Origin of the sequence: Acetobacter oeni (genome assembly GCF_011516825.1) — a bacterium.
GTDB lineage: Bacteria > Pseudomonadota > Alphaproteobacteria > Acetobacterales > Acetobacteraceae > Acetobacter > Acetobacter oeni.
On the sequence record NZ_WOTA01000011.1, the window covers coordinates 1 to 57671 of the forward strand.

52 protein-coding genes and 2 tRNA genes (1 of these 54 running past the window's edge) are annotated in these 57671 nt (G+C 55.3%); 30 read left to right on the plus strand and 24 right to left on the minus strand.

Annotated features, from left to right (window positions below):
- Positions 1–402 precede the first annotated feature (402 nt).
- Positions 403–804, plus strand: coding sequence for a hypothetical protein (locus tag GOB90_RS08790; protein WP_146886299.1), 402 nt, complete (start codon positions 403–405; stop codon positions 802–804).
- Between the two features lie 25 nt (positions 805–829).
- Entirely contained in the window at positions 830–1306 is a 477-nt protein-coding gene (locus GOB90_RS08795) for a hypothetical protein (RefSeq protein WP_242011907.1), read from the plus strand.
- 77 nt (positions 1307–1383) lie between these two features.
- Here GOB90_RS08795 and GOB90_RS08800 read toward each other — a convergent pair whose 3' ends face one another.
- A complete protein-coding gene (locus GOB90_RS08800) occupies positions 1384–2046 on the minus strand; it encodes a protein-tyrosine phosphatase family protein (protein ID WP_146886475.1) in 663 nt (220 codons plus the stop codon).
- A 312-nt stretch (positions 2047–2358) separates the two neighbouring features.
- Here GOB90_RS08800 and GOB90_RS08805 point away from each other — a divergent pair, with 312 nt between their 5' ends.
- From GOB90_RS08805 to GOB90_RS08815, 3 genes are all read left to right on the plus strand, one after another.
- Complete coding sequence (locus GOB90_RS08805; RefSeq protein WP_146886301.1) at positions 2359–4263, plus strand: CocE/NonD family hydrolase; 1905 nt, start codon at positions 2359–2361, stop codon at positions 4261–4263.
- A gap of 326 nt (positions 4264–4589) precedes the next feature.
- On the plus strand, positions 4590–5711 hold the full coding sequence (locus GOB90_RS08810) for an acyltransferase family protein (protein WP_146886302.1): 1122 nt from the start codon (positions 4590–4592) through the stop codon (positions 5709–5711).
- Positions 5712–6162: 451 nt separating this feature from the next.
- A protein-coding gene (locus tag GOB90_RS08815; protein ID WP_242011908.1) for an IS3 family transposase occupies positions 6163–7313 on the plus strand; the annotation gives its coding sequence in 2 pieces (ribosomal slippage) (positions 6163–6421 and positions 6421–7313; 1152 coding nt in all).
- A gap of 740 nt (positions 7314–8053) precedes the next feature.
- Here the strand turns inward: GOB90_RS08815 and GOB90_RS08820 are convergent.
- The 8 genes from GOB90_RS08820 to GOB90_RS08855 form a co-directional block, all read right to left on the minus strand.
- Positions 8054–9832 (minus strand): HAD-IIIC family phosphatase, encoded by a 1779-nt coding sequence (locus GOB90_RS08820; RefSeq protein WP_261765922.1) that lies wholly within the window; start codon positions 9830–9832, stop codon positions 8054–8056.
- 33 nt (positions 9833–9865) lie between these two features.
- Complete coding sequence (locus tag GOB90_RS08825) at positions 9866–10114, minus strand: acyl carrier protein (RefSeq protein WP_146886306.1); 249 nt, start codon at positions 10112–10114, stop codon at positions 9866–9868.
- 113 nt (positions 10115–10227) lie between these two features.
- On the minus strand, positions 10228–11517 hold the full coding sequence (locus tag GOB90_RS08830; protein WP_338077492.1) for a tetratricopeptide repeat protein: 1290 nt from the start codon (positions 11515–11517) through the stop codon (positions 10228–10230).
- A gap of 297 nt (positions 11518–11814) precedes the next feature.
- Positions 11815–12597, minus strand: a complete 783-nt coding sequence (locus tag GOB90_RS08835) for a succinate dehydrogenase iron-sulfur subunit (RefSeq protein WP_146886309.1) — start codon at positions 12595–12597, stop codon at positions 11815–11817.
- A 37-nt stretch (positions 12598–12634) separates the two neighbouring features.
- The gene (gene sdhA / locus GOB90_RS08840) at positions 12635–14446 is read right to left on the minus strand and encodes a succinate dehydrogenase flavoprotein subunit (RefSeq protein WP_146886311.1); all 1812 of its coding nucleotides are present in this window, start codon (positions 14444–14446) and stop codon (positions 12635–12637) included.
- 98 nt (positions 14447–14544) lie between these two features.
- On the minus strand, positions 14545–14964 hold the full coding sequence (sdhD, locus tag GOB90_RS08845; RefSeq protein WP_146886313.1) for a succinate dehydrogenase, hydrophobic membrane anchor protein: 420 nt from the start codon (positions 14962–14964) through the stop codon (positions 14545–14547).
- A gap of 1 nt (position 14965) precedes the next feature.
- Complete coding sequence (gene sdhC, locus GOB90_RS08850; RefSeq protein WP_146886315.1) at positions 14966–15439, minus strand: succinate dehydrogenase, cytochrome b556 subunit; 474 nt, start codon at positions 15437–15439, stop codon at positions 14966–14968.
- Between the two features lie 330 nt (positions 15440–15769).
- A complete protein-coding gene (locus tag GOB90_RS08855) occupies positions 15770–16792 on the minus strand; it encodes an aspartate-semialdehyde dehydrogenase (RefSeq protein ID WP_146886317.1) in 1023 nt (340 codons plus the stop codon).
- A 160-nt stretch (positions 16793–16952) separates the two neighbouring features.
- Between GOB90_RS08855 and zwf the strand changes: the two genes are divergently transcribed.
- Positions 16953–18497 (plus strand): glucose-6-phosphate dehydrogenase, encoded by a 1545-nt coding sequence (gene zwf, locus GOB90_RS08860; protein WP_146886319.1) that lies wholly within the window; start codon positions 16953–16955, stop codon positions 18495–18497.
- Between the two features lie 39 nt (positions 18498–18536).
- Complete coding sequence (locus GOB90_RS08865; RefSeq protein ID WP_242011909.1) at positions 18537–19130, plus strand: DUF2501 domain-containing protein; 594 nt, start codon at positions 18537–18539, stop codon at positions 19128–19130.
- A 120-nt stretch (positions 19131–19250) separates the two neighbouring features.
- Here GOB90_RS08865 and nusG read toward each other — a convergent pair whose 3' ends face one another.
- The 3 genes from nusG to GOB90_RS08880 all read right to left on the minus strand — a co-directional run bounded on the left by nusG (position 19251) and on the right by GOB90_RS08880 (position 20226).
- On the minus strand, positions 19251–19781 hold the full coding sequence (gene nusG, locus GOB90_RS08870; protein ID WP_146886321.1) for a transcription termination/antitermination protein NusG: 531 nt from the start codon (positions 19779–19781) through the stop codon (positions 19251–19253).
- 9 nt (positions 19782–19790) lie between these two features.
- Positions 19791–19985 carry a preprotein translocase subunit SecE gene (gene secE / locus GOB90_RS08875; RefSeq protein ID WP_146886323.1) on the minus strand — a complete coding sequence of 65 codons (195 nt, stop codon included), beginning with the start codon at positions 19983–19985 and terminating at the stop codon, positions 19791–19793.
- Positions 19986–20149: 164 nt separating this feature from the next.
- Positions 20150–20226 (minus strand) — tRNA-Trp (locus tag GOB90_RS08880).
- Positions 20227–20497: 271 nt separating this feature from the next.
- Here GOB90_RS08880 and GOB90_RS08885 point away from each other — a divergent pair.
- The 7 genes from GOB90_RS08885 to atpC all read left to right on the plus strand — a co-directional run bounded on the left by GOB90_RS08885 (position 20498) and on the right by atpC (position 27352).
- Positions 20498–20571, plus strand: a tRNA-Gly gene (locus GOB90_RS08885).
- A 115-nt stretch (positions 20572–20686) separates the two neighbouring features.
- The gene (locus GOB90_RS08890) at positions 20687–22102 is read left to right on the plus strand and encodes an MFS transporter (RefSeq protein ID WP_146886325.1); all 1416 of its coding nucleotides are present in this window, start codon (positions 20687–20689) and stop codon (positions 22100–22102) included.
- A 267-nt stretch (positions 22103–22369) separates the two neighbouring features.
- Entirely contained in the window at positions 22370–22945 is a 576-nt protein-coding gene (locus GOB90_RS08895) for a F0F1 ATP synthase subunit delta (RefSeq protein WP_146886481.1), read from the plus strand.
- Positions 22945–24480, plus strand: coding sequence for a F0F1 ATP synthase subunit alpha (gene atpA / locus GOB90_RS08900; RefSeq protein WP_146886327.1), 1536 nt, complete (start codon positions 22945–22947; stop codon positions 24478–24480). Before GOB90_RS08895 ends, atpA begins: the two co-directional genes overlap by 1 nt.
- A gap of 15 nt (positions 24481–24495) precedes the next feature.
- On the plus strand, positions 24496–25377 hold the full coding sequence (locus tag GOB90_RS08905; protein ID WP_146886330.1) for a F0F1 ATP synthase subunit gamma: 882 nt from the start codon (positions 24496–24498) through the stop codon (positions 25375–25377).
- A 59-nt stretch (positions 25378–25436) separates the two neighbouring features.
- Positions 25437–26915 carry a F0F1 ATP synthase subunit beta gene (gene atpD, locus GOB90_RS08910; protein ID WP_146886332.1) on the plus strand — a complete coding sequence of 493 codons (1479 nt, stop codon included), beginning with the start codon at positions 25437–25439 and terminating at the stop codon, positions 26913–26915.
- A gap of 29 nt (positions 26916–26944) precedes the next feature.
- Positions 26945–27352, plus strand: coding sequence for an ATP synthase F1 subunit epsilon (atpC, locus tag GOB90_RS08915; RefSeq protein WP_146886334.1), 408 nt, complete (start codon positions 26945–26947; stop codon positions 27350–27352).
- Positions 27353–27530: 178 nt separating this feature from the next.
- On the opposite strand, the gene queF is transcribed toward atpC, so the two are convergent.
- Positions 27531–28001, minus strand: a complete 471-nt coding sequence (gene queF / locus GOB90_RS08920) for a preQ(1) synthase (protein ID WP_146886336.1) — start codon at positions 27999–28001, stop codon at positions 27531–27533.
- Positions 28002–28103: 102 nt separating this feature from the next.
- Here queF and rnd point away from each other — a divergent pair, with 102 nt between their 5' ends.
- Together rnd and GOB90_RS08930 are read left to right on the plus strand one after the other, a co-directional pair.
- Positions 28104–29297, plus strand: a complete 1194-nt coding sequence (gene rnd / locus GOB90_RS08925) for a ribonuclease D (protein ID WP_146886338.1) — start codon at positions 28104–28106, stop codon at positions 29295–29297.
- 169 nt (positions 29298–29466) lie between these two features.
- Complete coding sequence (locus GOB90_RS08930) at positions 29467–30237, plus strand: GcrA family cell cycle regulator (RefSeq protein WP_146886340.1); 771 nt, start codon at positions 29467–29469, stop codon at positions 30235–30237.
- A gap of 134 nt (positions 30238–30371) precedes the next feature.
- On the opposite strand, the gene GOB90_RS08935 is transcribed toward GOB90_RS08930, so the two are convergent.
- Positions 30372–31109 (minus strand): bactofilin family protein, encoded by a 738-nt coding sequence (locus tag GOB90_RS08935; RefSeq protein WP_242011919.1) that lies wholly within the window; start codon positions 31107–31109, stop codon positions 30372–30374.
- A 288-nt stretch (positions 31110–31397) separates the two neighbouring features.
- On the opposite strand from GOB90_RS08935, the gene GOB90_RS08940 reads away from it, so the two are divergent.
- The 3 genes from GOB90_RS08940 (at position 31398) to GOB90_RS08950 (ending at position 34631) form a co-directional block, all read left to right on the plus strand.
- Positions 31398–32387: an adenosine kinase gene (locus tag GOB90_RS08940; RefSeq protein ID WP_146886344.1), complete on the plus strand. Its 990-nt coding sequence runs from the start codon at positions 31398–31400 to the stop codon at positions 32385–32387.
- 134 nt (positions 32388–32521) lie between these two features.
- A complete protein-coding gene (locus GOB90_RS08945; RefSeq protein WP_146886346.1) occupies positions 32522–33382 on the plus strand; it encodes an SDR family oxidoreductase in 861 nt (286 codons plus the stop codon).
- Positions 33375–34631 (plus strand): AGE family epimerase/isomerase, encoded by a 1257-nt coding sequence (locus tag GOB90_RS08950; protein WP_146886348.1) that lies wholly within the window; start codon positions 33375–33377, stop codon positions 34629–34631. Before GOB90_RS08945 ends, GOB90_RS08950 begins: the two co-directional genes overlap by 8 nt.
- 245 nt (positions 34632–34876) lie before the next feature.
- Here GOB90_RS08950 and GOB90_RS08955 read toward each other — a convergent pair whose 3' ends face one another.
- Positions 34877–36322, minus strand: a complete 1446-nt coding sequence (locus GOB90_RS08955; RefSeq protein WP_146886350.1) for a glycosyltransferase family 4 protein — start codon at positions 36320–36322, stop codon at positions 34877–34879.
- Entirely contained in the window at positions 36319–37944 is a 1626-nt protein-coding gene (locus GOB90_RS08960; RefSeq protein ID WP_146886353.1) for a glycosyltransferase family 4 protein, read from the minus strand. Before GOB90_RS08960 ends, GOB90_RS08955 begins: the two co-directional genes overlap by 4 nt.
- Before the next feature lie 409 nt (positions 37945–38353).
- Between GOB90_RS08960 and GOB90_RS08965 the strand changes: the two genes are divergently transcribed.
- The 3 genes from GOB90_RS08965 to GOB90_RS08975 all read left to right on the plus strand — a co-directional run bounded on the left by GOB90_RS08965 (position 38354) and on the right by GOB90_RS08975 (position 41306).
- Positions 38354–40225: a glycosyltransferase family 2 protein gene (locus tag GOB90_RS08965; protein WP_146886355.1), complete on the plus strand. Its 1872-nt coding sequence runs from the start codon at positions 38354–38356 to the stop codon at positions 40223–40225.
- Positions 40226–40324: 99 nt separating this feature from the next.
- Positions 40325–40969, plus strand: coding sequence for an SIS domain-containing protein (locus tag GOB90_RS08970; protein ID WP_242011910.1), 645 nt, complete (start codon positions 40325–40327; stop codon positions 40967–40969).
- A 94-nt stretch (positions 40970–41063) separates the two neighbouring features.
- Entirely contained in the window at positions 41064–41306 is a 243-nt protein-coding gene (locus GOB90_RS08975) for a hypothetical protein (protein WP_146886357.1), read from the plus strand.
- A 351-nt stretch (positions 41307–41657) separates the two neighbouring features.
- Here the strand turns inward: GOB90_RS08975 and GOB90_RS08980 are convergent, their stop codons facing one another.
- From GOB90_RS08980 to GOB90_RS08995, 4 genes are read right to left on the minus strand one after another with little or no spacing between them, the layout of a single operon-like run.
- A complete protein-coding gene (locus GOB90_RS08980) occupies positions 41658–42881 on the minus strand; it encodes an L-dopachrome tautomerase-related protein (RefSeq protein WP_146886359.1) in 1224 nt (407 codons plus the stop codon).
- On the minus strand, positions 42878–43360 hold the full coding sequence (locus tag GOB90_RS08985) for a GlcG/HbpS family heme-binding protein (RefSeq protein ID WP_146886488.1): 483 nt from the start codon (positions 43358–43360) through the stop codon (positions 42878–42880). Before GOB90_RS08985 ends, GOB90_RS08980 begins: the two co-directional genes overlap by 4 nt.
- A gap of 43 nt (positions 43361–43403) precedes the next feature.
- Positions 43404–44615, minus strand: coding sequence for an arabinose transporter (locus GOB90_RS08990; RefSeq protein WP_146886361.1), 1212 nt, complete (start codon positions 44613–44615; stop codon positions 43404–43406).
- Positions 44616–44624: 9 nt separating this feature from the next.
- Complete coding sequence (locus tag GOB90_RS08995; RefSeq protein ID WP_146886363.1) at positions 44625–44915, minus strand: putative quinol monooxygenase; 291 nt, start codon at positions 44913–44915, stop codon at positions 44625–44627.
- Positions 44916–45379: 464 nt separating this feature from the next.
- Between GOB90_RS08995 and GOB90_RS09000 the strand changes: the two genes are divergently transcribed.
- The gene (locus GOB90_RS09000; RefSeq protein ID WP_146886365.1) at positions 45380–47215 is read left to right on the plus strand and encodes a cation:proton antiporter; all 1836 of its coding nucleotides are present in this window, start codon (positions 45380–45382) and stop codon (positions 47213–47215) included.
- A gap of 34 nt (positions 47216–47249) precedes the next feature.
- On the opposite strand, the gene GOB90_RS09005 is transcribed toward GOB90_RS09000, so the two are convergent.
- Positions 47250–47786 carry a L,D-transpeptidase family protein gene (locus tag GOB90_RS09005; protein WP_146886490.1) on the minus strand — a complete coding sequence of 179 codons (537 nt, stop codon included), beginning with the start codon at positions 47784–47786 and terminating at the stop codon, positions 47250–47252.
- A gap of 210 nt (positions 47787–47996) precedes the next feature.
- Between GOB90_RS09005 and GOB90_RS09010 the strand changes: the two genes are divergently transcribed.
- Positions 47997–48713: a response regulator transcription factor gene (locus tag GOB90_RS09010; protein WP_146886367.1), complete on the plus strand. Its 717-nt coding sequence runs from the start codon at positions 47997–47999 to the stop codon at positions 48711–48713.
- 104 nt (positions 48714–48817) lie between these two features.
- Here the strand turns inward: GOB90_RS09010 and xth are convergent, their stop codons facing one another.
- A complete protein-coding gene (gene xth, locus GOB90_RS09015; protein WP_146886369.1) occupies positions 48818–49612 on the minus strand; it encodes an exodeoxyribonuclease III in 795 nt (264 codons plus the stop codon).
- Between the two features lie 155 nt (positions 49613–49767).
- Between xth and GOB90_RS09020 the strand changes: the two genes are divergently transcribed.
- From GOB90_RS09020 to GOB90_RS09045, 6 genes are all read left to right on the plus strand, one after another.
- Positions 49768–50865 carry a dipeptidase gene (locus GOB90_RS09020; RefSeq protein WP_173572018.1) on the plus strand — a complete coding sequence of 366 codons (1098 nt, stop codon included), beginning with the start codon at positions 49768–49770 and terminating at the stop codon, positions 50863–50865.
- Positions 50866–51226: 361 nt separating this feature from the next.
- Complete coding sequence (gene uvrC / locus GOB90_RS09025) at positions 51227–53188, plus strand: excinuclease ABC subunit UvrC (protein WP_146886373.1); 1962 nt, start codon at positions 51227–51229, stop codon at positions 53186–53188.
- Between the two features lie 121 nt (positions 53189–53309).
- A complete protein-coding gene (pgsA, locus tag GOB90_RS09030) occupies positions 53310–53912 on the plus strand; it encodes a CDP-diacylglycerol--glycerol-3-phosphate 3-phosphatidyltransferase (RefSeq protein WP_146886375.1) in 603 nt (200 codons plus the stop codon).
- Positions 53913–54095: 183 nt separating this feature from the next.
- Positions 54096–54635 carry a hypothetical protein gene (locus GOB90_RS09035; protein ID WP_146886377.1) on the plus strand — a complete coding sequence of 180 codons (540 nt, stop codon included), beginning with the start codon at positions 54096–54098 and terminating at the stop codon, positions 54633–54635.
- A gap of 56 nt (positions 54636–54691) precedes the next feature.
- Positions 54692–54952, plus strand: a complete 261-nt coding sequence (locus GOB90_RS09040; RefSeq protein WP_146886380.1) for a MoaD/ThiS family protein — start codon at positions 54692–54694, stop codon at positions 54950–54952.
- A 46-nt stretch (positions 54953–54998) separates the two neighbouring features.
- Complete coding sequence (locus GOB90_RS09045; RefSeq protein ID WP_146886382.1) at positions 54999–55472, plus strand: molybdenum cofactor biosynthesis protein MoaE; 474 nt, start codon at positions 54999–55001, stop codon at positions 55470–55472.
- A 124-nt stretch (positions 55473–55596) separates the two neighbouring features.
- On the opposite strand, the gene GOB90_RS09050 is transcribed toward GOB90_RS09045, so the two are convergent.
- Both GOB90_RS09050 and GOB90_RS09055 read right to left on the minus strand, forming a co-directional pair.
- Entirely contained in the window at positions 55597–56577 is a 981-nt protein-coding gene (locus GOB90_RS09050; protein WP_146886384.1) for a hypothetical protein, read from the minus strand.
- Positions 56578–56585: 8 nt separating this feature from the next.
- Positions 56586–57671 carry the 3' portion of an AAA family ATPase gene (locus GOB90_RS09055; RefSeq protein ID WP_146886386.1) on the minus strand. 186 nt of this gene lie beyond the right edge of the window, so only the last 1086 of its 1272 coding nucleotides appear in the window; the start codon falls outside the window, past its right edge; its stop codon occupies positions 56586–56588.

Below are 57671 nucleotides of genomic sequence, written 5' to 3' on the forward strand. Positions count from 1 at the left end.
CATCTGATGCTCAGATAGCAAAAACAAATCACTCACTGGCTTACCCTCCGTCGGGAAACCTGTGAATCACAAAGTGCCGGTTACTTCAATGAATTAACAGGTCCTGAGCCTAGGATCGCGTATAAACACAGCACGAATCGCCAAAACAATCGAATTTTTTGCAACTGATATAGCAGCATTTGGCCGTCTGTTTTTCCTCTCATAAGGCCACCCGCTTCGCAGACTGACAGCCAGAGAGGAGATTGCGCTGTTGCCCGGAACGAAAGCAGCGGTTCAGCCGTTGAATGCCAAGACATCACATACGGATAGAGAAAGCGTTTATTTCTTATCACGGCAAGGAATCCACCCCGTCCCGTTCGAGTGTTTGTTGCGATCATGCTTACCCAGCCAGGAAGAACAGTCATGAACGACGTTTTTCAGAAAACTGATACCGGCAGTATTTTCCTGTTCCCGGAAAAATCTCTGCTTAATCGGGAAGATGCGGCGCGGGAGCTGGGAATCAGCAACCGCATGATGCTGGCCCTGATAGCGCTCCGTTGTGGTCCGCCTTCCCTGAAAATCCGTTCGAAAGTAGTCTGGAGACGTGAAGATCTCTACCTCTTCCGGCAGACTTGGATGGCAACCGTTCACGTCGACGACCGCGATCGCACAGCACGATTTTCCGCGGCCCGTCCGGACCATTCTGATGATATGGATCCCCTGATGCGCGTTCTCGGACAGAGAGCCATTCGCCACCGTATTGTTCTCTCGGTTTTCTGGACCATGGGCATCACCGGTGGCCTGATGAGTCTGCTTCTGTTCTGACGCCGGCTTTCTGAAGGATATCGTCATGATCGGCCCGCGTTTTCTGACCCGTGTCGCCGCGTCCAGCGCAGGCGGCGCTCTTATGTCCAGTGCCGCTATTCTACTACTTTCCGTGAGACGTACCGGCAGTCCCTGGCCTGGACTGAACAGCACCTCTCACTGGATCACCGGAGACAAAGCCGGCGAGGTCAGAACCGCAGACTTCACCCATACAGTCATCGGTATCGCCACAAATGCAGGCGCCACGATCTTCTGGTCCGTGCTTTACGAAAAAACTCTGGGTAGCGGAAAACCGTCCAGTATACGTTTTTTGTTTGTCACCACAGTTCTTGGCCCGGTCGCTGTTTTCGTGGATTATGTAACAACTCCAAAACGGTTTACCCCAGGCTGGGAATTCGTTTTTAGTAAACGCGATATGACCCTGATCTATATTGCCCTGGTCACAGGCATGGCGACCGGTACCGGATTTATCCGGCAAAAATCCGGATCATGCAGGAATTAATCAGGGTTTTATCCCGAAACCCGTGGAAAGGCGTGGACTGTTGCAAAACCATTTTGTTCGATGGAGTCACGTTATCCTTATTCCCGGTGCAATACCTGGTCGTTCACAAATGACGCCAGCTTCCCCGCCACGAAATCCTGCTTAAGCGCACCTTCGTCATAGTGATGCTCCACCCATTCCAGAAACGGAATTCGTCCCTCTGCTTCACCCCGGTAGCGCATGAAGAACGCATCCAGAATTCCAGTCCGCGAGTGATTGAAATGTCCATATCGCCAGGAAAGTTCTTTCAGTGCCTCATCTGCTGTTCCGCCCTCAAACAGAATCACCAGTCCTGAAGCCAGCCCGGCCCGGTCCGCGCCCGATTTACAGTGCATCAGCATAGGGAAGGCAATCGACCGGTACAACGCTGCAAACTTTAAAATCCGGTCCCGATGTGGCGCTCCCCGGCTTTCAAATGCCATGTCCACATGTGCCAGGCCCGCGCGCCCCGCCGCATTCCTTGACAACGCATCCGACCCGCATTTCCGGTGTCCACGCAGGTTCACCAGGGTCTTAAGACCCAGGTCCCGCGCTGCGCGGGCCAGTCGCCGGGGTGGTGGATGATTGCAGCGATATACCTTACCCGGAATGACTACATGAAAATTCGTCCAGACAAGCCGGAAGATCGCGTGATCTGCAAATAAACTATCTATCCAAGCCCGTCTGCGGCCTCTCGCTGTGGCGAGGCTTTCCTGAAACACGCGTAACTCTCCCAACAAAAAAGGGGCGCGGGGATGTGTCTCATCCAAGGTTCGTTCCGTCAATCCTGCAGGATCAGGCATTTCATGGCAGGCAGAGCTTGGTACATAGCTAAAATAGGATAGTGACTTTGAAATGTTTTGAATCCGCACTAATAATCGGTATTGCATGAATACGGGCTGATCAGAGGTGTCCTCCGGGACGAGTGTCCGGGAATAATAACCTCAGGACTGCTTGCTGCTGTATCCCGGGTGTATTACGGCAGAATCCTTGCCGGGTTTCGGCATAGTCCGGTCCGTTTCCAGAGAGCGATAATGAAAAAAATCCTGCTTTTGTCAGCTTGTCTCAGCATAATTCCCGGTACGACACTGGCACAGAACACGACTGCCGGTACAATCGAACTCGATATGCCTGGGCATTTTCAGAGACAGAGCGTCAGCTTCGATTACGTGCGCAGGGACGTCATGATCCCCATGCGGGACGGCGTGAAGCTGCACACGGTCATTCTGGTTCCGAAAGATGCGCGCAATGCACCGATTCTGATGACCCGCACCCCTTATAATGCTGATCACATGACATCCTTTGCTTCAAGCGGAGACATGAGTTCCGTTCTGGAAGGCTACGACAACATGACCGATGTCATCGCCGATGGCGGCTATATCCGTGTCGTCCAGGATGTTCGCGGGAAATACAGATCAGAGGGGCGCTACGTTATGAACCGCCCCTTTCGCGGCCCACTGAACGGAACGCAGGTCGATCACGCCACAGATACCTGGGACACGATCGAATGGCTGGTCCACAATACCCCTGAAAGTAACGGGAAAGTCGGCATCATCGGCATCTCCTACGATGGATTTACCGCCTTGACCGCTCTCTTCCATCCACATCCGGCTCTCAAAGTCTCCGTGCCGATGAACCCGATGGTCGATGGCTGGATCGGTGATGACTGGTTCCATAATGGTGCTTTCCGTGAAGAAAATCTCCCCTACATTTATGACCAGGATGCTACACCCAAAAATGATGAAAAATGGTGGAGCAACCATTATGACGCCTACGATCTCTATCTGAACGCTGTCTCTGCTGGCGCCTTGGGCAAATCACGCGGCATGGAGCAGATAGGCTTCTTCCGCCAGATCACGGCTCATCTGGCTTATGATTCCTGGTGGCAAAATCAGGCAATGGACAAACTTCTCGTCAAAGAGGGACTGACAGTACCGACCTTGCTTGTGCACAGTCTGTGGGATCAGGAAGACAGCTATGGTGCTGTCGCTACCTGGTACGCCCTGGAAAATGTGCCGACTTCAGCCCGGAATCTCTCTATCGTCATAGGCCCCTGGAATCATGGAGGCGAGCGCGTCGAAGCCAGTAAGCTTGGTGACATAAAATTCAGAGCCGACACCGGCTACTACTTTCGTAAAAAAATTCTTGAACCATTTCTTGCCCACTATCTGAAAGACAGTACCATATCTCTACCTGCCCGGGTCAGCGAATTTCGCACCGGAGAAAATATCTGGGAAACAGCCAGCAAACTTCCCGCTCCGGACTGCGCCTCAGAATGCAAAGCCCTGCATCTTGAACCCGGTCATGGCCTTGGCTTTACAATACCGGGTGTCGATGCCGGAGCAGCGCAATACACTTCCGATCCGGATCATCCTGTCCCATACGTGCCTCGTCCCGTGCTGACAAAGGGCGTTACCGGCTCACCATGGAAATACTGGCTGGTCACGGACCAGCGTGATGTGGCGTCCCGTCCCGATGTGTTGACCTTCACATCAGAAATCCTGACAAAACCTCTCACAATCGAGGGCGAGCCGCTTGTTCATCTGACAGCTTCCACAACCGGGACAGATGGCGATTTCGTAGTCAAACTGATCGACGTTTTTCCAGACCAGGTCTCAGCACAGCCGGAAATGGGCGGCTATCAGCTAATGGTCAGTGCTGACATTTTACGCGGTCGCTATCGCAAAAGCTTTGAACACCCTGAAGCCATTCCTGCAAACACGCCGCAGCTTTACAAAATCGCTCTGCCGTTCACGAATCATACGTTCCTGCCGGGCCATAAAATCATGGTCCAGATTCAGTCCAGCTGGTTTCCGCTCTATGATCGTAATCCACAGAGCTACGTGGACAATATATTCTTCGCGCCAAAAGCAGCCTATAAACCAGCAACGATTTCTGTGGATATCAGAAATAGCTGGATCGACCTGCACACAAAATAAAGTCAACCTGCTGCAAAACTCAGCCAATACCGGAGGACTGGCTCCAGAAGCGAACTTTGCGAACCAGCCAGTTCTTCCGGCGATCCCGCAGTTCATCCATAATTTCTGCGACAACAGCTGATTCTGAGAGCGAAACGGCCTTTAAGTAACAGGTAGCTATCAATCACTCCCTATGTATTAGGAGGCCTGAGTTACCACGATGCTGTCAGAGACCGCAGCCCTCTCACGTCCGCTTCCCGCAATGGCAGCGACGCAAACGACCGGATATTTTGCGTGTCCGTTAGTCTTTCGTTAAACGTTGATCCGTCATTTTTCAGGGAAATCCCATGCCGCCAATGCGAGCCTCCACCGTCGTCTCGTATCCGGTCCCGGAAAAGCCCCGCTTTGATGCCTTCCAGGCTATTCGCGGTCTCGCTTCGCTTACCGTCGTTATCCGGCATGTCCTCGCCTGTTATCCACTTCAGGGACACACGCTTACCGTCGCGGTCTTCTTTCTCTTCAATTCGCCTGCGGCCGTTACCCTCTTCTTTGTCCTCAGCGGTTTTGTCCTTACCCACTCCCTTGATGCACGCGTTTTCAGGGCTAATGCTATTCCTGCCTTCTGGACGCGCAGGGTCTTTCGCATCCTGCCCGCGTTGATGGTCGTCACGCTTATCAGTGCTCTCTACACACGGCTGTCGATCGCCGCCTGGCCAGTCGCCACCAGTGATCCCTTTATGGCCGGCATTCTTCCCCACAATATGCCACTTTCAGCCATTGCTCTGCTAAAATGCTTTCTGTCGCTCTCCAGCTCTCTCGTTCCTCAGGGCTGGACTGTTATGGTCGAACTCATCGCCGCCCTGTTCTTTCCTTTTGTCTGGCTTTGCAGCCGTAAAAACGGGCGCCTGTTTCTGCCCGTTGCTCTCATGGCTCTGTGTCTCTCCGCTTTCGCCCCTCCTGGAGGAAAAGGGCTGCCGCTGCTTTACAGTTTCAGCTTCATTGCGGGTATTCTTGCATGCCGGGCCTGGCAAAATTCAACTATCCGTCTTGCTGGCGGTGGCATCGTTCTCGCCGCCGTCAGCATGTCTCTTCCCACCCTGCTTCTTACCACGCCGGAAAATCTTGCTGCATTCTTCAACTCTCCAAAACTGGTGATTCCGGAGAGCATTTGCGCCGCCATCTTTCTCTTTGGCCTTAGTAAACCAGGGAAGGTCACGACTTTCCTCACTAAACGACCGCTTCTCTGGCTGGGCGATATTTCCTTCAGTCTCTATCTCGTCCACTTCCTCGTTATCGCTATTGTTGGCCGGCTTTTGTCCCCCGTCCTTCCTCATTTTCCGGTTATCGTACGCGAAATTATGGTTCTTGCCGTAACGCTGTTAATCGCTTTCCCACTTAGTCACTTTATCTTTCATCTGATCGAACTTCCTCTGAATCGGCTTGGTCATCGCCTTGCAAAACTCTGGTAACATCTGGTGGCAAGTTACAAATTCGGAGACTCCATTCAGCACAATATTAAAATCATAACTGTGCAGGTTTGTCAGAAATTGTTTCAGCGCTGGGTCTTATGCTGTCCTGCTTCTGAATATGGCTGACCGGACAGAATGAAACCTGTCAGCCGGAATATGTATCCTAGGAAAATACGATTTACTCTGTCGTTATCAAAAATATTCAGAAATTATCTAATTTACGTAGATATTATTATTGTCACGAATAAGCCACTCGTGGTTATTTCAAAAATTCGATCTCTGATATTGGTGGGAAAGCGTCAGCCTTCTTTTGTCAGGGCTGAGTAATTTCCATATTTATCTGACTTTCGGTATTGATTCCGTCCGTAAATAATTCTGGCGGGGCAGGTGACGTGCCCCCCGGAAATGTAACCATTTAAAAGTAGAGTCCGATCGAGAAGGATACGGACGAATGAAGCGCAGTCGTTTTACGGAAGAACAGATCATAGGGATTTTGAAGGAACAGGAATCTGGTCTGAAGGTCTCTGATCTTTGCCGCAAACACGGGATCAGTGATGCGACGTTCTACAAATGGAAGACCCGCTATGGAGGTCTTGAAGTTTCCGAGGCCAAGCGGCTGAAGGCGCTGGAAGATGAAAACAGCCGCCTGAAACGTCTTCTGGCGGATGCGATGCTGGATAACGCGGCGCTGAAGGAGATCGTTGGAAAAAAGTGGTGACGCCTGTTGCGAAGCGGCAGGCGGTCCGACACATTCAGGAGGCGCTGGACCTGAGTGAGCGCCGTGCCTGTGCCCTTGTTGGTCTTGCCAGGCGTGTTGCGCGGTATGTTTCCACCAGGGCGGACGATGCCGCCCTGCGCCAGCGCCTACGGGATATGGCAAGCCAACGGCGCCGCTTTGGCTATCGCCGCCTGGGCTATCTTCTGGCGCGAGAAGGGGGCAGCCCCAATCACAAGAAGCTGTTCCGCCTTTACCAGGAGGAAGGTCTGAAAGTCCGCCATCGGGGTGCCCGCAAGAGAGCGCTGGGAACGCACGCTCCCATAACCATCCCCCAGGAACCCGGGCAGCGCTGGAGCCTGGATTTTGTCTCGGATGCCCTGATCTGTGGTCGCCGGTTCCGCATTCTGACTGTTATCGACGATTTCAGTCGCAAGAACCTGGCATTGGTTGCCGACACGTCATTGTCAGGTGGACGTGTGGCGCGGGAACTGACGGCCCTGGTGGAACGATATGGCAAACCCCTCATGATTGTCAGCGACAACGGAACGGAGTTCACATCCCATGCCATCCTGAAATGGGCCGACGAGATGAAGATCGAATGGCACTATATCGCCCCGGGGAAACCGCAGCAGAACGGATTTGTCGAAAGCTTCAATGGTAGGCTAAGGGATGAATGTCTCAACGAAACGCTGTTCACGTCCCTGACGCATGCCCGCCAGATTCTGGCTGACTGGCGGGAAGACTACAATACGGTGCGCCCACATTCCCAACTGGATGGCAGGACACCGGATCAGGTCGCCAGACAAGCGTCTCGGGGGCATGCCCCCGAGACGCTTGTCATCCCATCAACCCCAAACCATAAAAACCGGGAACTCTCTTTTTGAGTGGCAACAAAAAGGGGGGCACGTCAATGAGCAGACCATGAAAATCAGACTTACCGGTCTTGACCGGAATATTCCCCGTGTCCACGACAGAAAAATGACCGTCGCGGGAAAACAATATAGTGTCCGATGACAGATCGTGGAAGCAACTCTTCCCATGGCGCTCAATGTCATCGACTCTTTTAGCCTGCATGCCTTGGGGAAACACCTCCCTTATTGCAGATAGCTTTGCTGCAATAAGGGAGGTGTTTCCCCGGCTTTTCCTACATCCGTCTCCGTTGGACCAAAAAGCAAATGGAACGTATTGGTATTACAGTAAAGATGTCCGCCAGAGTCACCGGCATAGGCGACTGTTTTTCGTCGGTGATGATCCTCTGTTCACGACGGTGCAGGTTGCCCGACAACAGGGACACCACCTGTCCCATCATCTTTCTGCATGGATCGAACGGAAATACTCTGTTTTATCCTTAATATTTCAGAGTAACGGTGCTGTCATTGCGCTGGGAACATATGACGGATGGGCTGTCCTTACTGGTGGTTCTGTCTGGGGCTGCGGTTTTACGCATGATCTTCTGCCCACACTACCCGCATCATGCTTTGCCGCCAGGGTCGGATTGCTCCCTTTTGTCCACTCCGGCTTTATTGCCAGATGACACCACTGTATTTGCATACAATATAATCATCAAAAAATGCCGCTCCATCATGCGGCACTCTGGAAAATCTACTGAAAACCAGACCGGATATCAGCCCGCTGTGATGAACGTCTGCAATGGTGTGTGATTGTCCGCGACCTGACAAACCCAGCATCCTTCGCCGTCTGAGGTGAAGCCCAGACGCTCATACAGATCTGACACGACAGCATTCTTCGCTGTTGGTTTAAACCGGCCCACAATCTGTTCGACTCCTTTCTTCTTCGCAAGGTCGAACAGAGCATTCATGATAAACTGCTCAAAACTACGCGAGAATACGCGGCAACTCATCGTCCATTCCAGGATATCGAGTTCAGATCCCTTGCGCTCAGCAAGCAGAACCGAAACGAGACCATGGTCTCCAAACTTGTCTTTAAGCGTGCAGGCCAGAACGATATTATCGGCATTGTCGAGGAAACCATGAACGGCCTGTGTGTCAAAACGTTGTGTCAGAAGATTAAACTGGTTGGTTTTCTGGCCAAGTTGCACGACACGTTCGATCTGCGCTTCCGTTGGCTTTTCCGCCGTACCGATCATTTCCAGACCACGCAGGTAAGATGGCAAATCGGAAGCGCTGTCCTGTTCCGCAATTGCAGCCGCTCGCATCGTATAAGCTGCCGTGCGTCCGAAATCCTCACGACTATATTTCTGGAACTGAAACCAGTAACCCTGCTCAACCTGAGTGATGAAATCCGCGGGTTCACCATCCAGCAGCACTGTCGCCACTTCTGGCAATTCCTGACGTACGAGTGCGCATTCGGCAGGGTTGTCGTCTACGAAAACAAGTGAATCCAAACCGATATTGATCTGCTTTGCAATTTTTCGCAGTCCATTCGCCTTGTCTTCCCAGGATGCTTCGAATGCCGCAAAATCCTCAACCTTCAGAATGCTGCCCGGTTTATCGAATCCGGTTTTTGCAACATCAGGATTATTCTTGCTGCATACGGCAAGAATAATACCACGGTTCGCGAGCAGTTTCACATATTGCTGAAACGCCTGATATGCTTCGGAAATCGCATCACCCGACCCGATCTTAATGCCATCCACACCATCGTCGCCGATGACACCGCCCCAGATGGTGTTGTCGAGATCCAGAACAAGCGCTTTTTTGACCGTGTTCAGCGCACCACGCAGAGCCGAGCGGAACAATGGGATATAAGCTGGCAGCGCACCGGTCTCGATCGGCAACTTCGCGCTGTACCATCCACCTGGTGTAAATGCCTTTAACAAACCGTGTTCCAGCGCAAACTCACCAAAATCAATAATCTGTACGCCGGATGTTTCGGCTGACCACAGTTTCTGCACAAGTTGACGCAGCTGGTTCGTATAGGAAGCTGGCAGATATGTTTCCGCGATTCCCGTCAGGCGGAAAGGTGGTGGTGGCGGAAAGTGATGGATAATTTTAGAGCCGCAATCCTGGCTGATGCGCTTCCAGACTGACAAAATCTGGCTGACTTTCCCGTCAACAACTTTTGCGACGTCTTCTTCGCTCGCTGAGGGAGGAAGGTCAGAGACCAGACTGCGCCACTCCGAAACGATTACCGCGATATCGGGCCTGATCGTATATAGTTCCGAAGCTGGATTCAGCACGTCCTGCATGAAAGAGCCATACAAAGACTGTGAAATTGTCGGCCGGACATTTTCCTGAGCGCAGCCGACAGCAATAGCGCGCGCCAGCATATCGGTCGTGGCCGTACCCATGACATGAACGCGCAGCGAACGCAGCTTGTCCGTCTCAGGCAATGGCCATGCTCCCGCAACGATGCGCGTGCCAAGAGTCAGAATGTCAGCAAGAGCAGGAATCGTTTTTGCTGATAAATGTATTTCAGCCACAATGGCACCTTCGAAGATGTGGAAACGTCGTGATCAGCCGACTTTTTCAGTTACAAGAGCTTCCAGTTTTTCAAAGCTCTTGACGTCACCAATACGGTCAAGTCCCAGCTTGATGCCGAACTCTTCATCAGCCAGCGTAAACAGGGAAAGTGTGCCAAGAGAATCCCAGCCGTCCGTGTTTTCCATGGTGGCGGCGGGCACATCTTCCACGGTTTTACCTGGGAACATAGTAGTAAAAACCCGTGTCAGACGGCGACGGATACGATCTGGAGCAATAGCCATGAGAATTTCCTTAGTGTGCAGGATGCGCCGGTCTCTGGCGCATCTGTTTTCGTTGCAGTAATTACGACACCCGGCATCTGATTGCCAGAAGCGGGCATGGATTTGCCAGTCAGTTATCGGTAGGATGGTGATACTGTACTCGCCATCCGGTCAATTTCACTCCGGATGAGCCCGGTAAGTCTGGAATCAAATGCCAGACCTGTGTCTGAAGTGTAATCTTCGATACCATTCCAACTGTAATTCATTGGGAATGGCAGATGTACATATGTCACGCTTGGTGATGCCGGGCAGTCCAGCGGTGATCTTGTCAGATTAAAGATAAGAAGCCGGGAGTGCTGCCGGGCAAGCAGAGGCTCCATTTCGCTGACGAAAGCGGGAAGGTCGCATTGTCCGACAATACCATAGACGAGCAGGCTATTCCCCTTCGCCCATGCCGACTGAAAAGCTTTAATTTTTTTGTTGATCAGAGGAAAGAACTTCTCCTGCTGCGCGCCGATAATTGTCTGTCCGCGTTCATGCCCGAAATGCACGCCGGTCGGACGATGAAACATCTGTGGGGCGCCCATCGGATCACGCCCCTGATGATAGCTCGCCGGATCGAGATAGCTCGCGAAATTAGTTTTCAGAGCCTCGGCTGCGGTATTTTTTCCAAATGCACCCAGATCAAAAATTGTGATGGCATCCGGATTCCCCACATAATTCGTCAGCCCCCAGCGGTTGGCGATAGTGTAGGGAAGACAACTTTGTCCAAACGAGAGAATGTTGACCTTGTTGCCGCGTCCTGCCAGCACCTCCTGATTCCACAGAGCTGTTTCGGCGAGCACACGCAGATTGGCGTAGTTGACGCCATGAAGAACCGGATTGCCTGGCTCGCAGTACCGGAGCAGCCGATCACACATCTCGATCTGACGCCTGTAATCTCCGATGGCTTCCAGCGCGAAATAAACGGCGGCACCACAGTTATCCACCGTGAAAAAAGTGTCCCAGTATTCTTCAAGGAGCACTTTAAGACCAGCAAAGTCTTTCTTCTCAACAAGAGGAAGAATACACTCGGTTACCGCAGGCAGATAAACAGGTTTTTCTTTTGCAGAATGACGCGAAAGAACCTCACGACGACGGCGCAGACCCTCGTCCCAGTTTGCTCTGGAGTCAAACGTTCGTGTCCAGGTAAAAGTAAATCCGATATCATCCGGAAAAGTCTGGTAACACCACTCATCAAGTTCATCTGCCTTGTCATGCATCCGCGCGCGGCGGAGGGCCGACAGATACTGCCACCAGACGCCCCGGTCCTCGGGAAAATTCTGAACAAGCAGTTCAAAGAGATCACACGCTTCTTCGTAATCCCCGTCTTCGACGAAATCCATCGCCTCCTGGAAAACCCGCGGGCGCTCTTTTTCAGTCACGCGTAGCGCTTCTGCCGGCATCAGTTTCATTTCCCCTGCTTCAGTGCGTTTTCATCATGCGCCCAAAACCGCTGTCGTTGAACGGCGTCGCATTGTAACGTCCGTCATAACACGCTGGTCTCTCGCCGCACATCGGGACAATGGAATCCTTGCCGAAAGCTGCGCAAGAACACATTCCATTCGTGCTTTTCAGGAGGCTGAGCGGGTCGGGGTGTAACTGAAATGGTGCATTGCCAGAAAAAAAGCGCCGGAAGGTTCCCCCACCGGCGCCTCGCAACTTCGGAATAAATGCTCGGCTCAGAGCTTCCGTTCGACCTGAAGTTCTTTGATTCGACCGATTGCCTTGGCCGGATTCAGACCTTTCGGACAGGTCTGCGTGCAGTTCATGATCGTGCGGCAGGCATACAGCTTGAACGTATCTTCAAGTGAGTCGAGCCGGTCGCCGGTATGTTCGTCACGACTGTCCGCGATCCAGCGATAAGCCGCCAGGAGCGTGGCCGGACCGAGATACCGGTCGCCATTCCACCAGTAAGACGGGCAGGACGTTGTGCAGCAGAAGCACAGGATACACTCCCACATGCCATCCAGCTTCGCACGCTCCTCAATGGACTGGCGACGCTCCCCGTCCGGCGGCGGCGGGCTGTCAGCCTGAATCCAGGGATCAATGACACGAAGCTGCGCATAAGCCCCGTCAAGATTGGAGACGAGGTCCTTGACAATCGGCATATGGGGGAGGGGATTGATTATAATATCTCCTTCCATATTCCTTATTGGCTTCAGACACGCCAGCGTATTCTCACCATCGATGTTCATCGCGCATGAGCCGCAGATACCCTCGCGACAGGATCGGCGGAATGTCAGCGTCGGATCGATATCGTTCTTGATGTGAATCAGCGCATCCAGAACCATCGGCCCGATTGCGTCCAGATCAACTTCATACGCATCCATCACCGGATTTTTGTCGTCGTCCGGCGTCCAGCGATAGATTTTGAACGTCCGCACATTCTTCGCACCGGCAGGAGCAGGGAAAAACTGTCCCTTACCCACCGTGCTGTTCCGCGGAAGTCTCAGTTCGACCATGTTAGCCTCCCTTAATTCGTCCGTTCATCACGGCAGATCAGTAAACACGCTTCTTTGGCGGGAAGACCTGAACCTCATCCGTCAAAGTCTTCATATGCACCGGGCGGTAGGTCATCTTCGTGCCACCCTTGTCGTCCAGCCAGGACACGCTGTGCTTCATCCAGTCCTTGTCATCGCGGTTTGGATAATCGTCACGAGCATGCGCGCCACGGCTCTCATGGCGGACCAGGCCGCTTTCAAGCGTGACCGTCGCGTTGGCAAGCAGGTTGTCAAATTCCAGCGCCTCCATCAGGTCGCTGTTCCAGATCAGCGAATGATCGGCAACGGACATATCGTCACGCGCTTTCCAGATCGCCTGGATCTTGTCACAGCCTTCCTTCAGACTTTCTTCGGTGCGGAACACGGCAGCATGCAGCTGCATGTCGCGCTGCAGACGATCGCGCAGCTCTGAAACCCGCGTGCCGCCTTTTGCATAACGGACACGATCCAGACGATCGAGCGCCGCTTCACCCGCGCCGGCCGGCAATGGTCTTGTAAAGTCGGTTGGCTTCACAATTTCTGCCGCCCGTTTCGCCGCAGAGCGGCCGAAGACAATCAGATCAAGCAGCGAATTAGTGCCAAGACGATTTGCGCCATGCACCGAAACGCAGGCGGCTTCACCGACAGCCATCAGACCAGGAACCACCGCATCCGGATTATCTTCCGTCGGACGGACGACCTCACCATGAATATTCGTCGGAATGCCGCCCATGTTGTAATGCACAGTCGGAAGAACCGGCACCGGCTCTTTCGTCACATCGATACCGGCAAAGATACGTGCGGTCTCGATGATACCGGGCAGACGCTCATGCAGCAGGTCGGACCCCAGGTGCTCCAGATGCATCATCATGTGATCTTTTTTCGGACCACAGCCACGTCCTTCCCGCATTTCAACGGTCATCGCGCGGGATACAACGTCACGGGACGCGAGATCCTTGGCTGTCGGCGCGTAACGCTCCATGAAGCGCTCGCCCTCGGAGTTGGTCAGATAACCACCCTCACCACGGCAGCCTTCGGTCAGCAGACAGCCCGCCGGATAGATGCCGGTCGGATGGAACTGCACGAACTCCATGTCCTGAGTCGGCAGTCCTGCCCGCATTGCCATGCCGCCGCCATCACCGGTGCAGGTATGAGCAGAGGTGCAGGACTGATAGGCGCGGCCGTAACCGCCAGTCGCCAGAACGACCATCTTCGCGTTAAAACGATGAATGGTGCCGTCATCCTGGCACCAGGCCATCACACCGCGGCATTCACCCTTCTCGTCCATGATCAGGTCGAGGGCGAAATACTCAACAAAGAATTCGACGTTATGCTTCAGGCACTGCTGGTACAGCGTATGAAGGATCGCATGACCCGTGCGGTCTGCCGCAGCGCACGCACGGGGCACGGGTGCCTTGCCGAAGTCACTCATGTGACCGCCGAAAGGACGCTGGTAGATTTTGCCGTCTTCCGTGCGGGAGAATGGCACACCGAAATGCTCAAGTTCATAGACGGCAGGGACCGCCTCACGGCACATATATTCAATGGCGTCCTGGTCACCCAGCCAGTCCGACCCTTTTACGGTGTCGTACATGTGCCAGCGCCAGTTATCAGGTGCCATATTGCCCAGCGAGGCACCAATGCCTCCCTGTGCGGCCACAGTATGGCTGCGGGTCGGGAAGACCTTGGTGACACAGGCCGTGGACAGACCAGCGGCACCCATGCCGAGCGTGGCGCGGAGACCCGAGCCGCCAGCGCCGACAACCACCACGTCATAGGTGTGATCGACGATGCGGTAGGCTCCCCGCGATGGAGAGGAAATAGCGTTCATGTTGACGGCGCTCCCGTTGTCTTGCGACCTGTCATGTCTTCAGCGGAAAACCAGCTCCGCAGCGCCTGAAGGCGATATCGGAGCCGGAGGAGTAATATTCAGGCTTTCGGGGCCGACCTGCCGAGGGCAAGCTTCAGCACGGCCACCACACCCAGCACCCCGAGAATGCCGGTGCCAAAACGCACGGCAAATTTGGCCGGGACATGGGCCTTGCCATGCACGTAATCATCAACAATCACCTGCAGGCCGACTTCGGCATGATAGAAACTGGAGATGACGAGAGCCGTGAGCATCGTTGCGTTCAGGGGACGACCGCCCCATTTCGCAACTTCCTCATAGTCATCACCGCCCAGACGAAACATCTGCACGACAAACCAGCCGGAGAGCGGAAGCAGCGTCGCTGCCGACACACGCTCTGCGATCCAGTGTCCTGTGCCGGAATGGCCTGAGCCAAGTCCGCGAGCGCGGCCAAGCTGGGAACGCATCACGTCACGATGCTGTGAGACCGGAGCATTCATTTCAGGAGGCCTTCCTTGCTTTAGAGCGACGGTGCGCACGACAGCCTGAAACACATAGCAGAGCGCCTGCGAGAACCACACCGACACCGGCAATCACGCCGACTGCGACCGGACCGTCTTCGTTCAGCTCTTTTTTGTCGTAGCGCTTACCCGCATCCCAGATGAAATGACGCAGGCCACCAACGGTGTGCCACACAAGTGAAATGATCCAGCCGGCAAGAATAACCTGGCCAAGCGGATTACCGGTCACCTTGCGTGCCGCAGCAAAGGATTTCGGCCCCTTCGCCAGAGCAGTGAGCCACACTACACCCAGTGCCGATCCGGCGGTCGCCGCAACGCCCGTAATACGGTTCGAAATCGAAAGGAACATCGACAGGCGCATCTTATAAACCTGCAGATGCGGTGACATGGGTCGTCGGATTAATGTGCCGTCACTTCGGCTCCCGACATAGAGCGCTTCCCGAACATCCTGCATCGTCGCCTCGCCGTCTCTGTGTAGATAAAACGCCGTCTGAACGCGGCGCCAGTCAGGAATCGGTCCTACGCCGCAGGGGTGCGGGGGTCAATTCGACAGAGAAACACGAGACCGAGAGGTAGGCTCACGTTTTATTTGATAATTTCCGCAGTCGCCTGCGGCCCGGAGCCAGATAGCCGATCGCCCGGAAGGTCGCGGAGTCAGTGCGGCAGCCACCGAATCGTATAAAACCACCAGGATCTATTCAGGGTGAGCAGGCGACCCGGAAACAACAGAGCAGACGAACGGCGCATGGCCGGTCTGCCCTGTATGTCGATCACCGAAAAAGGATCAGTGGTGTTTTCCCAGCAGATCGAACGCAATCGTGAGTTCCGCGATCTGCACAGCGTTCAGAGCCGCGCCCTTCCGCAGATTGTCCGAGACGCACCAGAAGGCGAGTCCGTTCGGTACTGTCGGATCTATACGCAGGCGGGATACATAGCTTGCATCCTCTCCCACGCACTCGATCGGGGTCACGTAGCCACCATCCTCGCGCTGATCGACCAGCACGACACCATCCGCCTCCCGCAATCCTTCGCGGGCACGCTCAAGGTCGACAGACTCTTCAAATTCCACAACAACCGATTCCGAATGTCCGATGAAAACCGGCACGCGCACGCAGGTGGCCTGCACCGCAATCTCAGGATCGAGGATTTTCCGGGTTTCCACGGCCATCTTCCACTCTTCCCTGGTCGAACCGTCATCCATGAACCGGTCGATCTGCGGAATGCAGTTGAAGGCAATCTGCTTCTGAAACTGTTCGATCTTTGGCGGATCGCCGACAAAGCTTCCCTTGGTCTGTGAAAACAGTTCATCCATCCCGTCTTTTCCGGCGCCCGCGACAGCCTGATAGGTCGAAACAACGACGCGTCTGATCGTGAACAGGTCATGCAGTGGCTTCAGTGCGACAACCATCTGGATGGTGGAGCAGTTCGGGTTCGCGATGATCCTCCGTTTCGCGTCCTTAACGGCGTTCGGATTGACTTCGGGCACAACTAGCGGAACGTCTGGCTCCATACGAAAATGTGACGTGTTGTCGATCACCATACAACCGGCCTTCGCGGCACGGGGCGCATGCACCGCCGAAATGGCACCTCCGGGAGAGAACAGCGCCACATCCCAGCCAGAGAAATCGAATGTTTCCAGATTCGCGACTTTCAGAGTCCGGTCCCCGAAAGACACTTCGCGACCTGTCGAACGCGGGGACGCCAGGGCCACGATCTCATCAACAGGGAACTCCCTCTCATGGAGTGTCTTAAGTATCTCACGTCCGACCGCTCCGGTCGCGCCGACGACCGCTACCCGATAACCCATCCGTTTTCCCCTTTTTTTAACGCTCGTCCGCGCTCAGCATAAAATGGCGACCGTGACACCTAGAGCAAGACGAAAGCGCATGAAAGGGTTATCCCGGTCGCCTGCTGCTCACGGCTTACAGCCGGCCGGACATCCATCAATGATGAAGGAAGGGTACCTGATGCCCCGTGCGAGAATTTCAACCTTCGCCCAGACCGATCAGCCGGTTGCGCCTTCGGGCGTAAAACCGGCACCGGACTGTACTCTCGTGATTTTCGGTGCTCACGGCGATCTGACAAAGCGTCTGCTGATTCCGGCTCTTTATGATCTGAAGGTCTCGGGTCTGCTGCCTGATGGATTCAGAATTATAGGTGTCGATAATGCGGAAGACACGACAGAAGGGTGGCGTGATCGGCTTACAGCCATGATGGAAAATTTTACGAAAGACCCTTCCGCCGAATTCTACACGCCGAAAATCGATGAAACCGTGTGGAACTGGCTCTCTGCCCGACTGACTTACGCCCGTGCCGACTTTACGGACCCGGGGGCTCTGCGTGATCTGGGGAGTGGCATCAACGGAAACGCCGTCTTCTATCTGGCAGTCCCCGCACGCTTTTTCGCGCCGGCCGTTGAAGCCTTGGGTAAAGCTGGCCTGACGGAGGAACCTGAAAACCATTTTCGCCGTGTGGTGATCGAAAAGCCTTTTGGAACCGATCTGCAATCCGCCAAAGATCTTAACAGTCACCTTCTCTCCGTGCTGAAGGAAGAGCAGATATTCCGTGTCGATCATTTCCTCGGCAAGGAAACTGTCCAGAACATTCTGGCCATGCGGTTTGGAAATGTCATCTTCGAACCGATCTGGCATCGCGATTACATCGACAACATTCAGATTACTGCTGCGGAGACGGTTACCGTCGAATCCCGCGCCGCTTTCTACGAAGCAACAGGAGCCCTGCGGGATATGGTGCCCAATCACCTGTTCCAGCTTCTGGCCATGGTTGCGATGGAGCCTCCTGCGAGTTTCGCGCCGGAGAAGGTCAGAACTTCGAAGCAGACTCTGTTCGAATCAATTCTTCCCGTAAAACCGGAGGATGTCGTGCGTGGCCAGTATGTTGCCGGAACGGTTAAAGACATGCCGGTGGCGGCCTATCGCGACAGCCCCGGCGTTGCATCTGACAGCGATACCGAAACGTATGTCGCGATGAAGCTGGAAGTACAGAACTGGCGCTGGGCCGGAGTTCCGTTCTACATCCGGACGGGCAAAGCGATGTCGAACCGGCTGGCGGAAATCGTAATCGAATTCCGGGTGCCGCCGCTTACTCTTTTTCCATCCGCGGACGCCCATTCGCCGCCACCTAATCGTGTGATTCTGAATGTTCAGCCTGTACAGGGCGTGACCATCTGTTTCGGTGCTAAGAAACCGGGACCCGAAATGCGACTCGTCGATGTACAGTCACGCTTTCGTTATCCCGACTTCTTTGTACGTGAACCCAATGTCGGTTACGAAACGCTGCTTTATGATTGCCTCTGCGGCGATGCGACCCTGTTTCAGCGCGCCGATAATATCGAGACAGCATGGGCTGTCGTCGAGCCGGCTCTTGAAAGCTGGAAAGCCGGACACTCAGCTCCTGAACCTTATGCCGCGGGTTCAGCGGGTCCCAGGGCTGCAGATGAACTTCTTGCGCGCGACGGGAGGGCATGGCACCCGATTGACGGCCAGGTATGAGACTATCCGTTTTGCGGTAAATCGAATGTCCGGATTTTCATGGCAAAGGCGATCATATGGTGCCGCCTTCCTGCCGTATTGCATGCTCATAAGGGTGTGGAGATCTGGCCGGAGGGAACTTCGGCCGATCAGTCAGTTAAAAAGGGGATTCCCATGATCGTTCGTCGTTTTAGTGCCTTTGCCCTTGTCTGCGGGCTGGCTCTGACCGGCGCGTCTGCTGCTCATGCGCAGATGTTTGGCAATATGGCGCAGGGTGCCGCACAGGGCGCGATGCAGAATGCACTCGGGCAGACGGGAACAACAACCGGGACAGGGCTAAGCGGCCTGACATCGACACAGGGCGTGCTCAGTTCACTCGGTGTTCCGTCTTTGTCCTCGCTCAGTGCCGGCAATACGACAGGTATTCTGAGCTATTGCGTTCAGAATAATCTCGTTAGCGGTTCCGGCGCGGCATCGACGCTGAGTTCACTAACCAGCAAGTCCGGTATCACCAGTGATTCTTCCTACACTGCCGGACAGCAGGGCCTCATTCAGGGCGCTAACGGCAATCAGGTCTCTCTTTCCTCTCTCAAACAGGGCGTCCGTCAGAAGGTTTGTCAGTCCGTTCTGAATCAAAGCAAATCTCTTCTCTGAAAGCCCGTCTGGCCGTGGTTCCCTGCGGGATCACGGTTGCGATGACTTAGACATAAAAAAGGCCCGCCGGACTTTGATCCAGGCGGGCCTTTTTACGGGAGCTTAATTAACGCTCGCCCGTCAAAGCTTCTCGACCTGACTGTAGTCCAGATCAACGGGTGTGGAGCGTCCGAAGATTGAAACGCTGACTTTCAGGCGTGTCTTATCTTCATCGACTTCTTCCACGACACCGTTGAATGACGTGAACGGACCGTCTGCCACGCGAACCTGTTCGCCGATCTCGAATGTGACAGAGGAGCGCGGACGTTCGACGCCTTCCTGTGCCTGTTTCATAATCCGCTCAGCTTCCGCCTCGGGAATCGGACTGGGTCGTGTTTTGGTACCGAGAAAGCCTGTAACTTTCGGCGTGTCCTTGACGAGATGCCAGCTCTCGTCCGTCAGTTCCATTTTCACCAGCACATAGCCTGGAAAGAACTTCCGTTCCGAGTTTACTTTCTGCCCGCGACGAACTTCTACCACGTCTTCAGAGGGAACGAGAACCTGATCAATGTGATCGGCAAGACCCTTCTGGGCTGCCTGTTCCATTATATGGCTCGCGATTTTCTTCTCGAAACCCGAATAGACGTGCACGACGTACCAACGTTTGGCCATGCCGGTCTTCTAACCTCCCAGTCCGAAAAGTTCACGAACGCCGAGGCCGATAACCTGGTCGACGACGAAAAAGAAAAGTGAAGCGAGCGAAGCCATCGCGAGAACCGCGCCTGTAGTGACCAGGGTTGCCTTGCGTGACGGCCATGTGACGCGACGTGCTTCAGCCTCCACGTCACGCAGAAATTTCACCGGACTGACAGACACGAACAACCCTTCTCAAGCAGCCGATGCACACAGAGTCTGTCTGTGCGCTACCAGCCTGGATTCGCCCGGACCCGGCGAATGCCGGCCCGCTTGCTGCGCTGCTGCCTGGAGCAGAGGATCAGACCGAAGGGGAACGCCCCACCGGATGTCTGACCAGGCGGGTTTGGCAGGGGTGGAGGGTCTCGAACCCACAACCTCCGGTTTTGGAGACCGGCGCTCTAGCCAATTGAGCTACACCCCTGCAGACCGCCCTGCGGAGACCTTAACCAGAAGCAACGGGAGTTGCCTCATTTCAGTCCGCCGCGCGAACCGGGCGCAGGCCGCGGAAAAGAATATGTTGCACGTCCAAAGTCAAGAGGGGGCTGCCAACAAACTTTGCCCGGGGATGGACATGCAGAACAGTGTGAGCCGGGGTCTCCCGCCATTTCAGGGCAGAGTTGTTGCTGATGTATTTTTTCGCATCATCTCCGGCTTGCCCGTTCCTCTGAGATGCAGTATAATCTGCCCGGGATGCGGGCGTAGCATAGTGGTAATGCAGTAGCCTTCCAAGCTTCTTAGGAGGGTTCGATTCCCTTCGCCCGCTCCAGTTTCCTAATTTTTTTTGGTCTGAGCGGGATGCTGCTCGCTGTTTCTGTGCGGAAAACGTGCGGACGATGGATGAACTGTAGCTCCGGTTCTCCCGGTCCGGAATCCCCGATACAATGAACGATTCCGTAACGCATGGCCGGCGCTGGTTTATTCTGGCGTCCTGCTGTCTGAGTCTGTTGCTTGTAACGATGGATGTCACCATCGTTAACGTAATCCTGCCTTCGATTCGACACGCTTTCGGCGCCGGAATTTCGGGGCTGCAATGGATCGTGGATGCTTATACGCTGGTCGTTGCGGCTTTCCTCATGCTGGCAGGTTCGGTAGCCGACCGTATCGGTCGCCGCCGCGTATTTCTCACGGGTGTAACGACATTCTGCATCGGCTCAGCGTTGTGCGGTCTGGCTGCAACCACGGGGCAGATGATTGCTGCCCGCGTCTTTCAGGGTATTGGCGGAGCGATGATGAATCCGGTCGCTCTGTCCATCATCGCAAATACGTTCCTCGATCCACGCGAACGTGCCCGCGCCATCGGGATCTGGGGCATGATGTCGGGAGCGGCCCTCGCGTTCGGTCCCATGGTCGGTGGTTTCGTAAGCGACTGGATCGGATGGCGGTTCGTCTTCTGGATCAATCTGCCTGTTGGTGTCGTCGCCCTGCTGATGACATTGCGTTTCGTGCCCGAATCGAAGGCATCAATCCGACCGCCGCTCGATCTGCCGGCACAGGTTCTGTCCGGGATGTCTTCGGCCTGTCTTGTCGCAGCGCTTATCGAAGGACCTGATGCGGGGTGGATGAGCGCATGGACGCCTGTTCTGATCTTATTGTCCTTTCTGGCTTTCAGCGGATTTATCGTCGTTGAAGTATCGCGGGCGAATCCGGTGCTCGATCTCCGGCTCTTTCGCTCCATTCCGTTTGCCTCCGCGATAGTGCTGGCGGTGCTGTGCTTCGCTGTTTTTTCGTCGCTCCTGTTTCTCAATACGATCTATTTGCAGGACATCAGGGGTCTTCTGCCCCGTCAGGCCGGATTGAGGCTGATGCCGCTGGCGATCGCGGTTATGGTTGCGGCTCCCCTGTCCGGACGCCTCGTTGCATCGCGCGGCGCGCGGCTTCCTCTGGTGTTGTCGGGTATCGGGCTGGCTCTGGGTTCACTGCTGATGACGGGTCTCTCAGTCCGCACGCCTGAGTGGCAGCTCATTCTGGCCTATGTGCTCGTGGGAATCGGTTTTGGCCTTTGCAATGCGCCGATTACCAACGCCGCCATTTCCGGTATGCCGCGCCGGCGTGCGGGTATCGCCGCCGCTGTTGCCTCATCCAGCAGACAAATTGGCGCTTCACTTGGCGTGGCTGTGGCCGGAAGCGTGCGAAGCGGCACCGAAAGCCGTGGTTTCACTGATGCTTTTCTGGCCACGGCACATCCCGTGTTCTGGCTTGCCGGAACGCTCGGAGTCGCCGTTAGTGTCTGCGGCGTTATTGCGACCGGTCGTCGTGCACGACAATCCGCGGAAAAAGTCGCTGCCGTTTTTTCGTAACAAAGGAAGTATGCGTCTGGTCGGGGTTTGTGAGGTATTTTCCTTCATGCAGCATGGGGGCGGCTTCATTGCCGGACAAAATCAAGGCTCAGACCCGGAAAAGCAGTCACTCACTCAGTTGCGTGGTCAGGGTCTCCATGCTAGAGGCCGCGCCAATAGCGAATTGCGACCGGGCGCGGACCTGGGGCCGGTAATACTGGTCCGGGTTTCGTGCCCGCCGGCGCCTGGGGACGCAGAAGGAAAGAGCCAAACGTGGCCAGTGCCGTAATGAGTACCCGTTCCGCCTCTCATGCCTCTGTCGGCACGGGCGGCCTTGCGGGGCGATATGCGACCGCGTTGTACGAACTTGCTGCTGATCGTCGGCAGCTTGATGACGTTTTGTCAGAGACTGATGCGCTCTCCCGTCTGATTGACGGAAGTCAGGATTTGCGGAATGTGCTCGGTGATGCCCGTCTCGATATCAGGGATTCCCGAAAAGCCATTCTCGCCGTGATGAAGCATCAGGGGTTCGGGCAGACCGTTACCAGTTTTGTCGGTGTGATCGCAGATAACAGGCGTTTGTCCCGCCTGCGTGAAATTCTGGCGGCTTTTGCCGCCGTGGCTGCTGCCCGGCGTGGTGAAATGACCGCCGAAGTGGTGAGCGCTGAGCCGCTGACCACGGCGCAGCGTGCCCGGTTGCAGGGTAAGCTCGCCGAAGCAGGCTACTCGCGCGTCAATCTTCAGGAACGGATTGATCCCGCGATCCTTGGTGGTCTCGTGGTCCGTGTCGGTCCGCGCCTGTTTGACAGTAGCCTTCAGTCCCGCCTTGTCCGCCTGCATTATGCCATGAAGGGAGCCGCGTGATGGAAATCCGTCCCGCCGAGATTTCGGATATCCTCAAGCAGCAGATCGCTTCGTTCGATACGGCGTCTGAAATTGCCGAGACCGGTACGGTTCTGTCGGTCGGAGACGGTATTGCCCGTGTCTATGGCCTGCAGAATGTCATGGCCGGTGAACTGGTTGATTTTCCATCAGCCGGTCAGAAAGGTATGGCTCTGAACCTTGAGAACGACAACGTGGGTGTCGTTATCTTCGGTGGCGATACGGAAATTCGCGAAGGCGACACCGTTAACCGCTCCGGTACGGTTGTCGAGGTGCCGGTTGGTAAGGGACTTCTGGGCCGCGTAGTCGATGGTCTCGGTAATCCGATTGACGGCAAGGGTCCGCTAACTGACGTCACAATGAGGCCTGCGGAGATCAAGGCGCCTGGCATTATGCCGCGTCAGTCCGTCAGTGAGCCGATGCAGACCGGGATCAAGGCGATTGATGCTCTGGTGCCGATCGGGCGTGGTCAGCGTGAACTGGTTATTGGCGACCGCCAGACCGGAAAAACCGCGATTCTGCTCGATACAATTCTCGCGCAGAAAAATGTGAACGCGGCTGGTGACGATAAAAAGTCGCTCTACTGCATTTATGTAGCTATCGGCCAGAAGCGTTCTACGGTAGCTCAGCTCGTGCGTACGCTCGAAGAGCATGGTGCAATGGCATATTCCATTGTTGTCGCCGCGACAGCGTCCGATCCGGCTCCGATACAGTATCTGGCTCCGTATTCAGCCTGTTCCATGGGCGAATATTTCCGTGACAACGGTATGCATGCTCTGATTTGTTACGATGACCTGTCGAAACAGGCGGTGGCATATCGTCAGATGTCTCTTCTGCTGCGGCGTCCGCCTGCGCGTGAAGCCTATCCGGGCGATGTGTTCTATCTGCATTCCCGCCTGCTGGAACGCGCTGCAAAGATGTCCGATGCCAACGGGGCTGGTTCTCTGACAGCTCTGCCTGTTATCGAGACTCAGGCTGGCGACGTGGCTGCTTATATCCCGACGAATGTCATTTCCATTACAGATGGTCAGATCTTTCTTGAGACCGATCTTTTCTATCGTGGAATCCGTCCGGCGGTGAATGTTGGCGGCTCCGTCTCTCGTGTCGGGTCTGCGGCACAGATAAAATCGATGAAGCAGGTTGCAGGCAAGATCAAACTTGATCTGGCTCAGTATCGTGAGATGGCTGCCTTTTCGCAGTTTGCGTCAGATCTTGATCCCGCAACCCAGAAGCAGCTTGCTCGTGGTGCCCGTCTTGTCGAGCTTCTCAAGCAGCCGGAATCATCACCGCTGGCAGTCGAAGAGCAGGTTGTTATCCTGTTTGCAGGCACCCGTGGTTATATTGACGGTATTGCTGTCGATCAGGTGGTTCCGTGGGAAAATAAACTGCTTGGTGAACTGCGTGGCCCTGCGAAAGACATTATTCAGGGGCTGCGGACAGAACGGCAGATCACCAAGGATCTTGAAACGAAGATTGGTGAATTCCTGACTGACTTCAATCATCGCTTCGCCGTCTGATCGCGAGTATCGTTCATGGCTTCCCTGAAGGAACTCCGCGCGAGTATCGGCAGCGTCAAATCGACGCGAAAGATTACAAGCGCAATGAAAATGGTCGCGGCGGCAAAACTCCGTCGTGCCCAGACACATGCCGAGGCGGCGCGTCCGTATGCTGCGGCCATGCGCCGTATGCTGGGCGAACTGGCTGCTGCGATGTCCGGTGAGGATGGTGCTCCTAAGCTTCTGGCCGGAAGCGGCGAAGATCGTGTTCACCTTTTGATTCCGGTCACCAGTGATCGTGGTCTTGCGGGCGGTTTCAATTCTAATATCAACCGTACGACGCAACTGACGATCCGGCGGCTTCAGGCCGAAGGTAAAACCGTCAGGCTGCTTCCGGTCGGCCGTAAGGGGTTTGATTTTCTGTCCCGTGATTATGCTGATCTTATTGTAGATCATGTGATCGGGGTCGGTGGAAAGGAAGTGCCGTTTTCGGCAGCCAGTGACCTTGGTGCCAGGATTACAAAGCTGCTTGAAAACAGCCAGCTTGACGTCTGTACAGTGATTTATAACCGTTTTCAGAATGTTATGTCGCAGGTGCCGACACCGCTTCAGCTGATCCCGCTGGGACTTGATGAAGCGGAAGCCGTATCCGACTCGAACGCCGCGCAGTATGAGTTCGAGCCGGACGAGCAGACTCTGCTCGAACGGCTCCTGCCGAGAAACCTGCAGGTGCAGATTTATGCGGCGCTGCTTGAATCGGCTGCCGGCGAACAGGGGGCGCGCATGACTGCAATGGATAACGCCACCCGGAACGCTGGCAAGGCAATCGATCGGTTAACGCAGAAATATAACCGGACCCGCCAGGCCAATATCACTAATGACCTTATCGAGATCATCTCGGGTGCGCAGGCGGTCTGATCCCGTCTTCGTCCCGTTCCCGACCCGTCCAGACCGTTTTGCCCGCAGGAGCTGATCCCATGTCGGATACCACCACCCAGACCCCGGCCCAGACTTCAGCCTCGGGTTCCTCGAACAACGTCGGCCGGGTCACTCAGATCCGCGGCGCCGTTGTTGACGTCCAGTTTGAAGGCACGCTGCCGAAAATTCTCGGTGCATTGCACGTGAAGCTAGGCAACTCCACTCTTGTGCTTGAAGTCGCACAGGAAATTGGGGAGCACGAAGTGCGCTGCATTGCCATGGACACGACAGACGGTCTTGTCCGTGGTGAAGAAGTTATCGACACCGGCGCACAGATTTCTGTCCCCGTGGGACCTGAGGTTCTCGGTCGCATCATGAACGTCATCGGTGATGCTATCGATGAAAAAGGCCCGATTCGCACGACCCGGCGGGCGCCGATTCATCGTGAGGCCCCTTCCTTCGAAGAGCAGGCTGCAGCCTCCGAGATCCTTGTCACCGGAATTAAGGTCGTTGATCTTCTCTGCCCCTACCTGAAGGGCGGCAAGATCGGCCTGTTCGGCGGTGCCGGCGTCGGCAAGACTGTTATTATTCAGGAACTGATCAACAACATCGCGAAAGCGCATGGTGGTGTGTCGGTCTTCGCGGGCGTCGGTGAGCGCACGCGCGAAGGTAACGACCTGTATTATGAAATGCAGGACGCCGGAGTAATCAAAGTTGCTGAAGACGGCTCTACCGAAGGCTCAAAAGTGGCCTTGGTGTTCGGTCAGATGAACGAACCTCCTGGTGCCCGCGCTCGTGTCGCGTTATCCGGTCTGACGCAGGCCGAATATTTCCGCGATGAGGAAGGTCAGGACGTCCTGTTCTTCGTCGACAACATTTTCCGCTTTACGCAGGCCGGCTCGGAAGTGTCTGCTCTTCTTGGACGTATTCCTTCTGCCGTGGGTTACCAGCCGACGCTGGCAACGGAGATGGGCGCGCTTCAGGAGCGTATTACTTCGACAAAGAAGGGGTCGATCACCTCCGTGCAGGCCGTTTACGTCCCAGCTGACGATCTGACGGATCCTGCGCCTGCCGCTACGTTTGCTCATCTTGATGCGACGACGGTTCTCAACCGTTCCATCGCGGAGATGGGGATCTACCCGGCCGTTGACCCGCTGGACTCCACTTCGCGTTCGCTCGATCCGAAAATTGTTGGTGAAGAGCACTATAAAGTAGCCCGCGATGTGCAGCGTATTCTGCAAACGTATAAATCTTTGCAGGACATCATTGCCATCCTTGGTATGGATGAACTGTCAGAAGACGATAAGATGATCGTGGCGCGTGCACGGCGCATCCAGCGCTTTCTGTCTCAGCCATTCCATGTTGCTGAAGTCTTCACGGGAGCGCCAGGCAAACTGGTTTCGCTTGAGGATACTGTGCGTTCGTTCAAAGCTATTATCGCCGGTGAATACGACGATCTTCCGGAAGGGGCCTTCTATATGGTCGGCTCAATCGAGGAAGCTGTTGCCAAAGCAGAGAAGATGAAGGAATCGGCGTAATATAGCCGACATCGGAAGGGACCGTTAGAATGCCGATCAAGGTCGAAATCATCAGCCCCGAGAAGGTTCTGGTGTCCCGCGATGTGGATATGGTCGTTATGCCGGGTGAGGAAGGCGATATCGCTGCTATGCCCGAACATGCGCCCATGATGCTTCTGCTTCGTGGCGGCACTGTCTCCCTTTATGACGGCGATACAGTCACGGATCGGTATTTCGTAGGTGCCGGTTTCGCTGATATGACCCCCACCCGTTGCACGATTCTGGCAGACGAGGCCGTGCCGGTGACGGAAATTTCTATTGATTCTGCCACTGCTCGTCTGGAAGAGCTTACTGAGGCGTGGGACGCTGCGGATAAATCGGATGTATCCCGTCTTGAGGGTATCATGTCGAAAATTCAGTCAGTTCGTGCGGAAATTGATGCTGGTGTCGGGCACTAGATCTGCTCTGTTACAAACTGTCATTGTCAGGAAAACCCGGATCAGGTTATTATTTCTGATTCGGGTTTTTATTAGCTGGGCCAGAAAGTTTGCAGATGGGTGCCTGAGAGAATGTCAGATCCATAGTCGGTTCCCTGTTGTCTCCATGAGCAACTGAGTGCATGAAGATTTTATCGGTTTAGCCGCGTCCCCGATATCCATGTACGTCCTGTGCCGGGATCCAGACGGTCGCCGGTGGCTCACCCGTTTGCCAGAAAACATCAATCGGCATTCCGCCGCGTGGATACCAGTAGGCGCCGATACGTAGCCATTCCGGGTCCAGAAGCGTGACAAGTGTTTCTGCAATCGTCACAGAGCAATCTTCATGAAATGCACCATGATTGCGAAAACTGGTGAGATATAATTTCAGAGACTTACTTTCAACGATCCAGTCGCGTGGAATGTAGTCAATAACAATATGGGCAAAATCGGGTTGTCCCGTTACGGGGCAGAGTGAAGTGAATTCTGGCGCCGTAAACCGTACAACATAGTGTCGCCTTTGATGAGGTGCGGGCACCCGTTCGAGCCGTGCTTCTTCCGGTGATGCCGGCATGGCAGTTGCACGGCCAAGCTGCGTCAGGGCCTTTGTACCATCATCGTGCTGTGTCATGGTTCTGTTCCGTGTGTTGAATGTGCCGCATGTGTCATCCGGCTCTCCCGGGCGTCAAGCGCCGATGCTTTCGCTTTTTCGTTTTGCTGTGTATGGGGAACTATGCCCAGGCCTCAAAAATTCAGCTTTCCCACTCCCCGCCTCATCACGACGACAGATGATCTCGCTGAGATTGTGGCTCGCCTCATTGTCGAGCCGTTCGTGACAGTCGACACGGAATTTATGCGGGAACGCACCTATTGGCCAGAACTGTGTCTCGTGCAGATTGCGGGAACAGAAGAGGTCGTGCTGATTGATGCTCTGGCGCCGGACTTTGACCTCACGCCGCTCACTGTATTGTTTGATGAAAAATCTGTCGTAAAAGTCTTCCACGCAGCGCGGCAGGATCTGGAAATTTTTCTGCATATTTTCGGTCGGTTGCCTGCCCCGGTTTTTGATACGCAGATTGCCGCCATGGTCGCCGGATATGGAGATCAGGTTGGTTATGATAATCTTGTCGGGGCGCTTACCGGAGTTTCGATCGACAAAAGTCATCGCTTTACAGACTGGTCGATACGTCCGCTTTCCGCCGCTCAACTCACTTATGCTGCGGCAGACGTAACATATCTCCGTGTCGTGTATGAGGCGCTTGTTGCCCAGCTTAAACGTGAAAATCGTGTGGGCTGGGCCGAGGCCGAGCAGAAGGCTTTGACGGATGCTTCGCGACTGACAGTTAACCCGGAAAAGCAGTGGGAGAAGCTCAAGGCAAGAACCGGTAATCGCCGGATGCTTGGAATACTGAAACAGATAGCAGCCTGGCGCGAGATCGAAGCTCAGACGGCCAACGTTCCGCGTCAGCGTATGCTGAAAGATGAGAGTCTGCTGGAGATTGCGGCAACCGTACCGCGGACAGCCGAAGCTCTTGCCAGGGTGCGTGGTGTAACCCGCGGATTTGCAGAAGGCAGGATGGGAGCGGATCTGCTTGCCACGGTGACGGCTGCCTCCGATCTGCCTGACGCTGATCTGCCGAAGCCGGCTCGCGGCAAAGGCACCGATGGTCCGAGACCTCCACAGGCTCTGGTCGCGCTCCTGAAGGTTCTTCTTGCTCACCAGTGTGAAAAAAATGATGTTGCTCCGAAGCTGGTGGCCTCATCGGAGGATCTCGATGCATTTGCCCTTTTTCAGGATCCGGATGGCATAATCCTGACTGGCTGGAGACGCGAAGTTTTTGGTAACGAAGCACTTGCGCTGTGCGAAGGCAGGCAGTCGCTCGGTGTAAAAGATGGTCGGGTACAGCTTATCAGAACGGATGACTGATTTTTTGTATTTCTGACAGAACAGGTTTTCCCGACGTTATCCATAAGGTTATCCAGCATTTGTCCCCAGTTTTCTGGAGATGCTTTCTTGAGACTCCGGGAGGAACCCCCTATCTGTAACGATGAATTCGGAAGGGCATGAACCGTTCCGCTACAGGGAGGCCCGTTTTATGGAGTGGACAGACGAGACAATAGCCCGCCTGAAGGCTTTGTGGCAGGAGGGATTGTCAACGGCTGAGATCGGACGACAGATCGGAATCACAAAGAATGCTGTCGTCGGTAAAGCGCATCGTCTCGGGCTCCCGGCTCGTCCGTCGCCCATAAGGCGTCAGGGCGCGACTGCTAAGGCCGCTACAGCAAAACCGGCATCTGTCGCCTCTGAGAGCGAGGTCAGACCAGCGATTCAGCAGACCGTGAAAATTACCGAACCGGTTAAAGCTGTTGCTGAGAGCAGCACGAGCCAGCATGAGGTCACGAAGGCTGGCACTCCTGCCGTGATTGCGGCTCCGGAGGCTGGCCATGTCAGGCCGGCTAAAGCAGCATCTGTTCAGACTACGTCGGAAAATCAGATTACCGCATCTGCTCCGGTAGTCGTCTCAGGCAGTGGAGGGAATGATGTCGTTGTCAAAACGGCATCGGAAAACGAGAAATCCTTGCCCCCGGCTTCATCAAAATCCACAACGGCTGACGCATCTCCGGCTGTTGTTAAAACGCCCCCTGCTACTCCTAAACCGGCTGCTTCGCGTTCGGCTTTCCGCAGTATTTCGAGTGCTCTGGAGCCGCGTCGTCGGGGACCAAGCTGTTGCTGGCCTCTTGGAGATCCGGGAATGCCAGATTTTCATTTTTGCGGGGCAACGCCGCTTCCGGGCAAACCTTACTGTGCTGAGCACGCAGCTCTGGCTTACGTCAAGCTTCGGGATCGAAGAGAAAGTGTTGCCTGAAGACGTCTGGTAGAATGCCGTTACAATGAACTTATAATAAAAGGGGCACAGCTTTTTGCAGATGTGCCCCTTTATTAAATTGTGACTGTGTCAGTTGACAACAGACATTGCAGTTTCATGCTGGCAGCATGAAGTCAGGCTGCATTATCGGGTTTGGCTGCGGGTGTTTCTTTGGGAGCATCTGTCAGCATTTCCAGCTGGCCGCTAATCTGTCCGCCGTCTTCAACACGGAGACGCTTACAGGTTGCTTTACCAAGAAGCCGCCCGGTCGAAGACACCAGCAGGCTGCCGCGCACTGTAAGAGTGCCGTCAACCGTTCCTGCAATCTCGGCATCTTCAACTTCAACGCCACCGCGGAAAAGGCCACCTGGCGCTACCGACAGCTCTTTGGCGTTGATCATGCTGGATTCAACGGTGCCTTCTACAACGAGACGCTCAGCATCCTGAACGGAACCCTGCACACTGATGCCACGCCCCACTACGAGTGTGCGACGGTCATCGCCGCGGTTCATCATTGACGGACGTTGCCCCGGAGTGGCTCCCGGGGCAGTACCCATTGGCATACCAGGCGGGGTCGGGCCGGCAGCCGGAGTGCCAGGTGTACCGGAAGCGCCAGGAGTGGCAGGAAAAGGAGCGCGGCCCATCGTTGTGGAATCCTTTGCAGGTGTGGATGTATCGGTTATGCCGGACGGCTTCACCGCCGAAGCCGCAGGCTGGCCTCTGGCTGGAAAAATGGCTCCATGTCCGCTCGTCTGTGCGGCAGGTTTCTGCACCGGAGCAGTCGGCTTCGGTGCAGAAGCTGTGCCAGGTGCAGGAGCAGGCCGACCGGTCTGCGCGGACTTGGAGGCGTCAGGTTTGTGTCTCTTGAACAGCAAGAAAAAACCCCGTCACTCGTTCAGGGCCGCGCATTGCGACCGGGTTTGATAGGGCCCCGGAGCACAGCAGGCACTTCGGAGCTGGGCGCACGACTTTGCTGCCATCCCATTCAGTGCACGGTTATACGCATCGTAACCGTCGCGGCAAGGGAGGCCGTGCATTTCAGCGCGGGATTCTTTCGTATCCGTTACTGATTGTGCATCCATACCTGCATCATTGTGGCATGGACGTGGCAGGACAATAGCGGATAGAGAAAACGCGGGTTTCACGTGCGGGGAAATACAATGACCATTCTCTACGACCTCTGCGGGATCGGCAACGCGATCACCGACATCCTTGCGAAGGTCGACCCCGGGTTTCTGGCGAAACAGGGTATGGTGCCAGGCAGCATGACACTGATTGACGCTGACCGGGCAGATATTCTGAAGGAACAGATCCAGGTTGAAGGCGTCACGGGGGGCGGTTCGGCGGCGAATACCTGTGCTGTTGCGGCCCAGCTGGGGGCGAGAGTCGCCTACCTTGGGAAGGTCGCAGGAGACAGCTCCGGTCAGGCTTTTGCACAGGATCTGCGCAGTTGCGGAATCACATTTCCATCCGCTCCGCTGGACGGGCGGGTCAATGCCAATCTTTCCACAGCGTGCTGCGTTGTTCTTGTGACACCGGACGGGCAGCGCACAATGAATACCTATCTGGGGGCCTGCACGGAATTCACGCCGGATGACGTAATGCCGGACGTTATCGCCGCGTCTTCGGTGGTCTATCTGGAAGGCTACCTCTTTGATCCGCCCCACGCGCAGGAGGCATTCCGCCGGGCTGCGTCACTGGCGCACAAAGCCGGTCGTCAGGTCGCGCTCAGCCTTTCAGATCCGTTTTGTGTCGGCCGGCACCGCGAGGCATTCCTTGATCTCGTGCGTGGACATATTGACATACTGTTTGCCAATGAAAATGAAATCTGTGCGCTTTATCAGACAGAGAATTTCGAAACGGCAGCCCGTCATGCGGCTGAAGATACGAAATTCGCGGCGCTGACCCGTTCAGAAAAAGGAAGTGTCATTATTCGCGGAGGTGAGCGGATTATAGTGTTGCCGGTGCCGACGCAGGTCGTAGATACGACGGGCGCAGGAGATGCCTATGCCGCCGGTTTTCTTGCGGGTCTGACATCAAACCGCACGCTCGAAGAATGCGGCCGGCTGGCTTCAGTGGCGGCGTCCGAAGTTATTTCCCATTACGGCGCCCGTCCTCTGGCTAATCCATGGAAAGACATGGGCTTCTGATATTGCTGGTCTGCCCTGACTTTTGTCAGGGGGAACGAACGGTAATTTCGTGTGTTTCTTCTGAGTTAGTGTGTCGCGGGTATCCCCGGAATACGGGTTTACCTGTCTGACGCAGGACAGAGCGGGAGTATACGATGCCAAATCAGATCCCACCTCAATTACAGCAGCATCAGCCCGGCGTGGAAGGGCTGATGAAGCCTCCTGCAATACATATACGACCCGATTATCGCGGGAGCGGGAAACTTGCGGGTCGTAAGGCGCTGATCAGCGGAGGAGATAGTGGCATCGGCCGGTCGGCAGCACTTCATTTTGCCCGGGAAGGTGCGGATGTCGCCTTTCTGTATCTGGAAGAGCACGATGATGCGAAAGAAACGGTGCGCCTGATAGAAGCTGAAGGCCGGAAAGCAGTGGCTGTTGCCGGTAATGTGGCTTCCGGTCGTGTCTGCAAGGATGCTGTTGATCAGGTAGTAAACATCCTGGGTGGCCTTGATATTCTCGTGAACAACGCCAGCGTTCAATATGTCAGTGATGATCTTACGAAGATATCTGACGAAGAGTGGCAGCGTCATATGGATATTAATATTAACGGATACTTTTATCTGACACGTGCTGCGTTGCCCCATATGGGTCCGAAGAGCGCCATTATAAATACGTCTTCGATCAATGCTTTTGCAGGTAATAAAAGCCTTGTGGCCTATACGACGACCAAAGGTGCGGAAACAGGCTTCACCCGGGCTCTGGCGCTCCAGCTCGTTGACAGGGGTATTCGTGTTAATTCCGTAGCACCCGGTCCGATCTGGACACCCCTGCAACCGGCAAGCTGGGGGCCTGTTGATCTGCAGGCCGTGGCCGATCTGGGTAAGGATACGCCGATGGGTCGGTGTGGCGATCCATGTGAGGTTGGGCCTGCCTATGTTTATCTGGCGAGCGCGGATGCCTCCTACGTTACAGGGCAGACGCTTCACGTCAACGGCGGCATGATCATCAATGGGTGAGCCGCTTCCTTCACTGATGTTGTCGCGCTCGTGCTGGATCCGGGCAGGGGCTCACCGCAGATGGCTCGCTGAGCAAGGGGACCGTCTTCTGGATTTTTCCAGGCTGTCCTGTGTGCGGAACGGTTTTGCTGCTCTGGACAATCATGGGCATCTGGTGCCGGACGCGGGTGTGGATACAATCCTGACGGCCCGTATGACGCATGTGTACTCCGTCGCTGGTAATCGCGGCCTGCCAGGCTGTCTGCCGCTTGCCCTGCACGGTGTAACCTCGCTGCTTGGACCACTGCGTGATCCTGAATATGGCGGATGGTTTGCCAGGCTTGATAACAATGATGACAGACGCAAACAGGCTTATCTTCATGCGTTCATTTCTCTTGCTGCGTCGTCAGCTGTGGTTGCTCACGTTGAAGGAGCACAGTCGCTTTTAGATGAAGCTCTTTCAGTCTGGGAGCGGCGTTTCTGGAGTGACGAAGAAGGTGCTTTTCGCGACAGTTTTGCTCGCGACTGGTCCGACGAGGAAAATTATCGCGGCGCGAATGCCAATATGCATTCCGTCGAAGCCTGCATGGCAGTCGCGGATGTTACCGATAACCCGGTGTGGCGGCATCGCGCCCTGCGCATTGTTGAGCGTTTTGTGCATACTTATGCTAAAGCGATGGACTATGCGCTCCCGGAGCATTTCGATCGCAACTGGAAACTTCTGCGCAATTTTAATAAAAATAAGCCAACAGATGATCTGCGTCCTTTTGGAATGACGCCTGGCCATTTTGTTGAGTGGTCTCATCTTCTGCTCAAGCTTGAGGCGGCCCTTCTGCGAACGGAAGGTGAAGCGCCTTCATGGCTTTTTGATGATGCTGTCGGGCTTTTTGAGACGGGGATACGTGCAGGGTGGGAGCGGGACGGTGCCCCGGGCATTCTTTATACGGTTGATTTTTCACTTAAGCCGGTCGTGCATGTGCGACCGCACTGGTGCCAGGCAGAAGCACTGACTGCCGCGGCTGCATTGCTCAAACGCACGGGAAATGCCCGCTACGAAAAATGGTATCGCACTATCTGGGATTACGTCGATATGTATATGATTGATCGTAACCTTGGCGGCTGGCGACAGGAACTGGATCAGAATAACCGGGCTTCTGAAGTTGTTTATGCAGGTAAAGCTGATCTTTATCATGCCTGGCAGGCAACTCTCGCCCCGTTACTTCCTTTGGCGCCAAGTTTTGCGACGGCGGTTGCTGCGCTGGAGGGATAAGACACAGTCAGTCTTACTGAATGGTGTGACAGCAGGTCGGGAGCCGTTTCGGCAATTCAGTTTATCCGGCAGATACTGCGCACTGATGGCTGTTACGCTAAGAGTCCTGCCCTATGTTTTAAGGCTGAATCTGGTAATATTTCCGATACCGTAACGATGTTCATGCTGTGCCTGAAGGCTTCCTTGCCAATAGCGGCTGTATTGGCATAAATATTTTTGTCAGAGCGTGTTTTGAACACGGCTTTTTACAGGCCGTAGCCTGTCATGATCCGTCTGGCAGGTTGCTCCCACGATCCGGGCTTATGTTCCGCGACAATTTTTCTCTGCCATGCAGCCAGCTCTTCCGGGTCATCCAGGGTAGCGCATATAACACGCGTGGCCTCGTCTACATTTTCCGGGTCGAAATACTTTGTAAGCGGTCCGCCGGCTTCCGGAATGGAAGTGGCGTTCGAGGCGATACATGGACGTCCGAACGCCAGGCTCTCCGTCACAGGAAGGCCCCATCCTTCGAACAGGGATGGGAACAGAGTGAAAAGGCAGCCATGATAAAGTGCCGCGAGTTCATCATCTGTGGGGTTGGAAATCAGTCTGATTTTTCCACCGAGCCAGTCAGCGTTTTCAAGCTGCTGCATAAGGTCGGAGACCAGCCAGCCCACACGACCGGCAAAGATCAGGACAGGTACCTGATCCGCCGGACGTTCTTCCAGAAGGCGGCGCCAGACCCGAAAGAGCAGACTGTGATTCTTCCGGGCCTCCAGTGTGGAGACGAAGAGCACGTAATCTCCGGACGCAGGCAGAGCTGTCGGGGAGTTTTCGTCCGATAAGAGAAGAGGCATTTTTTTAGTCGTTTCATCGGACGTTCTGACGCCGAATGTAGAACCCATCCCCACAGGCGTGACGGGGTTGTCGAAGATGATACCTTCCTCTTTCGCGTAAGCCTCGACATCACTGGCAACGGACTGACTGGTGACAAAGACGTGGTCTGCCAGGGGCAGTATCGAGCGATGCCATTGTGTAAATGTCATGATAACGCCCCGGTCACACCATTCGGGATGACGGATGGGGATAAGGTCGTGAATCAGAAGTCCGAAAACCATACGCAGATCGTCACGAAGCCAGCGCACGGTGCGAACATAATCTGCATGATGCCAGGGTGAACCAGGTACGAAAAAGACATCTCCGGGTCGGGCGGCATTCGCAAGACGGATACGTCTGTCCGGCATAACGGGCAGTCCTGTTTCCGAAGCCCTCGTTTCACGCCTTATGCGGGCGGATCGTTCGATTTCCGCCTTTTGAAGCCGGTAGCGAATAATATGGCCCGGCATCCGGACAAGCTGATGCAGGACATGCAGTTGCGCGCGCAGGAGCGCAGGCAGGGTTGTATTTGTTTCCGGAGGTTCGATGAACGCATCAATCTGCTTTTTCGGAGCGGTTGCTGAGTCAGACATAGTCTGACGCTGACCCGGCGATACGCCGGTTACCGTTGCAAAAAGAGCATAGAGATAAGACCAGTCCACTGTTTCAAAATTATATGGACCACCGGTGCGCTGCACGAAGCGGACCTGCGACGGAGCTATGGTGACGAGGGCACGACCAAGCTCAAAAACAACACGCTGGATGCCGCTCGGGCGGTTATGATGGGCGAGGTAGTGCAGAAGGTCGCTGATATCGATCCAGATCGTCCGGCTCATGTCACAGGCTCTTCAGCGTTCGTCGCATTTTTCTGCGACCCCTCCGGCGCATGTGCTCTGGCGCATGCATCCAGGATTGCGTCGGCAGTGTCTTCCCACGGGACGCGGGGGAAATTTGTTTCAACCTGTTTGCGCCACTCTGCCAGAGTCTCGGGTGATGTGATGATTTCGCGGATCACGGCTGTCGCGTCGCGGGTATTTTCCGGATCGAAATATCGCGCAAATTTGCCTCCCGCTTCAGGAATCGAAGTCGAGTTCGAGGCAATACAGGGGCGACCAAGCATCAGGCTCTCGGTAACGGGAAGCCCCCAGCCTTCGAACAGGGAGGGGAAGACTGTGAACATGCAGCCCCGGTAAAGCTGACGCAGTTCAGTATCGCCCGGATCCCTGAGCAGTCGGATTTTGCCATCGAGCCATTCAGTATTATCGAGTTGCTGCATCAGATCGGCAACAAGCCAGCCGACACGACCGGCGAAAACCAGAGTTGGCACATTCTCACGTCCCAGTTCCTGGATCAGACGACGCCAGACCCGGAAGAGCAGGGCATGATTCTTGCGTGCTTCCAGAGTGGAAACGAACAGCACATAGGTTCCTGCTCTGGGCAGCCCCACAGTGAGTCCAGATTCGACCATCCCGGAGGATGTATTTTCCGCGGCAAGACCAAATCCCGTCCCAAGCGGGATCGTCCGGACAGATCCGGCCAGGTGCAGACCTGCTTCGCTGGCGTAGCGCGCAACATCGCGCGCCGTCGCGGTGCTGATGGCCAGCATGTGGCTGCATTGGGGAAGGGTGGTGTCGAGCCAGTGACGAAAATCCCGGACAAGTGAATGGGCGCACCATTCAGGTCGTCGGGCAGGGATCAGATCATACAGTAACACAACCGGCCGAAGTCCGTGGCGTTTGCGAATGACCTGAAGCCGCTCACCGAAATGCGGGTCAGCCCAGGCGGCGCCTAGTATAAGAAAAATATCACGTGGCGAGAAATTTATATCCGCAGAAGTTTGCTGTTGCGGGTGAATATCCGTCGACGACACAGAATCGGTGGCTGAAAGTGGCTGCAGGTTTTCAGGAACGCTGTCAGCTCTTTGCTCTCTCCAGTGGCGCCGGAGCTGACGCAGCACGCGGATCTGAGAAACACAGACCGCCAGGAGCGGGCCGGAAATATCGGATGGCATGTTTTCCAGTCTGCGAATCGTACTGTGTCGCAGACGCTGTATAAGCGGGCGGTCACAGGCATCCGTTCGCGATGTTACGAACTGCCTGGCGGTATTGATAGCACGGCGGACTCGACCGGAAGCTGTCGGTGCTGTTCTGTTAACATCGCATGTAACAGAAGACCGTGCGGCGGTCGTCTTTCGCGTGCCGGATAATTTCTGAAATAAGGCCGCGATGTCATCAAGCGTTACTTCTGAAAGAGGCGAACCATCCGCGCTGCGGCGAACGAAACGAATCCGGGGTGCATCCGCACGAAGAGCGGCGCGGGCTTCAATGACATTTAAAATCTCATAAACAAGCCTCTGGATCCCGCTGGGGCGCGGGTTTGCCTGGGCGTATTGGAAGAGATCGTCAACATCAATCCATATTGTACAGGTCGGTACGAGAGTTGAAGAAGTGCGCGCCATCGAATCCTGTCACGGCTGATCATCGGGCACGTATGGCGAGCCAATGCCAGACGTCAGAGCATCCATCATCAGGAGCCACAGTCCGTCAACCCGCCAGAGCATTGAAACGTTACTTATGAGGGGTCGTGAATGTGTCGTTAACTATGGATCTGGCATACAGCGTAGTGCCCCGGGTGCTGATACATTGCGTGAAAATGATGCTTATCTGTCGGGATAACTCCGCTGAACACCCCGGTTTCAGGGGACATTTTTATGTGGTGTCTTTCCCATGATTCTGCTTCCGGTTAGAGAAGATCGCTCTGATCGTCCTTTCTGAGCATGTAAGCCGATACCGCTCCGGCAGTGGGCAGGGTCTACCCGCTCTGGATTGTAATGTCTCAGGCGCAGGCCGCCGAATGTGGGGCAGTGTATGTCTTCTGACAGTTCTTTGCGTCTGCATGGGGAGCGGATGCGTATCGCCGGGCCGCGCGATGATGTTAAAGTTTTCGGGGATGTTTATCCCGAAAGCGCATCACCCGGAGATAACCAGGCGTATGCTTTGTGGGCACGCGGTTATGATGCCTTTTCCGATATCGAACGGGAACTGACGCAGCCCGCACTTCCGACTGACCGGGCTGCCTGGCCGAAAATCGCCTTGCTGATAGAGACGTCGGATGTCCGTCCGGATCTTCTGGAAGACACGATCCGTTCGGTTATGGCGCAAAGTTATAATGGCTGGACAATCTATACAGGCGCTGATGCTGCTACGCCGCCTCACATTGTAAAGTCTCTGAGAACTTACGCAGAGACGCATGAGCAGATCAGTCTTTCTCTGACGCATGGCAGCATTCAGGAAACGCTGTTTTCCGACAGCCACGAAGCGTATGTGGCTTTTTTAAATGCAGGCGATCAGTTAGCAAAAGATGCTTTGCTACGCGTTGCCCGGATGCTCGTGGATGCCCCGGATACAGCTCTTGTTTATACGGATGAAGATGCCCTGGATGCTGGCGGCTTGCGGCGGGATTCAAGGCTCAAGCCCGGCTGGAGCGATGATCAGCTTCTTGCCGGCGACACAGTCGGTCAGCTTGCTGTTTTTTGTCGGAAACGGATCAACGAGCTCGGAGGTTTTGCCACAGCAACCGCATGTGCCCGGGAAAGCGGATTGCTGGCAGCCGAAGATATTCACTACGCATTGAAGCTCTCTGTTGCAGAAGGTCTGCTGTCAAACAGGATACAACATCTCCCGGATATTCTGTTTCATCGGCGATATGGGGCAGGCCTTACCCCGGCTTGTCTGCCGTCATCTTCCGGATATCGGATCGCATCCAGGCATCTCGCCTTCTGGCGGCCTGATATATGTCTGATGGAAGGAACGATCACTGCACGTCTCCCTGAATCTGCCGGAGAAGAGCATGCTGCGGCGGTATGGCCCCGTGTTCTTTATCCCTTGCCTGCGCAGTGCCCGACCGTTTCAGTCGTTATTCCGACGCGGGATAATCCTGATCTTCTTCGCACGTGTATGACAGGTCTGCTCGGGAACACGAATTATCCTGCTCTGAATGTGGTCATCATCGACAACGGAAGCTGCAATCCGGAAACTTTGCATCTTTTCAGGGAGCTCGAAACAGATTCGCGGGTCACTGTCCCGTCGTCAGGGAGTCCGTTCAACTGGTCTCGCCTGAATAATGAAGCTGTCCGGGATCTGACGAGTGACCTGGTTCTGCTGCTTAACGATGATGTTGAAATCCTCCATCCCGACTGGCTGGATGAGATGGTGCGTCAGATAATGCGACCTGATGTCGGGGTTGTTGGTGCAAAATTGCTTTATGCAGATGGTACTCTGCAACATGGCGGCGTCGTTCTGTCTGAAGATGGCGCAACACATATCCTGCGAGGCTCTTCACCCGGTGATCCGGGATATCTTGGTCAGCTTGCCTGGCAGCGTGATCTGCTGGCAGTTACGGGCGCCTGCCTTCTGATCAGACGGGAAGTGTATAACTGCGTCGGCGGGCTCGATGAAGAGTTTCGGGTCACATGTAACGATATTGATCTTTGTCTGCGTGCAGGTGCGGCTGGCTGGCGTGTCGTGTGGACGCCCCACGCCGTCCTGACACATCTCGACGGCGCCACACGTGGCCGGGATGTCAGTATCGCGAAGTTGTGGCTTCAATGCAGTGAAACAGCACGGCTTGCGGGGCGATGGGATAAAGTTATGGCGCATGACTCATCTTTAAATCCTTCGCTTCGTGCTACGGATCATCACCTTCTCCTGGCGTGGCCACCACCCTGTCGCCCCCTCTGATAACCCGGAATGGTTTTTGTCTATCGAAACAGTTTAGAGAGAACTCCGGATTAATCTCGTATCCGGCTGGTGGTCTCAAAGTCAGGACAAGTGCTTAAAATGATTTCTCGTGATGAAACGAAAATTGTCGGTTACGAAGCCGGTAGTGCAGAACAGAGCGTAAACTCTGATCATGGTTTCATGACAGATTATCTGAGACAGTCAGCCGGAGCGATGGCGGCCTTCGCTGAAGATAAGGTGTCTCAGGCTGTTATGCTCGATCTTGCGGCAAGGATAACGCGTTCGCTTGATGCGGGAGGCCGCCTGCTGATTGCGGGGAATGGTGGCAGTGCGGCCGATGCCCAGCATATCGCCGGCGAATTTACGGCACGGCTGATGTATGATCGGCGTCCGCTCAGTGCCGTGGCGCTGACAACCGATACATCCAGTCTGACCGCAATAGGCAATGATTATGGATTTGCCGATATTTTTTCGCGTCAGTTGCTGGCTCTCGGCCGTGAAGGCGACGTTTTTCTTGGCATTACGACTTCCGGTCGTTCGCCTAATATCCTTCGTGGATTTGAAGTTGCCCGTGAAGCAGGAATCCTGGCTGCCGCATTCACTGGCCACGAGGGTATCGCGGGGGCGCCGTGCGACGTAACACTGGCCGTGCCTTCTCGCTGGACTCCTGTCATTCAGCAGTTACACATCACTGCGGCTCATATTGTGTGCGGGCTCGTTGAGCGCGCGCTTTGTCCCCGATGAGATAAGGTGCTGACCGTGATACGAGAGGGCTCCGGAAGTCCCTGTGCCTAAGTAGTATGATATCAGAGGGCCACAAAATCGACGGGACAGAAACATGACCGGTGATAATGAAGAGCCTGCGGCTTCATACCCATTGAATCCGGTGGCCGAACGGGCGTTTTTCGAACGTCGATTTGCAGAACTTATCCGGCGGAATCAGGAGCAGGATCTTTATATTCGTGGCCTGCGGGCGCTGGTCTCCTCACTGGAACAGGAACTCAGTGTCTTTCGTGCAAAAAATCCTGGCGAGACGGAGGCAGATCCCGTTTGTTCCGGAAAGCCGGTCAAAGATCTCTGAGAATAATCTGTCGTGTAAAATCATTGCGTCGCCGCATCGGGTGAAAGATAATTTTTTTCTGCCTGATGGCTGGCCTGTGTCAGGGAAAACAAGGAGGGGACAAGAGGCTACGCAATTCTGAAACCATCTCAGCCGAACGTTACGTCTGTCGACTGGAGTGACGTAATTGCTGACTGGTTTGAGCAACATGCAGACAGCAGCAGCGCTGTCGTGTTGCCTCGTGATATTGCATGTCCGGAGCTTTTTGAGTGGTTATGACGCAGGACTGCCACCCCCTTTGATCGTTGCCTGAAAATCAGCTCTGCCCGATAAGATACTTTGTGCCTGAGTTCAGATTCGATACTGCGGTGCTCAGTGTGCGGGCGGTGTAATCGGACAGCGCACGACAAGGTAGGGAGGCTGACGAAGATTATGCCCGTCATTGAAGCCTGCCAGACGATTCCATTGTCCGAGCACGCAATAAACAAAGGCGTTGTTTGCAAAAATTCCATCTGGCCAGATAATTCGTGGATCCCTGGCAATGATGCTGATGCTCCCGTCCGTGTCCCGGCGCATGATCGCATCATGTTCTCCCGCAGTCAGATAGATCCGGTTCCACGGATCAGTGGCGAGCCCGTCTGTCATGACTTTTTCACCCATATCGACGACCGCTTCAGACAGTTGCTGATCGGTTGATGAGAAATCTGCCAGTAAAGCAGTGGGAAGACTGTAAAGCCGACGGCTCGTCAGAGGTGAATACCAGAGCGTGCTGCTGTCAGAACTAAGCGTAATGCTGTCCACGCCACCGGTTGGGAATTGTGCGTGCTTTGCTTCGTAATGACGCGGCTTACCTTCAAGAACGGCTACAAAACCTGTTTCCGGTAAAATGGAAGGGTGATGAGTTAATACGCGTCTTTGTCTGCCCGACGCCACATCGACAACCACAAGGCCAGGCGATGTCCCGAATGATGAGTCTGCGATAAAAACCGTACCGTTTTCACCGTGGGTCAGATCGACACGTAAATCGTTCATATGACTGTCAGGTAGCATCGCCGGTGCTTTGAGCACGATATTTGCAATGCGTGTTCTGGTTGTCGTGTCATAACCGACAACCTTCGCCGCACCCGGAGGAATAGGGTGTCCGACTATTTTTCCGTCGTCAATCAGCCAGAGACGACCTTTTGTATCGGTTGTCATGCCGTGCGGCGAGATCAGCCGCTGATCAATTGGCAGAGAAGATTGCAAAGTTGTTTTTGTGTCCGGCCACGCAACGGCTTTTCCGTTGCGTAACTCCGCCAGAGCCGGATGATTATGATCTTCCGCGTGCCGTGGGAAAGTAAGGAACACGCGATTGTCAGGTGTGACAGCAATACCTGACGGTCCGGGGTCTGGCAGCGCCCCGATGACCTCCATTGTACCGGCGGACAGCATGTCCTGTGCCATTGCAGCACCATCCGGAGCGCGCTGATCTTCGGCGCGAGCCGTGATGGCGGATGCGACGGAAGCAAGCGGAATGGCTGCCACCGCGCCCAGCAGACCGCGTCGTCTGATATGGTCAGTGACAGACGAGGGGGGGGCTGCATTATTACCGGTCATTGAAGCTCTCCTTTCTGCTCACATGCTTCGTCTTTCTCGCCTCCAGGGGCTCCGGATATACCGAGCCCGCCGATGACTGTGCCGTCGGCCTTACGCAATGTTGCTCCGCCCAGAATAAATAAAACCTCGGGCACGGTGTTCAGTGCTCCGTTCGAAGGGCCGGTCAGTTTCGCGGCGATCAGTTCGCTGGTTGTATTTTTGTCGAACGCCTGCCCGTAGGAAAACGCCGTGTAAGCTTTGCGATATGACACGGAGAGAGACTGAAGCGGAACGGTATCGCCTTTGATCACGATCTGCTCGTGACCGGAGGGAGCGGGGGCAACGACGGCCGCTGTGACGGAATAGCCTCGCTGAGCGCAGAGCCGCACAGCCGTCGCCGCGAGTTTTTCGGCAGTTTCCCAGTCGAGTTTCTGTGTGGTGATCAGCGACGTCGCGTGAGCGTGGGAAATGCCTGCCGCCGCCATGAAAGTGATCGGCATCAGAATTCGACGGCATCCGGAGGTCGGAACAGGGATAAGCATGTTAACGCATCTCCTTTCGTGCTGTCATGGGCAACGTTTCACGGCGGCGTTTTTCGAAATCCAGTCGGATCGTGATCAGCGCACCCACAGCCGCACAGAGAGCGCCTGTGAAAAAAATGCTTCCATAGCCAAAATAATCAGCAACGGAGCCGACGACAGGACCTGTCGCACCGTAAGCAAGATCCTGGAAGGCCGCAAAGCCTCCAAGGGCTGTTCCTCGCAGATGAGGGGGGACGATGTGGACGACCTCGACGCCGAGGGAGGGAAACACCATGGAGCAGCCTGCTCCGGTGAGGACAGCTCCGAGCAGCGCAAGCCACGGCGTGGGAGCTGTCCAGAGAAGCACTTGCCCGATTGTCTCGACAATGAGTGATCCGGCGGCGACAGGATATCCTCCCACACGATCCGGGAGGTGGCCGCACAGAATCCGGACAAGGACAAATGCAAGGCCAAAACATGTGAGACCAAGTTCCGGATGCGGCCAGTGACGGTGGGTGAAGTAGAGCGCCATGAAGGCGCCAAGCCCCGCAAATCCCACGCCCTGAAGTCCGACAGCGGCCCCGGGTTGCCAGATGGAGCCAATGATCCGCCAGAATGATACGCGCTGTCCGTTGTGGACGGGCGCAGCAGGAACGGACTGCGCAAGGGCAAGGCCGAGGGCGGGCATAGCAGCAGCAGCCAGCATGACACCGGCAAATCCCGCTGTATGAAACAGCGCCAGTCCGATGGGAGCCCCGGCAGCGAAGGCGCCATACATGGCCATCCCGGTAAGAGCGAGAACTTTACCTGCTCGCGGTTGTCCCATCAGCCCGATGCCCCATCCCAGCATTCCCACGATGGTGAGGCTTTCACCAAGGCCAAGCAGAAGACGTCCGGCAATCAGAACGCTGAATGCCGCAGGGGCGGATAGCGATGGCAGGGCAGCAAAGAAACACAGCAGACTGGCGATAATATAAATGATGAGACCGCGTTGCATGCAAATGTGACCGCCCCGGCGGTCAGCAATGACCCCTGCATGATTGCGGGTGAGGATGGTAGAGAGAAAAGCGATACCGACGGCCAGTCCGGCCAGCATGTTTCCGTAACCGGACCACGATGTCACAACAACTGGTATAACGGACAGAGGCAGCGCTACAGCCATATAGGCAAGAAACAGTGCGATACTCAGCCGGACGAGAACGCCTGTTCCGTGTTTCTCTGCTGTAGCGCTCACTGATAACCCTCAGAGTGGCTTAAGGATGTGGACCTCGAAAGGTGCGGCCAGAAGCGGCTGCAGTTTTTTGTCCATTTCTTTGAAATGCGCTGTTTCTATGTGGGCCTGAAGCGCTTCACGGCTGGCCCAGGATTCAATGAAAACGAAAGTATCAGGATCATCAAGATCACGATGAGGTGTATAGAGCTTATTTGTGCTTTCAGCGCGTGACGGTGCTTCACAGGCTTTCATTGCGGCAGCTACTTCTTCGCCATGTCCGGGTTTTGCTTTGACGATTGCAACAACTTCGATCTGAGACATTTTGTATTTCTCCTGTTGTTTTGTGCCCGTCAGGGCCGGGCTGTATCATTTACCGTCGCACAGACAGCTAACGCACGGCCTTTCTCCGGTTTCGGTGTGATCGCCCATTTCAACACGAACAGCAGTCTGGCCAAATTCCGGATGACCTGGGTTTCCGGGCGGTGAGAGAGGCTGTGTCGAGCCGTCTCTCCGGTCAGACAAAACAGGCGCCTGTGTGACTTTGACTTTCCTGCGAACAGCTGTTTTCAGCGAGCGTGGCGGGTAAGCGATGCTTTCCATCTGCTGGCCCGGCGTCATAAAAACGTGCTTCACCGGCTGACGGGCGAGTGACCCGGTAAATCGGGAGCTGTTACCGTGCTATCGCGTAAATATGAAAACCGCTTTATGACCGACCGGTTCAATAAACCACATCAGACAACAGAAAACGGACTTTGAATGGCCACTGAACCCCGCGTGACGCACCTATGAATCAGGGCGCCATTCTTCTCGTATTTCTTGTTTTCTGCGGTGGTATGGCTGCGCAATGGATTGCCTGGCGCTTCCGGCTTCCGGCGATCGTGCTTTTGTTTGGTCTGGGGCTGCTGCTTGGGCCGGGGCTGGATGTTCTGCACCCGTCCGAACTGATCGGACCGCTGTTCCATCCGATCGTTTCGCTTGCGGTGGCACTGATTGTCTTTGAAGGCGGAATGGCGCTTGACTTCCGGCAATGGAGAGAGGCCGGCGAAGGCATCCTTCGTCTTACGCTGCTTGCGCTGCCTATCAACTGGGTGCTGGGTTCTGCTGCGGCACATTATGTCGGCGGTCTCACCTGGGGGCCTGCCTGCCTCTTCGGATCTATCGTCGTTGTTACGGGGCCAACAGTAGTTTTGCCGTTGCTGCGGCAGGCGAAGCTTCAGCCGCGTATCGCATCATTCCTGCGATGGGAGGCGATCCTTAACGACCCGGTGGGCGCTATTCTCGCGGCTCTGGTTCTGGAAATTCTGTTGATGAGGCCGGACGAGGGTACGGGTGCCTTTGTTATCGGCATCCTGCCGCAAGTTATCATCAGCCTGATTGTGTCAATCGGGCTCGGTATTTCGGGCGGCTGGGCAGTCAGGCAACTTTTTGTCCGCGATCTTATGCCTGAGCAGCTCAAAATGCCGCTGTTGCTGACGCTGGCTCTGGCGCTTTATGCGCTCGGTTCGCTGTTCATGGATGGCGCTGGCCTGATGGCGGCCACTGTGTTTGGTATGGCGCTGGCCAATATGCGGGTGCCTGGTCTTGGCGAACTCCAGCGCATGAAAGAGAGCCTCGTGGTTCTCATCGTGTCGTTATTATTTATCCTGCTGACAGCCGATCTGCAGCGGGTGGTTCTTGAAAGGCTGTCATGGTCGATTTTCGCCCTGACCTGCGCGGTGATCTTTGTGGTCCGGCCTTTAGGTATCTATCTTTCCACAATCGGCAGTGCTCTGAGCTGGAGTGACCGGATCTTTCTCGGCTGGATCGCCCCGCGCGGCATCGTGGCCGCGGCGGTTGCGGGCGTTTCGGGCATTCGGCTCAGCGAAGCGGGTTTTGTGAGCGCGGAATTCGTCATGCCGGCCGTCTTTGCCGTTATTGCGGCAACCATGCTGTTGCATGGGTTTTCCCTGACGCCGTTGGCGCGGCGGCTGCATCTCACTCTATCAAACGTGCCGGCGCTGGCGATTGTGGGCGCCAGCGCCTGGTCCCGAAATCTCGCGGAAGTGATGATCCGGTCCGGTACGCCTGTGACGCTGGTCGATACAGCAGCGCGTGGTCTGGTTCCGGCCAGACGGGCCGGCGTTCCGGTTTTGCATGCTGAGATGTTGTCGGAGGCCGGCGCAGAGAGTCTTGAGGAATTGCCGGCTGATTATCTGATCGCGGCGACACCGGATGCTATTTATAACGGAATGGTCTGTGCGCATCTTGCCCCGCATTTCGGGCGTGCTCGCGTCTATCAGGTCAGCCCGGGCATTCGTCGTCTGGACCAGTACCGGGGTCTCAGTCGCGATGCGCGTGGCAAAGTCCTTGGACAGCCGGAGTGGAATTTTACGCTGCTCGATACACTGTTTGCTGATGGCTGGCGTTTTCAGGCGCTCAATGTAACGGCCGGAACATTCGAGACCTATGCGAGACCGGATGGCAGTCGGCTGGTCCTTGTGACAATCCGGCCAGGCGTCGGATTCTCAATTCAGTCCGCTGAAGATGCTCAGCAGGAGCCTCCGGTCGTCGGCGACGTGCTGATTGCGTTTGTGCCGTCTGCTTCAGCCACGGATATGTCAGAGGTTCCCGCGAGCAGCTGAAGATTTTCCCCGGCTATGCTGGAGTCTGTGGCCTTCATCCTGCTGGCTGCACGTCAATGGAGACGAGGCCACGAGCCAGGACGTTTCGCAGATCAGCCTCTGTGAGAGCGATACATCCCTCCGTGGGACGCCTGTCAGGAGACTGGAGGTGCAGGAAGATTGCTGAACCACGTCCGGGTATGATCGGATCGTCATTGTAACCCAGAACGACAACGATGTCGTAAAGGTGATCATCACGCCAGAGCAACTCATGGCGGGCCGGGTGGGGCAGGGTGATCTGCCTGTTATAATCGGCGTGTTCAACATCATCGCACCACCCGTCCCGGGGTGAAATCGGTTCCAGGGAGAGGCAGTGTCCGCCCGGGCCCGCTGCGCCGATTTCTGGGCGTTTTATCCGATCCGCCCTGTAGAAGACTTTGCGAAGAAGAAGCGTTCCGGCGGGCGTGGCGTGATCTCCTTCCCGCTTATGCAAAGTGACGCCGCTCGTACCGATGACAGCGGTGAAAATCCGGTCGGCGCAATGCAGTTGTGCAGTGCAGCCGCTTTCAGGACTGAGGATGGCATGTATCATATCGATGGTCTTTCCGGTGGGTTTCGGGCGATCTATACCTGAGCCGCAGAGAGCTGAAATGGTGCTGTCGTGCATTTTGTGTCATTCTGTCACAGAGTCGTGATGGCGTTGCCCTGTCTCTTTGAGAACCGGACGGAGGGGTGGGTGCGATGACCTGTTGTCGTGGCGGCAAGGGGCGTCTACTGAGCCCGAAAAGAAGATGAGGTAGTGATGTCGGGCGCACGTCCAATTTTGATCGTCGACGATGACCAGACACTTCGGCATATGCTCGTCGAGCAGCTTCAGGTGGACGGCGAATTTAAGGCAGTCGAGGCCGGCTCGGTCGAAGAGGCCTGGGTGGCTCTGAAGATGCCGGATTCCCGGTTTGATGCCATTATACTTGACGTAACGCTGCCAGATGGTGACGGGCGCGATTTCTGTGTCGAATTACGGCGCGCGGGAATCAGAATGCCTATCATTATGCTGACCGGCTCGGATAACGAGGAAGATATCGTTCGGGGCTTGGACGCCGGTGCGAATGATTATGTCGCCAAGCCGTTTCGGATCGCCGAGCTGCTTGCCCGTCTTCGGGCGCAGCTTCGTATCTTCGAGAACAGCGAGGACGCTGTGTTTACCGTCGGACCTTATACGTTCCGTCCGTCGGCCAAACTGCTCGTCGAGACCGCCCGTAACCGCCGTATCCGTCTGACTGAGAAGGAAGCGGCGATCCTGAAATTCCTCTATCGCGCCGGAACGCGGCCTGTGCCGCGTCAGGTATTGCTGAATGAGGTCTGGGGCTACAATGCAGCCGTGACGACTCACACGCTTGAGACGCATATTTACCGGCTTCGTCAGAAAATTGAACCTGATCCGTCCAACGCAACATTGCTGATTACTGAAGGTGGTGGTTATCGCCTCGATCCTGAAGGCGGAGTTGTAAAAGTCTGACAGAAAAGACCGTTTTCCTGACTGGAAAACGGTCTTTTTTATTTCAGGGAACCGTAACCGGCGATTTGGGGCGGAGTATCGGCAAGGCGGCGTAAATTGCGATGTCAGGCAGACAGGTCTGCAATGACCGGCACGTGATCCGACGGAGAGGACCAGTTGCGTGCTTCCCGAACGACCGTCATTCCGTCCAGGGCAGGCTGAAGGTCGGGGGTAATCCAGATATGATCAAGTCGCCGCCCGCGATTGGAGACCTGCCAGTCCCGGTTGCGGTATGACCACCACGTATAAAGTTTTTCTGCCTCCGGAATAAAGTGACGCATCGCATCCACAAAGCCTGTTTCCAGCCATTCCGTCAGACGCGTTGTCTCAGGCTGTGTGTGGCTGACGACATTGAGCAACTGCCTGTGACTCCAAACATCATTTTCCAGTGGGGCGACATTCAGATCGCCGACGACAACTGAGCGTGTCAGGTGATGAGTCCTGAACCACGCTGTTACCTCGTCCAGAAAAGCGAGCTTATGAGCGTATTTCGGGTTCAGTTCGACATCAGGAATGTCGCCTCCGGCCGGCACGTAGAAATTATGGATTTCTACCGGCCCGTTTTTTCCCTGGACGCGGGCAGCGACGTGCCGGCAATCACCTTTTTCACACCAGTCCGGTGTGTTATGTGAAGGTTCAAGCGGATGCCGTGAGAGAATGGCGACGCCATTGTACCCCTTCATGCCACGCCGCACCTGGTGAGAATAACCCAGCTCTGACAGAGCCTCTTCAGGAAAAAGAGGGTCGGGTACCTTAGTTTCCTGAAGACAGATCACATCCGGCGTAAGTTCCCGGACAAGATCTCCGAGAAGTGGCAGGCGGAGCCGGAGAGAATTAATGTTCCATGTAACAATGCGCATAAAATCAGTGGATCGCTCATTCACGAACGCACGACAAGCGGAATTTGCTGCTGCCTGATCATGGTGTGTGACGCCAGGCTACAGGATACACACTGCCTGTCCGCATGAGCGGACTTGCAAACCATAGCTGCGGGACCGATTTCCTCATTATGACCATTGATACGGCTTCCTCCGCTATTCCTGCCGACGCTCTGGCGCTTCATCAGTCCCTGCTGACGCTGGACAGTCACATCGATATTCCCTGGCCGGACAGGGACGATGCATTTCTTGATACGCCTCAACGTCATGTCGATTTCCCGAAGATGAAACGCGGGCATCTGACTGCGGGCTGTTTTGTCGCCTATATTCCTCAGGGTGTGGTTGATTCTGAAGGACATCGTGCCGCGCAGACACAGACAATCGCTATGTTGCATGCGATTGAAAATCACATGCAGGGAACACGGAATGGGCTGACAGCCCGCGTTTGCCAGACATCCGCTGAGATTGAGACGGCGTATCAGGATGGCGTTCTGGCGGTCATGCCTGGCGTGGAGAATGGTTATGGCATGGGCGAAGACGTTGGTCTGCTGAAGCAGTTTCGCGGGCTTGGTGCGCGTTACGTGACGCTGACGCATAACGGCCATAATGCGCTTGCGGATTCCGGGCAGCCCAGCCGGCGGCTGGGTGACACGGAAGTGCGTCACGGTGGTCTTTCGGTGCTGGGCCGGGAAGCTGTTGCGGAAATGAACCGGCTCGGCCTGCTGGTCGATGTATCGCATGCCTCTCGCGACACGATGTTGCAGGCTGTCGAAATCTCGTCCGTGCCAGTCGTTGCCACCCATGCCTGCGTACGGGCTTTATGTGACCACCCACGCAACCTTGACGATGTGCAGCTTGATGCGCTGAAGGCGAGCGGAGGCCTTATTCAGATTACGGCGGTCAGTGGTTTTCTGCGGCCCCGCGCTGAACTGGGTGGCCGTCGTGCCAGTGTGGCGGATTACATGGATCATCTCGATTATGTGGTCAGGCGGATCGGACCTGAATATGTGGGAATTTCCTCCGATTTCGACGGGGGAGGACAACTCGACGGGTGGGAGAATGCGTCCGATTCTCCGGCGTTAACGGCAGAGCTGCTTCGGAGAGGGTACGACCGGAGTGAGATTGCTGCTTTCTGGGGGGGGAATTTCCTCAGATTGTTGCGCAGGGCAGAGCATGAAAGCCATATCGCCACCTCCCGGCCGATTTCTTCGACCGGCGTGCCGGGAACAATGTGATTTCCGGCTGGAGCCGGTTCTTCTTCGCGCTGTGGGGATAGCTTCGCTGAAATGGCTGTGGTCCCCGGCAGGAGCTGTGTTTGATAGCGGAACAAATCAGGATCATGTAGTGTGAGGGCATTCGGTACTGTTCGGTCAATTTTGTCCACGTTCGGGATTGACTCGCAGTGATTTCAATCGCTTCTGACGATTCGTCTGTTCGCAGGAATGGTTTTTTTAAAAAAATCAAAATAAATCAATAAGTTAAGTGTGGTGTCTAAAATTTATGCAATCCAAGGTTCAAGGCAGAAAACCGGGGGGTCCATCAATCTGTCATCTTACGTTCCACAGAGTTATCCACACTTTTGGTGGATGAATTTTTATGAGTGACAAAACTCCTGACGAGACAGCGGATCTGCCGGCACCGGCTCCGGAGCATGATCTTATTTCTGATGGGTCAGAGGTCTCTGACGTGGCGTCCGCTGTAACGGGCGTTGCGGCAATTCAGCAGGCCCTGAAGACCATGCCCTTTTCTCCGGGCGTCTATCGGATGATCGGAGCGAAAGGTGAGGTCCTCTACGTCGGAAAAGCGCGCGCGCTGAAAAAGCGAGTGACATCGTACACGCAGCTGCCACGGTTGCCTGAGCGGTTGCGTCGTATGGTCTCTGAGACAGTCTCGATGGAGGTTGTCACAACGCATACCGAGGCTGAGGCCTTGCTGCTTGAGGCAAATTACATCAAGCGCATGAAGCCGCGCTTCAACATTCTGTTGCGTGATGACAAAAGCTATCCGTGGCTCGTGCTGACCGAGCAGCACCCGTTCCCTCAGATTGCAAAACATCGTGGGAAAATGGAGAAAGGCGCTGGTTATTTCGGCCCTTTCGCTTCCGCGTGGGCTGTTAATCAGACTGTGAATATCCTTCAGCGAGTCTTTCTGTTGCGGACGTGCTCCGATTCAGTCTTTGCGTCACGGACGCGTCCCTGCCTGCTTCATCAGATCAAACGCTGCTCGGCACCCTGTGTCGATCGGATCAGTCGGGAGGATTACGGGCATCTGGTAAAGCAGGCCCGGGACTTCCTCGAGGGCCGCGACCAGGCTCTCAAGGGAGAGTTCGCGGCGGAGATGGAGCGTGCGGCGGAGGGGCTGGATTTCGAAAGAGCGGCCGTTCTGCGGGACCGTATCCGTGCGCTTGCGCAGATGCAGGATTCGAATGTCGTCAACCCGGCCTCCATCAGGGATGGTGACGTGATCGCTGTCTGGCAGCATGCGGGCCAGGCCTGCATTCAGGTGTTTTTTATTCGGGGTGGCAGGAATAATGGCAACCGCGCATTCTATCCGGCGCATACGCGTGACGAAGGGCGTGCTGATATCCTGACGGCCTTTATGACCCAGTTTTACGATGACAAACCTCCTCCGCCGCTTGTTCTGGTGAACCATGGATTGCCTGAAGCCAGCCTTCTCTCCGAAGCTTTATCGATCCGGCGCGGACACAAGGTGGAAATTCTGCATCCGCAACGTGGTGAACGACGCGAAGTGGTGGAGCATGCCGAAACCAATGCGCGCGAAGCTCTCGAGCGCAAACTGGCGGAGAGCGCGGGGCAGGCGAAGCTCCTGGAGGGGGTTGCGCGCGTATTTGGGCTTGATGTGCCCCCTGCGCGGATCGAGGTGTACGACAACAGTCACATCATGGGCAGCCACCCTTATGGCGTCATGATCGTTGGCGGCCCCGAAGGTTTCGATCGTCGGTCCTATCGTAAATATGGGATTAAGGGCGCGATCACTCCTGGCGACGATTTTGCTATGATGCGTGAAGTGCTTGAGCGTCGGTTCGGGCGAACGCTTCGCGAAGCAGATGCGCAGGGTATTGAGGGGCGACCTCCGGACTGGCCGGATCTTCTCCTGATCGATGGCGGCGCGGGGCAGTATTCGGCGGTAAAAGAGGTTCTGGACGGCCTTGGTGTCACCGACGTGAAACTGGTTGGTATCGCCAAAGGGCCGGACAGGGATGCGGGCCGGGAATGGTTCTATACCGGGGAAGCGCCGCCCTTTCAGCTCGAACCGCGCGATCCGGTCCTTTATTACCTTCAGAGACTGCGCGACGAGGCACATCGCTTCGCGATCACCACTCATCGCGCCGGTCGTTCAAAGACCCTGGTGAAATCTGAACTTGATGAAATTTCGGGTATCGGTCCTGCCCGTAAACGCGCACTCCTCAATCGCTTCGGGTCCGCGCGGGGCGTGGGGCAGGCGGGACTGAATGAACTTGAGGCGGCTCCAGGCATTAATCGTGAGACGGCCCGGAGGATCTACGGACATTTTCATCCGGACTGGCTGTCCGGTTAAAATAATTTCGTAGTCGGAATTCAGTAATCTTAAAGCCGGTCACGAAAATGCCACTGCAATCGTCTCACTAACATGCCTCTGCCCGTTTCAGTCTCTGGTAAACTGGAGTAACATAAATTCGATGATAACCGATCTGCCGAACCTGCTGACCCTGTCGCGGATCGTCGCTATCCCGGTTCTGGTCGCGCTTGTTGCGATCAACCGGCCTGGCGCCGCTGCGCTGGCATGCCTTCTGTTCATTATCGCAGCGGTAACCGATTATTTTGACGGTCATCTGGCCCGGTCGCGCAAGCAGCAATCTGATCTCGGGCGGATGCTGGATCCTATTGCGGATAAGCTCCTTGTCGGTGCTTCCCTGATGGTCATGGCGGGGCTGGGTAAACTTACTTTCGGAGCGCTGTGGCCGGCAGTTGTTATTCTTTGCAGAGAGATTCTGGTCAGTGGATTACGTGAGTATCTGGCCGGAACGCGCATCAGCCTGCCTGTAACACGGCTGGCCAAATGGAAAACCGGTTTCCAGATGACGGCAATCGGATTTTTACTGGCAGGTGACAGCACGGGCGTACTTCTTGGAATGCCCTGGCTTCCGGTCAGTCTGCTGGGAGCGGTAATGCTATGGATAGCCGCTGTTCTGACTCTGATTACAGGATGGGATTATCTGATTGCCGGTCTGCGTCATGTTGAACAGGCCGCGCCAAAAACAACAATCGATTCGATTTCCTGAAGATTTTGACTCTGTTATGAGAGAAATCTTATGTGTGGCTTCATTGTCCCGGTGTGTTGTTAAATATGTAACAACATCATATTGCTGGTAAGTGCTGATTTACCTTGAGGTGCCACACTTGTATCAAGGGCCCGCAGAAAGCGCGGTTGCTGCGCGGTGGCTGATTGAGACGAGGAAAGACTTATGCGGAAAGCCGCTCTTGTGGCGTCGTTGCTGGTAGTGAGCGGATGTTCCGGCTTTGACAATTGGTTGACTGATACGGCGACGTTGCCGGGCGAAAATCCTAACGCGCCTCACGGGGACTCAGAAACAATACGCCGGGTTCGTGGTTATGCCTCTGCTGAAACTCCGTTATTGCCTGAATCCGGCAATATATGGCCTGGTGCGCCAAAGCCGTTGCCCTCTTTGTCAGACGTAGCTGCCGAGAGAGACTCGTCGATGGGAGCCGGCCCTAAAGGTGAATTGCCTGATGGTGGTAATCTGTCGATCGGCGATGATACGAATAACGGCTTTTCAGGATCAGGGCTGCCGAGTCAGGAGCCTGATGTGGCAGAGAAGTTTGGTGCAGGTAAATCTTCTAACTCGACTATTGAAATTCCAAACGGGGATGGAACGACAACAATTATCCATCCCGATGGTTCAATCAGCACAGTTAAATCTTCTGCAACGCATCATACGGATGCCACCAGTGCCACGGATAAATCTGCAGCAACAACACATTAAGTGCAGGCAGGCGCAGCGAAAATTTTTGTGGTGGACCGGATATCTCGGAGGATGGCATGAGCGGAGCAGTTACGGTTCTGTATTTTGCGGCGCTGCGTGAGCAGATAGGCCGTGCAGGCGAGGTCATGCCACTCGATAATATCCGAACAGTCAGCGGCTTACTCGCGGGTAAACGTAAAAACGATCCTGTGTTTGATAAAGCATTCCCCGAGGCAGGTATTATTCGTGTTGCCGTGAACCGGGTGCTTGCCGACTTTGACGCGCCGGTTAAGGCCGGTGACGAAGTTGCATTCTTTCCCCCCATGACCGGTGGGTGAGATTAATCCAGGTTGCCATTCGTCCGGGAATTTTCAGGAGCAGGCAATGGCCGCACCATATAGGAAAATGGCAGTGGCTCCCCGCGTAGTCGTGCAGAATGACAGTTTCGATGTGGGAGAAGAGATATCCCGTTTGCTCCAGACCTCAGAGCAAACGGGAGGTATTGGCTCTTTCGTGGGAGTGGTGCGCGGCGGCGATGGCCTTGTGGCACTTTCTCTCGAACATTATCCCGGAATGTGTGAGCAGGTCATCACGGGGCTCGCCTGCGAGGCAATCGGGCGGTTTAAGTTAAGCGGATGCACGGTCATTCATCGTGTCGGTCGTCTTCTGGTTGCTGAGCCGATAGTGCTGATTCTGGCCGCCGCACCTCATCGGGCGGATGCGCTTGAGGCTACACGATTCCTGATTGACCGGCTCAAAACAGGCGCGCCCTTCTGGAAATCGGAAGAGTTTGCCGACGGTCGGCGGTGCTGGATTGAAAGTCGAGCGGAGGATGAAGATGCGGCATCTGGCTGGTAACGTCATTGCTAAATGACGTTTAATCTTCGGAAACATCACAACCCACTCTGCCCGTCCTCCCAAGTAATGAGAGCGGGAGATTGCAAGGCAGACAGAATTATAAATTTATTGACTGACGTGATGATTATCCATGCCAAGCGGGGTCCGCTGATCCGGGCCGCGGGCCTGAAACTGGCTTTAATGCACCATCGTACCCCTGAAGAAGGGTTGGTGCCCACCCTGAAATCCACTCATTTACAGCACTGACAAAATGAGACGTGAATGGCGATCGACCGGTACCCTGCTTTGACCAGTCATCAAGCGACGTGCTGAGTTTTGCCGTACCCGGATCAGCCGGGCTCAGAGCAATTTCAACGGTCTGGAAATTAATTCCATTGTCAGGCGCCTGAACAATATGTGACCAGAGCGCAGAAACAAGGACTGGCGGCATCGGGAAACCCAGCACATGAAGCCGTTTAAACGCCCAGTTAATGGTAGCGGACCCACTGACGTTATCAGAAACTGTGATGGTAGAGTACGTTGCGACGCATTGGGTGGAATGAGACGCCGACGGCAAAACTCTTCTCATATAATCCCGGTCATCGTGACAGGGAGCTTCAATCTCACCAACGCCATCAGGCGGCACGGAAGCGGTGGTCGCCCGTGCAATAATGACGCCGGTCACAACGCCTCTGTCTGTGCGAACAAGGACATTGCTCGTCAGTTCACCATGGGGACCGTCCTGAGTCGTTACAACAGGATGCCAGACGCCGGCAGGCAGCGGTAACTGGCGTCCTGCAAATGGGAGAATATCCTGCAGTTCGGAATCGATTGGGGGTGCTGCGGCCATGCCGGTCCCTGCGGGCGCATTCGTGTCCCCTGGTCCCGCTGGCGGAGTTGCCTCTCCGGTCTCGCCTGATGCCGTTTCGCCGGGCGTGCCGGCTGCCGGAGGTACATCTCTTCCCAGCATGTGATCGACTTTATGAGTCAGCCGGGCAAATGGCGGGAAAGCATGCAGCAGCCACTGTGCCGGGTAAAGCACGGTGACTGCCGAAAAAAAGATTAATCCAAAGAGGGCGAAACGCCAGAGAGGCGCGCGGTGCCAGAGACGCGAAGCTGCAGACATCTATGGAATCAGGATGTCAGATGGGCGCGTGCAGGTGAAGTCGGCTCGTCAGCGATCTGCGCTGTTATGCCGTCTTCGCCATTTGTGATTCGTACCATTTTTGCACCCTGCTGACGGGCGACAATCAGTGATTCGCTGATCATCTCTTCAATTGACCGCACAAGATCGCGGGCCGATGCGGAATCTCCCATACGCATCTGACGACGCATAACTTCAATGAGGATTGCGGGATCAATGCCGCCGGTTTCCACTTTCAGTCCATAGCTCTCGATCATGGCTTCGATTTCGAGTGCAGATACGCGCGCTACATCCAGCCCCTTCAGGGCGCGGAACACAAAAATACGGTCAATACGGTTCAGTACTTCCGGGGCAAAACCTGCCTGTCGGAGCGCTTCGACCGACTCGGCGCGCATTTTATCCGGATCATCAGAAAGACGATCCGCAATAGCGGTGAGGGCTTCGGTAGCGATGTTGGATGTAAGCACAAAAATCGACTGAACTGTGGACACATGGGCGCCAGTTGAGGCTTCGGTCACGTAACCGTCATTCCACGCAACGAGGAACTGTTTGAATACATCCGGATGCGCTTTCTCGATTTCATCGAGCAGAACAACGGCATCCGGCTTCTCCTTCAGGCCCCCTGTCAGCTTTCCGTAGGTATCAGACCCGACATAGCCTTTGGGCGACCCAAACAACTGAGTTGCCGCATGAGGGCTGCTCATTTGCGTCATATCAAAATGAAGCAGAGGCCGCTCAAGTTGTCGGGCCAGTTGCTTTGCAAGATAGGTCTTGCCTGTTCCGGGTGGCCCGGCGAGCAGGAAAATGCCAACCGGCTTGCCACGAACCTGGAGTGCGAGTCGGCGCCGCAACTGGGCCGCCATGTCTTCGCACACCTGATCCTGCCCGATGACGCGCGCCCTGAGATTAGCCGCCAGTTCTTCGGCATCAATTGTCGTGTCCCGCTGCTCGCGGGCGAGCATTTCTTCAAGGGCCTGTCGATTGGTGAGTCTCGCCAGAACGTCCATCATCCATCCTCGTCTGCGAAGCAGCCCTTTACGCGCCATTCGTTCGGCGCGCGTCTCAAACAATAGTCC

Coding starts and splice junctions, on each gene's coding strand:
- GOB90_RS09050 (WP_146886384.1), bottom strand. CDS start 56,577: ATGTCTGCAGCTTCGCGTCTCTGGCACCGCGCGCCTCTCTGGCGTTTC.
- atpD (WP_146886332.1), top strand. CDS start 25,437: ATGTCGGATACCACCACCCAGACCCCGGCCCAGACTTCAGCCTCGGGT.
- xth (WP_146886369.1), bottom strand. CDS start 49,612: ATGCGCATTGTTACATGGAACATTAATTCTCTCCGGCTCCGCCTGCCA.
- GOB90_RS09000 (WP_146886365.1), top strand. CDS start 45,380: ATGAATCAGGGCGCCATTCTTCTCGTATTTCTTGTTTTCTGCGGTGGT.
- zwf (WP_146886319.1), top strand. CDS start 16,953: ATGCCCCGTGCGAGAATTTCAACCTTCGCCCAGACCGATCAGCCGGTT.
- queF (WP_146886336.1), bottom strand. CDS start 28,001: ATGACACAGCACGATGATGGTACAAAGGCCCTGACGCAGCTTGGCCGT.
- GOB90_RS08980 (WP_146886359.1), bottom strand. CDS start 42,881: ATGACCGGTAATAATGCAGCCCCCCCCTCGTCTGTCACTGACCATATC.
- GOB90_RS08835 (WP_146886309.1), bottom strand. CDS start 12,597: ATGGTCGAACTGAGACTTCCGCGGAACAGCACGGTGGGTAAGGGACAG.
- GOB90_RS08950 (WP_146886348.1), top strand. CDS start 33,375: ATGGGTGAGCCGCTTCCTTCACTGATGTTGTCGCGCTCGTGCTGGATC.
- GOB90_RS09040 (WP_146886380.1), top strand. CDS start 54,692: ATGAGCGGAGCAGTTACGGTTCTGTATTTTGCGGCGCTGCGTGAGCAG.
- GOB90_RS08965 (WP_146886355.1), top strand. CDS start 38,354: ATGTCTTCTGACAGTTCTTTGCGTCTGCATGGGGAGCGGATGCGTATC.
- GOB90_RS08940 (WP_146886344.1), top strand. CDS start 31,398: ATGACCATTCTCTACGACCTCTGCGGGATCGGCAACGCGATCACCGAC.
- GOB90_RS09035 (WP_146886377.1), top strand. CDS start 54,096: ATGCGGAAAGCCGCTCTTGTGGCGTCGTTGCTGGTAGTGAGCGGATGT.
- GOB90_RS08795 (WP_242011907.1), top strand. CDS start 830: ATGATCGGCCCGCGTTTTCTGACCCGTGTCGCCGCGTCCAGCGCAGGC.
- atpC (WP_146886334.1), top strand. CDS start 26,945: ATGCCGATCAAGGTCGAAATCATCAGCCCCGAGAAGGTTCTGGTGTCC.
- GOB90_RS08945 (WP_146886346.1), top strand. CDS start 32,522: ATGCCAAATCAGATCCCACCTCAATTACAGCAGCATCAGCCCGGCGTG.
- GOB90_RS08985 (WP_146886488.1), bottom strand. CDS start 43,360: ATGCCGATCACTTTCATGGCGGCGGCAGGCATTTCCCACGCTCACGCG.
- GOB90_RS08975 (WP_146886357.1), top strand. CDS start 41,064: ATGACCGGTGATAATGAAGAGCCTGCGGCTTCATACCCATTGAATCCG.
- sdhD (WP_146886313.1), bottom strand. CDS start 14,964: ATGAATGCTCCGGTCTCACAGCATCGTGACGTGATGCGTTCCCAGCTT.
- GOB90_RS08810 (WP_146886302.1), top strand. CDS start 4,590: ATGCCGCCAATGCGAGCCTCCACCGTCGTCTCGTATCCGGTCCCGGAA.
- GOB90_RS08790 (WP_146886299.1), top strand. CDS start 403: ATGAACGACGTTTTTCAGAAAACTGATACCGGCAGTATTTTCCTGTTC.
- GOB90_RS09045 (WP_146886382.1), top strand. CDS start 54,999: ATGGCCGCACCATATAGGAAAATGGCAGTGGCTCCCCGCGTAGTCGTG.
- GOB90_RS08825 (WP_146886306.1), bottom strand. CDS start 10,114: ATGGCTATTGCTCCAGATCGTATCCGTCGCCGTCTGACACGGGTTTTT.
- GOB90_RS08905 (WP_146886330.1), top strand. CDS start 24,496: ATGGCTTCCCTGAAGGAACTCCGCGCGAGTATCGGCAGCGTCAAATCG.
- GOB90_RS09010 (WP_146886367.1), top strand. CDS start 47,997: ATGTCGGGCGCACGTCCAATTTTGATCGTCGACGATGACCAGACACTT.
- sdhA (WP_146886311.1), bottom strand. CDS start 14,446: ATGAACGCTATTTCCTCTCCATCGCGGGGAGCCTACCGCATCGTCGAT.
- GOB90_RS08970 (WP_242011910.1), top strand. CDS start 40,325: ATGATTTCTCGTGATGAAACGAAAATTGTCGGTTACGAAGCCGGTAGT.
- GOB90_RS09005 (WP_146886490.1), bottom strand. CDS start 47,786: ATGATACATGCCATCCTCAGTCCTGAAAGCGGCTGCACTGCACAACTG.
- GOB90_RS08890 (WP_146886325.1), top strand. CDS start 20,687: ATGAACGATTCCGTAACGCATGGCCGGCGCTGGTTTATTCTGGCGTCC.
- rnd (WP_146886338.1), top strand. CDS start 28,104: ATGCCCAGGCCTCAAAAATTCAGCTTTCCCACTCCCCGCCTCATCACG.
- GOB90_RS08960 (WP_146886353.1), bottom strand. CDS start 37,944: ATGGCGCGCACTTCTTCAACTCTCGTACCGACCTGTACAATATGGATT.
- GOB90_RS08930 (WP_146886340.1), top strand. CDS start 29,467: ATGGAGTGGACAGACGAGACAATAGCCCGCCTGAAGGCTTTGTGGCAG.
- GOB90_RS08805 (WP_146886301.1), top strand. CDS start 2,359: ATGAAAAAAATCCTGCTTTTGTCAGCTTGTCTCAGCATAATTCCCGGT.
- sdhC (WP_146886315.1), bottom strand. CDS start 15,439: ATGCAGGATGTTCGGGAAGCGCTCTATGTCGGGAGCCGAAGTGACGGC.
- GOB90_RS08895 (WP_146886481.1), top strand. CDS start 22,370: ATGAGTACCCGTTCCGCCTCTCATGCCTCTGTCGGCACGGGCGGCCTT.
- atpA (WP_146886327.1), top strand. CDS start 22,945: ATGGAAATCCGTCCCGCCGAGATTTCGGATATCCTCAAGCAGCAGATC.
- GOB90_RS08865 (WP_242011909.1), top strand. CDS start 18,537: ATGGCAAAGGCGATCATATGGTGCCGCCTTCCTGCCGTATTGCATGCT.
- uvrC (WP_146886373.1), top strand. CDS start 51,227: ATGAGTGACAAAACTCCTGACGAGACAGCGGATCTGCCGGCACCGGCT.
- GOB90_RS08995 (WP_146886363.1), bottom strand. CDS start 44,915: ATGTCTCAGATCGAAGTTGTTGCAATCGTCAAAGCAAAACCCGGACAT.
- nusG (WP_146886321.1), bottom strand. CDS start 19,781: ATGGCCAAACGTTGGTACGTCGTGCACGTCTATTCGGGTTTCGAGAAG.
- GOB90_RS08855 (WP_146886317.1), bottom strand. CDS start 16,792: ATGGGTTATCGGGTAGCGGTCGTCGGCGCGACCGGAGCGGTCGGACGT.
- GOB90_RS08955 (WP_146886350.1), bottom strand. CDS start 36,322: ATGAGCCGGACGATCTGGATCGATATCAGCGACCTTCTGCACTACCTC.
- pgsA (WP_146886375.1), top strand. CDS start 53,310: ATGATAACCGATCTGCCGAACCTGCTGACCCTGTCGCGGATCGTCGCT.